Annotated in this window: 56 protein-coding genes (2 of these 56 cut by a window edge); 44 read left to right on the top strand and 12 right to left on the bottom strand. The window is 69.1% G+C overall.

The genetic code is table 11. The features are described from left to right. The 5 genes from murJ to AC3WQM_RS19200 all read left to right on the top strand — a co-directional run. A protein-coding gene (gene murJ, locus AC3WQM_RS19220; protein ID WP_492680897.1) for a murein biosynthesis integral membrane protein MurJ crosses the window boundary here: on the top strand, positions 1-414 show its final stretch. The gene continues 1,140 nt to the left of window position 1, outside the view; only the last 414 of its 1,554 coding nucleotides appear in the window; its start codon lies off the left edge, out of view; it ends in the stop codon at positions 412-414. 64 nt (positions 415-478) lie between these two features. Then, complete coding sequence (locus tag AC3WQM_RS19215) at positions 479-1,330, top strand: SirB1 family protein (RefSeq protein WP_489058011.1); 852 nt, start codon at positions 479-481, stop codon at positions 1,328-1,330. Between the two features lie 18 nt (positions 1,331-1,348). Next, positions 1,349-1,777, top strand: a complete 429-nt coding sequence (locus AC3WQM_RS19210; RefSeq protein WP_489058012.1) for a bleomycin resistance protein — start codon at positions 1,349-1,351, stop codon at positions 1,775-1,777. Between the two features lie 123 nt (positions 1,778-1,900). Next, positions 1,901-2,323, top strand: a complete 423-nt coding sequence (locus AC3WQM_RS19205) for a YciI family protein (RefSeq protein WP_492680895.1) — start codon at positions 1,901-1,903, stop codon at positions 2,321-2,323. A 31-nt stretch (positions 2,324-2,354) separates the two neighbouring features. After that, positions 2,355-2,774: a YciI family protein gene (locus AC3WQM_RS19200; RefSeq protein WP_095950563.1), complete on the top strand. Its 420-nt coding sequence runs from the start codon at positions 2,355-2,357 to the stop codon at positions 2,772-2,774. Between the two features lie 13 nt (positions 2,775-2,787). On the opposite strand, the gene AC3WQM_RS19195 is transcribed toward AC3WQM_RS19200, so the two are convergent. Further along, entirely contained in the window at positions 2,788-3,681 is an 894-nt protein-coding gene (locus AC3WQM_RS19195; RefSeq protein WP_492680943.1) for a formylglycine-generating enzyme family protein, read from the bottom strand. A gap of 140 nt (positions 3,682-3,821) precedes the next feature. Between AC3WQM_RS19195 and AC3WQM_RS19190 the strand changes: the two genes are divergently transcribed. Both AC3WQM_RS19190 and AC3WQM_RS19185 read left to right on the top strand, forming a co-directional pair. After that, the gene (locus AC3WQM_RS19190) at positions 3,822-5,114 is read left to right on the top strand and encodes an RNA polymerase sigma factor (RefSeq protein WP_492680893.1); all 1,293 of its coding nucleotides are present in this window, start codon (positions 3,822-3,824) and stop codon (positions 5,112-5,114) included. A gap of 46 nt (positions 5,115-5,160) precedes the next feature. Then, a complete protein-coding gene (locus AC3WQM_RS19185; protein WP_492680891.1) occupies positions 5,161-6,768 on the top strand; it encodes a M14 family metallopeptidase in 1,608 nt (535 codons plus the stop codon). Here the strand turns inward: AC3WQM_RS19185 and AC3WQM_RS19180 are convergent. From AC3WQM_RS19180 to purM, 5 genes are all read right to left on the bottom strand, one after another. Next, positions 6,762-7,760 (bottom strand): GlxA family transcriptional regulator, encoded by a 999-nt coding sequence (locus tag AC3WQM_RS19180; RefSeq protein ID WP_492680889.1) that lies wholly within the window; start codon positions 7,758-7,760, stop codon positions 6,762-6,764. The genes AC3WQM_RS19185 and AC3WQM_RS19180 overlap by 7 nt on opposite strands. Continuing rightward, positions 7,730-8,359 carry a DJ-1/PfpI family protein gene (locus tag AC3WQM_RS19175; RefSeq protein WP_492680887.1) on the bottom strand — a complete coding sequence of 210 codons (630 nt, stop codon included), beginning with the start codon at positions 8,357-8,359 and terminating at the stop codon, positions 7,730-7,732. The genes AC3WQM_RS19180 and AC3WQM_RS19175 overlap by 31 nt, the downstream gene beginning before the upstream one ends. Then, positions 8,356-8,928: an isochorismatase family protein gene (locus AC3WQM_RS19170; RefSeq protein ID WP_492680885.1), complete on the bottom strand. Its 573-nt coding sequence runs from the start codon at positions 8,926-8,928 to the stop codon at positions 8,356-8,358. The genes AC3WQM_RS19175 and AC3WQM_RS19170 overlap by 4 nt, the downstream gene beginning before the upstream one ends. A 111-nt stretch (positions 8,929-9,039) precedes the next feature. After that, complete coding sequence (locus AC3WQM_RS19165; protein WP_489058021.1) at positions 9,040-10,110, bottom strand: AI-2E family transporter; 1,071 nt, start codon at positions 10,108-10,110, stop codon at positions 9,040-9,042. Between the two features lie 49 nt (positions 10,111-10,159). Next, on the bottom strand, positions 10,160-11,200 hold the full coding sequence (gene purM / locus AC3WQM_RS19160; protein WP_062475090.1) for a phosphoribosylformylglycinamidine cyclo-ligase: 1,041 nt from the start codon (positions 11,198-11,200) through the stop codon (positions 10,160-10,162). Between the two features lie 152 nt (positions 11,201-11,352). Between purM and hda the strand changes: the two genes are divergently transcribed. The 6 genes from hda (at position 11,353) to AC3WQM_RS19130 (ending at position 16,767) form a co-directional block, all read left to right on the top strand. Next, positions 11,353-12,042, top strand: coding sequence for a DnaA regulatory inactivator Hda (hda, locus tag AC3WQM_RS19155; RefSeq protein WP_056571899.1), 690 nt, complete (start codon positions 11,353-11,355; stop codon positions 12,040-12,042). A 38-nt stretch (positions 12,043-12,080) separates the two neighbouring features. After that, a complete protein-coding gene (gene pcnB, locus AC3WQM_RS19150) occupies positions 12,081-13,721 on the top strand; it encodes a polynucleotide adenylyltransferase PcnB (RefSeq protein ID WP_492680883.1) in 1,641 nt (546 codons plus the stop codon). Next, a complete protein-coding gene (gene folK / locus AC3WQM_RS19145; protein ID WP_492680881.1) occupies positions 13,718-14,353 on the top strand; it encodes a 2-amino-4-hydroxy-6-hydroxymethyldihydropteridine diphosphokinase in 636 nt (211 codons plus the stop codon). Before pcnB ends, folK begins: the two co-directional genes overlap by 4 nt. Positions 14,354-14,358: 5 nt before the next feature. Continuing rightward, on the top strand, positions 14,359-14,970 hold the full coding sequence (locus AC3WQM_RS19140; protein ID WP_492680879.1) for a trimeric intracellular cation channel family protein: 612 nt from the start codon (positions 14,359-14,361) through the stop codon (positions 14,968-14,970). Between the two features lie 125 nt (positions 14,971-15,095). Then, a complete protein-coding gene (locus tag AC3WQM_RS19135; protein ID WP_056571891.1) occupies positions 15,096-15,740 on the top strand; it encodes a DUF47 domain-containing protein in 645 nt (214 codons plus the stop codon). Positions 15,741-15,756: 16 nt separating this feature from the next. After that, a complete protein-coding gene (locus tag AC3WQM_RS19130) occupies positions 15,757-16,767 on the top strand; it encodes an inorganic phosphate transporter (RefSeq protein ID WP_070062319.1) in 1,011 nt (336 codons plus the stop codon). A 138-nt stretch (positions 16,768-16,905) separates the two neighbouring features. Here the strand turns inward: AC3WQM_RS19130 and AC3WQM_RS19125 are convergent, their stop codons facing one another. Further along, positions 16,906-17,352: a TM2 domain-containing protein gene (locus AC3WQM_RS19125; RefSeq protein ID WP_070062592.1), complete on the bottom strand. Its 447-nt coding sequence runs from the start codon at positions 17,350-17,352 to the stop codon at positions 16,906-16,908. Positions 17,353-17,360: 8 nt separating this feature from the next. Next, a complete protein-coding gene (locus AC3WQM_RS19120) occupies positions 17,361-17,885 on the bottom strand; it encodes a GNAT family N-acetyltransferase (RefSeq protein WP_492680877.1) in 525 nt (174 codons plus the stop codon). Positions 17,886-18,064: 179 nt separating this feature from the next. Between AC3WQM_RS19120 and rpsP the strand changes: the two genes are divergently transcribed. The 8 genes from rpsP (at position 18,065) to AC3WQM_RS19080 (ending at position 24,224) form a co-directional block, all read left to right on the top strand. After that, positions 18,065-18,328 carry a 30S ribosomal protein S16 gene (rpsP, locus tag AC3WQM_RS19115; RefSeq protein ID WP_070062321.1) on the top strand — a complete coding sequence of 88 codons (264 nt, stop codon included), beginning with the start codon at positions 18,065-18,067 and terminating at the stop codon, positions 18,326-18,328. A 15-nt stretch (positions 18,329-18,343) separates the two neighbouring features. Then, the gene (rimM, locus tag AC3WQM_RS19110; RefSeq protein WP_159275690.1) at positions 18,344-18,898 is read left to right on the top strand and encodes a ribosome maturation factor RimM; all 555 of its coding nucleotides are present in this window, start codon (positions 18,344-18,346) and stop codon (positions 18,896-18,898) included. A gap of 16 nt (positions 18,899-18,914) precedes the next feature. Continuing rightward, positions 18,915-19,661, top strand: coding sequence for a tRNA (guanosine(37)-N1)-methyltransferase TrmD (gene trmD, locus AC3WQM_RS19105; protein WP_492680875.1), 747 nt, complete (start codon positions 18,915-18,917; stop codon positions 19,659-19,661). Positions 19,662-19,770: 109 nt separating this feature from the next. Next, positions 19,771-20,154, top strand: a complete 384-nt coding sequence (gene rplS / locus AC3WQM_RS19100) for a 50S ribosomal protein L19 (protein WP_056572437.1) — start codon at positions 19,771-19,773, stop codon at positions 20,152-20,154. Between the two features lie 128 nt (positions 20,155-20,282). Further along, entirely contained in the window at positions 20,283-21,026 is a 744-nt protein-coding gene (locus AC3WQM_RS19095) for a CoA pyrophosphatase (protein WP_489058028.1), read from the top strand. 58 nt (positions 21,027-21,084) lie between these two features. Next, entirely contained in the window at positions 21,085-22,086 is a 1,002-nt protein-coding gene (locus AC3WQM_RS19090; RefSeq protein WP_489058029.1) for a CobD/CbiB family protein, read from the top strand. 4 nt (positions 22,087-22,090) lie between these two features. Next, the gene (gene hisC, locus AC3WQM_RS19085) at positions 22,091-23,176 is read left to right on the top strand and encodes a histidinol-phosphate transaminase (RefSeq protein WP_492680873.1); all 1,086 of its coding nucleotides are present in this window, start codon (positions 22,091-22,093) and stop codon (positions 23,174-23,176) included. Between the two features lie 22 nt (positions 23,177-23,198). Beyond that, positions 23,199-24,224, top strand: a complete 1,026-nt coding sequence (locus tag AC3WQM_RS19080) for a hypothetical protein (RefSeq protein ID WP_492680871.1) — start codon at positions 23,199-23,201, stop codon at positions 24,222-24,224. Between the two features lie 25 nt (positions 24,225-24,249). Here the strand turns inward: AC3WQM_RS19080 and rsgA are convergent, their stop codons facing one another. Genes rsgA through AC3WQM_RS19065 form a run of 3 tightly spaced genes read right to left on the bottom strand, consistent with a single transcriptional unit; the run spans position 24,250 to position 26,869 of the window. Continuing rightward, entirely contained in the window at positions 24,250-25,209 is a 960-nt protein-coding gene (gene rsgA / locus AC3WQM_RS19075) for a ribosome small subunit-dependent GTPase A (RefSeq protein WP_489058032.1), read from the bottom strand. 12 nt (positions 25,210-25,221) lie between these two features. Further along, entirely contained in the window at positions 25,222-25,572 is a 351-nt protein-coding gene (locus AC3WQM_RS19070) for a 4a-hydroxytetrahydrobiopterin dehydratase (RefSeq protein WP_095746391.1), read from the bottom strand. 31 nt (positions 25,573-25,603) lie between these two features. Then, the gene (locus AC3WQM_RS19065; protein WP_492680941.1) at positions 25,604-26,869 is read right to left on the bottom strand and encodes a M48 family metallopeptidase; all 1,266 of its coding nucleotides are present in this window, start codon (positions 26,867-26,869) and stop codon (positions 25,604-25,606) included. A 62-nt stretch (positions 26,870-26,931) separates the two neighbouring features. Here AC3WQM_RS19065 and orn point away from each other — a divergent pair, with 62 nt between their 5' ends. The 6 genes from orn to AC3WQM_RS19035 all read left to right on the top strand — a co-directional run bounded on the left by orn (position 26,932) and on the right by AC3WQM_RS19035 (position 33,658). Continuing rightward, the gene (orn, locus tag AC3WQM_RS19060; RefSeq protein WP_307637407.1) at positions 26,932-27,528 is read left to right on the top strand and encodes an oligoribonuclease; all 597 of its coding nucleotides are present in this window, start codon (positions 26,932-26,934) and stop codon (positions 27,526-27,528) included. A 248-nt stretch (positions 27,529-27,776) separates the two neighbouring features. Next, positions 27,777-29,690 (top strand): DEAD/DEAH box helicase, encoded by a 1,914-nt coding sequence (locus tag AC3WQM_RS19055; RefSeq protein WP_492680869.1) that lies wholly within the window; start codon positions 27,777-27,779, stop codon positions 29,688-29,690. Between the two features lie 216 nt (positions 29,691-29,906). Beyond that, positions 29,907-30,980: an NAD/NADP-dependent octopine/nopaline dehydrogenase family protein gene (locus AC3WQM_RS19050; protein WP_056571854.1), complete on the top strand. Its 1,074-nt coding sequence runs from the start codon at positions 29,907-29,909 to the stop codon at positions 30,978-30,980. Next, positions 30,970-31,974, top strand: a complete 1,005-nt coding sequence (locus AC3WQM_RS19045; RefSeq protein ID WP_492680867.1) for a 3-hydroxybutyryl-CoA dehydrogenase — start codon at positions 30,970-30,972, stop codon at positions 31,972-31,974. The genes AC3WQM_RS19050 and AC3WQM_RS19045 overlap by 11 nt, the downstream gene beginning before the upstream one ends. Further along, complete coding sequence (locus AC3WQM_RS19040; RefSeq protein ID WP_492680865.1) at positions 31,971-32,774, top strand: alpha/beta fold hydrolase; 804 nt, start codon at positions 31,971-31,973, stop codon at positions 32,772-32,774. Before AC3WQM_RS19045 ends, AC3WQM_RS19040 begins: the two co-directional genes overlap by 4 nt. Then, positions 32,771-33,658 carry a quinone oxidoreductase family protein gene (locus tag AC3WQM_RS19035; RefSeq protein WP_492680863.1) on the top strand — a complete coding sequence of 296 codons (888 nt, stop codon included), beginning with the start codon at positions 32,771-32,773 and terminating at the stop codon, positions 33,656-33,658. The genes AC3WQM_RS19040 and AC3WQM_RS19035 overlap by 4 nt, the downstream gene beginning before the upstream one ends. Positions 33,659-33,672: 14 nt before the next feature. Here AC3WQM_RS19035 and AC3WQM_RS19030 read toward each other — a convergent pair whose 3' ends face one another. Then, positions 33,673-34,149, bottom strand: coding sequence for a MarR family winged helix-turn-helix transcriptional regulator (locus tag AC3WQM_RS19030; protein ID WP_099791754.1), 477 nt, complete (start codon positions 34,147-34,149; stop codon positions 33,673-33,675). A gap of 144 nt (positions 34,150-34,293) precedes the next feature. Here AC3WQM_RS19030 and AC3WQM_RS19025 point away from each other — a divergent pair, with 144 nt between their 5' ends. The 17 genes in view from AC3WQM_RS19025 to AC3WQM_RS18945 are tightly spaced (at most 56 nt apart) and all read left to right on the top strand, a layout consistent with a single transcriptional unit that may run on beyond the window. Beyond that, positions 34,294-36,486 carry a thiamine pyrophosphate-dependent enzyme gene (locus tag AC3WQM_RS19025; protein WP_492680861.1) on the top strand — a complete coding sequence of 731 codons (2,193 nt, stop codon included), beginning with the start codon at positions 34,294-34,296 and terminating at the stop codon, positions 36,484-36,486. A 4-nt stretch (positions 36,487-36,490) separates the two neighbouring features. Continuing rightward, on the top strand, positions 36,491-37,996 hold the full coding sequence (locus tag AC3WQM_RS19020; protein ID WP_492680859.1) for an indolepyruvate oxidoreductase subunit beta family protein: 1,506 nt from the start codon (positions 36,491-36,493) through the stop codon (positions 37,994-37,996). A gap of 13 nt (positions 37,997-38,009) precedes the next feature. Further along, a complete protein-coding gene (locus tag AC3WQM_RS19015; RefSeq protein ID WP_492680857.1) occupies positions 38,010-38,996 on the top strand; it encodes a PDR/VanB family oxidoreductase in 987 nt (328 codons plus the stop codon). Positions 38,997-39,028: 32 nt separating this feature from the next. Beyond that, positions 39,029-40,342, top strand: a complete 1,314-nt coding sequence (locus AC3WQM_RS19010; protein WP_492680855.1) for an aromatic ring-hydroxylating dioxygenase subunit alpha — start codon at positions 39,029-39,031, stop codon at positions 40,340-40,342. Next, complete coding sequence (locus AC3WQM_RS19005) at positions 40,342-40,830, top strand: aromatic-ring-hydroxylating dioxygenase subunit beta (RefSeq protein ID WP_492680853.1); 489 nt, start codon at positions 40,342-40,344, stop codon at positions 40,828-40,830. Before AC3WQM_RS19010 ends, AC3WQM_RS19005 begins: the two co-directional genes overlap by 1 nt. A gap of 7 nt (positions 40,831-40,837) precedes the next feature. Further along, on the top strand, positions 40,838-42,463 hold the full coding sequence (locus AC3WQM_RS19000) for an AMP-binding protein (RefSeq protein ID WP_492680851.1): 1,626 nt from the start codon (positions 40,838-40,840) through the stop codon (positions 42,461-42,463). After that, a complete protein-coding gene (locus AC3WQM_RS18995) occupies positions 42,460-43,632 on the top strand; it encodes a thiolase family protein (protein ID WP_062475018.1) in 1,173 nt (390 codons plus the stop codon). The genes AC3WQM_RS19000 and AC3WQM_RS18995 overlap by 4 nt, the downstream gene beginning before the upstream one ends. Beyond that, a complete protein-coding gene (locus tag AC3WQM_RS18990) occupies positions 43,629-44,882 on the top strand; it encodes an SDR family NAD(P)-dependent oxidoreductase (protein WP_492680849.1) in 1,254 nt (417 codons plus the stop codon). The genes AC3WQM_RS18995 and AC3WQM_RS18990 overlap by 4 nt, the downstream gene beginning before the upstream one ends. A 16-nt stretch (positions 44,883-44,898) precedes the next feature. Then, entirely contained in the window at positions 44,899-45,714 is an 816-nt protein-coding gene (locus AC3WQM_RS18985; RefSeq protein WP_056571816.1) for a cyclase family protein, read from the top strand. Next, positions 45,711-46,445 carry an SDR family NAD(P)-dependent oxidoreductase gene (locus AC3WQM_RS18980; protein WP_095950537.1) on the top strand — a complete coding sequence of 245 codons (735 nt, stop codon included), beginning with the start codon at positions 45,711-45,713 and terminating at the stop codon, positions 46,443-46,445. The genes AC3WQM_RS18985 and AC3WQM_RS18980 overlap by 4 nt, the downstream gene beginning before the upstream one ends. Positions 46,446-46,501: 56 nt before the next feature. Beyond that, complete coding sequence (locus AC3WQM_RS18975; RefSeq protein WP_492680847.1) at positions 46,502-47,668, top strand: ABC transporter substrate-binding protein; 1,167 nt, start codon at positions 46,502-46,504, stop codon at positions 47,666-47,668. A gap of 37 nt (positions 47,669-47,705) precedes the next feature. Further along, positions 47,706-50,162, top strand: a complete 2,457-nt coding sequence (locus AC3WQM_RS18970; RefSeq protein ID WP_492680845.1) for a penicillin acylase family protein — start codon at positions 47,706-47,708, stop codon at positions 50,160-50,162. Between the two features lie 43 nt (positions 50,163-50,205). Beyond that, positions 50,206-51,348, top strand: a complete 1,143-nt coding sequence (locus AC3WQM_RS18965; RefSeq protein ID WP_492680843.1) for an ABC transporter substrate-binding protein — start codon at positions 50,206-50,208, stop codon at positions 51,346-51,348. A gap of 26 nt (positions 51,349-51,374) precedes the next feature. Continuing rightward, a complete protein-coding gene (locus tag AC3WQM_RS18960; RefSeq protein WP_492680841.1) occupies positions 51,375-52,694 on the top strand; it encodes an aromatic ring-hydroxylating dioxygenase subunit alpha in 1,320 nt (439 codons plus the stop codon). Beyond that, positions 52,691-53,155 carry an aromatic-ring-hydroxylating dioxygenase subunit beta gene (locus tag AC3WQM_RS18955; protein WP_492680839.1) on the top strand — a complete coding sequence of 155 codons (465 nt, stop codon included), beginning with the start codon at positions 52,691-52,693 and terminating at the stop codon, positions 53,153-53,155. Before AC3WQM_RS18960 ends, AC3WQM_RS18955 begins: the two co-directional genes overlap by 4 nt. 39 nt (positions 53,156-53,194) lie before the next feature. Then, a complete protein-coding gene (locus tag AC3WQM_RS18950) occupies positions 53,195-54,358 on the top strand; it encodes an ABC transporter substrate-binding protein (RefSeq protein WP_492680837.1) in 1,164 nt (387 codons plus the stop codon). A gap of 55 nt (positions 54,359-54,413) precedes the next feature. Further along, on the top strand, positions 54,414-54,568 hold the start of the coding sequence (locus tag AC3WQM_RS18945; protein WP_492680835.1) for a branched-chain amino acid ABC transporter permease. Its footprint extends 901 nt past the window's final position; only the first 155 of its 1,056 coding nucleotides appear in the window; it begins with the start codon at positions 54,414-54,416; its stop codon lies beyond the right edge, outside the window.

Genomic DNA, 54,568 nt, shown 5'->3' with positions numbered 1-54,568 from the left:
TACTACGCCAAGCACGACACGCGCACCCCCATGCTGATCGCCGTCACCGTGCTGGTGCTCACACAGGTGCTCAACTTCTTCCTGGTGCCGCTGCTGCAGCACGCGGCGCTGACGCTGACGATCGGCATCGGCGCGCTGGTCAACGCGCTGTGGCTGTTGATCGGCCTGATCCGCCGCGGCAGCTACACCCCCGAGCCCGGCTGGGGCAAGTTCGCGCTGCAGGTGCTGCTGGGCACCGTGGTGCTGGCGGTCCTGCTGGCCTGGGGCGCGCACTATTTCGACTGGGTCGGCCTGCGCGCGCAGCGCCTGCACCGCATCGGCCTTCTGGCCGCACTCATCGCCGGCGCCGCGCTGCTTTATTTCGCCGTGCTCACCGCCGCAGGCGTGCGCCTGCGCAGTTTCATGCGCCGCTGAAGCGCCGTTGGCGAGCCGGAAAACACTGCCTTGACGCTCCCCGCGGGCTCCTCTACAAAGCCATATGACGTTCAGCTACCAGGTTCCCACGGCACTGGAATATTTCGAGTCGCTGGTCGGCAGCGATGACCACTTTCCGCTGCTCGAAGCGGCGGCCAGCATCGCGCAGGACGAATACCCCGAACTCGACGTGCAGCAGGTGCTGGGCGACGTCGACCAGCTGCTCGCGCGCCTCAAGCGCCGCCTGCCGGCCGACGCCGCACCGCTGGCCCGGCTGCGCGCGCTGAACCAGTTCTTCTTCAGCGACCTGAATTTCGGCGGCAACGTCAACGACTACTACGACCCCGACAACAGCTACCTGAACGCCGTGCTGCGCACCCGCCGCGGCATTCCGATCTCGCTGGCCGTGCTGTGGATGGAGCTGGCGCAGGGCCTGGGCCTGCAGACGCGCGGCATCGGTTTCCCGGGGCATTTCATGATCAAGGTGACGCTGCCCAAGGGGCAGGTCGTGATCGACCCGTTCACCGGCAAGTCGCTTTCGCGCGAGGATCTGAGCGAGCGGCTCGAACCCTACAAGCGCGGCAACGGGCTGGTCGGCGACTTCGACGTGCCGCTGGGCCTGTACCTGGAGCCGGCGAGCCCGCGCGAGATCATTGCGCGCATGCTGCGCAACCTGAAGGAAGTGCACCACGCGCAGGAAGACTGGCCGCGCTACATCGCGGTGCAGAACCGCCTGATCGCGCTCTTGCCCAGCGCCTGGGGCGAGCACCGCGACCGCGGCGTGGCGCATGCCGAGCAGGGCCATGCGGCATTGGCCGTGCTCGACCTCGAAACCTACCTCGCCAACGCCGAAGACGCGCTCGACATCGACGCGATCGCCGAGCGCGTGGCGCTGCTGCGGCGCCTGGCCAACTAGGGCCTGCCCACAACGCCCATGACCGACGCCCGCACCGGTGTGAGCGCGGCGCCCGACCTGGGCACGCTGCACGAATTCCACGGCGTGCAGCCGGTGCTGCCGGTGTCCGACGTCTCGCGCGCCGCGCGCTGGTTTTCCGAGGTGCTGGGTTTCGAGATCGACTTCATCGCCGGCGAGCCGCCCAGCTATGCGCGCGTGAAGAAGGGCGACCGCAGCTACGGCGACCCGGTGTACCTGCGCCTGTGGCAATGCGGCAGCCGCGAGGCCCGGCCCTGGCGCGGCGAAATCGTGATCCACGTCGGCAAGGACATCGACGGCCTGCATGCCGCCTACGTGAAGCGCGGCGTGACGGTGATCGAGCCGCCCACGTCCCAGCCCTGGGGCCTGCGCGAATTCGCGATCCGCGAACCCGACGGCCACGTGCTGCGGTTCTGCGGCTATCTCTGAAACACAAAATTACAAACAGATCGATGCAGTCGTGTCGATCCGTTGCCCGCTCGCGCGACGTGTGAACAGGAGCGCGCAGATTCCGGCGTCTCCCGACCCTCATCAACCCACAGGAGAAACGACATGCGATTCATGATTCTGGTCAAGGCCAACGCTGATTCTGAAGCCGGCGTGATGCCGAGCACCGAGATACTGACCGAGATGGGCCAGTTCAACGAAGAACTGGTCAAGGCCGGCGTGCTGCTGGCGGGCGAAGGGCTGCACCCGTCGTCCAAGGGCGCGCGCGTGCGCTGCGAAGGCAAGAAGCGCACCGTCATCGACGGCCCCTTCACCGAGACCAAGGAACTGCTCGCGGGCTTTTGGCTGCTGCAGGTCAAGTCGAAGGAAGAGGCCATCGAGTGGATCAAGCGCAGCCCGTTCCAGGAAGGCGAGATCGAGATCCGCCAGGTCTTCGAGGCCACCGATTTCGGCGAGGCCATGACGCCCGAGCTGCTGGCCCAGGAAGACCGCCTGCGCGCCGAGTCCGCTGCCAAGGTCGGCCGCTGAACCCCGTCCACCCTTCCAAGGAGAAGCGACCATGCGATTCATGCTGCTGATGATTCCCCACGGCTACGAAAGCGCGGCGCCCGGCACCGTGCCCGACGACGTCGAACGCGTGGGGTCGATGATGGCCTTCAACGAGTCCCTGCAGAAGGCCGGCGTGCTGATCGGCTGCGAGGGCCTGCACCCGCCGTCGATGGGCGCGCGCGTGAGCTTTCCGGGCGGCAAGCCGAAGGTGGTCGACGGCCCCTTCGCCGAGGCCAAGGAAGTGCTGGGCGGCTACTGGCTGATCGATGTCGCTTCGCGCGCCGAGGCCATCGAATGGGCGAGCCGCTGCCCGGGCAGCGAGAACGAGGTCATCGAGATCCGCCAGGTGCAGGAACTCGAAGACTTCTCGCCCGAGGTGCAGGACGTGGCGAGCGAGTTCACGTCGATGCAGCAGACCCTGAAGAAGTGAAAGTGAGCGGGGCCTAGTCGTCCCGCACCAGCCGGATGCCCACCAGCGTGTAGCGCGTGCCCGGCGCATTCCAGTTGCGGTAGGACGAGCGGGCATAGAAGGCCCAGGTGTGCCAGGAGCCCCCGCGGCGCACGCGCACGGTGCCCGTGGCCGGGCCCTGGGGGTCGTCGGCCGGTGAGCGCGCGTAGTATTCGTCGCCATGCCAGTCGGCCACCCACTCCCACGCATTGCCGTGCATGTCATAGAGGCCCCAGGCGTTCGGCGCGAAGCTGCCGACCGGGGCGGTGAAGGCAAAACCGTCGTCGCCCGCGAGCGCCATCGCGCGCCAGCGCGGCCAATGCGCGGCGCTGCGCGTGTCGAACACATTCGCCCCGCGCAGCAGCGTGGCCGGATCGTCCCCCGTGCTGTAGCGCGTGCGCGTGCCGGCGCGGCAGGCGTACTCCCACTCGGCCTCGGTCGGCAGGCGGTAGCGCCGGCCCTCCGTCTTGCTCAGCCAGGCGGCCAGCGCCTGCGCGTCGTTCCAGCTCACGTTGACGACGGGGTGGCTGTCGTCCTGCGCGAAGCCCGGGTTGCGCCACGAGTAGCGCGGGTCGCGGCCTTCGAAGGCGTCGCCGCGCCGCGTGGTGGCGGGGTCGTAGTCGGCGCGCCAGCCGTAGCCGCCGGTGCCGTCGGCCACCGATTCGGGCACGTGGCCCGAGGCCTCGAGGAAGCGCCGGAACTGGCCCACCGTCACCTCGTGCTGCCCCATCCAGAACGCCCGCGTGATGCGCACCCGGTGCACCGGCCCTTCGTCGGCCAGCTGGGTGAAGCGTTCCTTCGGCAACTCGGGGTAGTCGCGTGCCAGCGCCTCGGGCGCCTCGTCGCTGCCCATGAGGAATTCGCCGGCCGGCAATCGCACGAAGGCCATGCCGAGGCTGTTGCGTTCCACGGCGGGGCCATCCGCCCTGACGCCGCTGCAGGCGAAGCCGAACGCGAAACCCAGGCTCAACAAGACGAGGCGTGGTGTCATGGCTGCATGCTATCTGGCGCATCGACCGTAGGGGTCGCATGAGCGACGGCCAGAACGCCGCCGCCATCCACCGCGCCATCGAGGCGGTCTGGCGCATCGAGTCCGCGAAGATCATCGCCGCGCTCGCGCGCAAGGTGCGCGATGTGGGCCTGGCCGAAGAGCTGGCGCAGGACGCGCTGGTGGCCGCGCTCGAGCAGTGGCCCGTCGACGGCGTGCCCGACAACCCCGCCGCCTGGCTCACGCAGGTGGCCAAGCACCGCGCCCTCGACCGCCTGCGCCACGTGCAGCTGGCCGAGCGCAAGGCGCCCGAGATCGGCCGCGAACTGGACGCGCTGCACGCCATGGCCCAGGCCGATTTCGCGCAGGCGGTGGATGCGGCGCTCGACGACGACATCGGCGACGACCTGCTGCGCCTCGTGTTCACCGCCTGCCACCCCGTGCTCTCGACCGAGGCGCGCGTGGCGCTCACCTTGCGGCTGATGGGCGGCCTCACGACCGATGAGATCGCGCGCGCCTTTCTGGTACCCGAGGCCACCGTGGCGCAGCGCATCGTGCGTGCCAAGCGCACGCTGGCCGAAGCGCGCGTGCCCTTCGAGGTGCCGCGCCGCCACGAGCTCGAGGCCCGGCTGGCCTCGGTGCTCGAGGTGCTCTACCTGATCTTCAACGAGGGCTACTCGGCCACCGCCGGCGACGACTGGATGCGCCCCGCGTTGTGCGACGAGGCGCTGCGCCTGGGCCGCATCGTGGCCGAGCTGGTGCCCGGCGAAGCCGAGGTGCACGGGCTGGTCGCGCTGATGGAAATCCAGGCCTCGCGCACCGCCGCGCGCGTGGGCGCCTCGGGCGAGCCGGTGCTGCTGCTCGACCAGAACCGCGCGCGCTGGGACCCGCTGTTGATCCGCCGCGGCCTGGCCGCGTTGGCGCGCGCCGAAGCGCTGGGCGGCGCGCTCGGCCCCTACGCATTGCAGGCCGCCATCGCCGCCTGCCACGCCCGTGCGCGCACCGCGGGCGAGACCGACTGGGCCCGCATCGCGGCGCTGTACGACGCGCTGGCCGCGCTGTCGCCGTCGCCCATCGTCGAGCTGAACCGCGCGGTCGCGCTGTCGATGGCCTTCGGGCCGGCGGCCGGGCTGGAGGTGGTCGATGCGCTGCAGGACGAGCCCGCGCTGAAGGGCTACCACCTGCTGCCGACCGTGCGCGGCGACCTGCTCTTCAAGCTGGGCCGCCGCGACGAGGCGCGCCGGGAGTTCCAGCGTGCCGCCTTGCTCACGCGCAACACGCGCGAGCAGGCGCTGCTGCGGGCGCGCGCCGAGGCCTGCCGGGTCGAGGGCTGAACCGGTGCTGAAGGCGGCGCCGCTGCGCGCAAGGAGAATGCGCGCCATGCCTCGTCTTCCCTTGCTCCGTTCCTCGTGCGCCCTCGGCCTGGCCCTGCTGGCCGCATGGCCGGCCCAGGCCCAGTTCGATCCCGCCAAGGTGTGGGTCGAGCCGCCCGCCATCGCGGCGCGCTTTCCCGACCCCGGCGTGAGCTACGCCACGCCGGGCTTGCGCGCCGGCCGCACCGACTTTCCTTCGCACGCCGAAGTGCTCGCCTTTCTGGACGACCTCGCGCGCCAGTCGCCGCATGTGCGCGTCGAGCGGCTGGGCGTGTCGCAGCAGGGGCGCGAGATGCCGCTGGTGTTGCTCGCCGACCAGGGCCGCTTCGATCCGTCGCGGCCGACGGTGATGGTGATCGGCCAGCAGCACGGCAACGAGCCCGCGGGCGGCGAGGCCGTGCTGGCGCTCGCGCAGAAATTCGCCAGCGGACCCGACACCGCGCTGCTGCAGAAGGTGAACCTCGTGCTGCTGCCGCGCGGCAACCCCGACGGCGCCGAGCACTTCACGCGCGTCACGGCCAACGGCATCGACGTGAACCGCGACCATCTGCTGCTGCGCACGCCCGAGGCGCGCCTGCTCGCGGGCGCCATGCTGCGCTACGCACCGCAGGTGGTGCTCGACCTGCACGAGTTCACGGTCGGTGGCCGGTGGATCGACAAGTTCGGTGCCGTCATGCGTTACGACGGCCTGCTGCAGCCCGCGACCGTGGGCAACCTCGACGCCGCCATCGCCGGGAGCGCGCAGCGCGACTACGTGGAGGCGATCCAGGCCGCCTTCGCACGCGAGGGCCTGCAGGGCTTCAAGTACCACACGACCGCCGCGGGCAAGGCCAGCGATCTCTCGGTGTCGATGGGCGGCGTGCAGCCCGACACCGGCCGCAATGTGAGCGGGCTGCGCCAGGCCGTGAGCCTGCTGCTCGAGGTGCGCGGCGTGGGGCTCGGCCGCGCGCATTTCGCGCGCCGCGTTCACACCCAGGTGCTGGCGGCTGCCACGGTCATCGAGACGGCGGCGCGCCAGGGGCCGGCGCTGAAGCAGCTCACCGCACAGGCTGGCCAGCGTGCCGCGGCCGAGGCTTGCCGCGGCGATGTGGTGGTCGAGGCGTGGCAGACCACGACGCGGCAGCGCCTCGACTTTCTCGACGCGAAGAGTGCCGAAGACAAGGCCATCGAGGTCGAATGGCGCGCGGCCGATCCGCTGAAGGTCGTCAATGCCCGCCCGCGTCCGTGCGGCTACCTGCTGGCGTCCAGCGAGGCGACGACCGTGCAGCGTCTGCAGATGCTGGGCGTGCATGTGGCGCGCATCGACAACGCGGCGCCCTGGCAGGTGGAGCGCTATGAAATCCTGTCGCAGACCGACGGCCAGCGCCAGGATGCGCGCGGCGCCATCGAAGACGGCGAGGCGATCCGCACCTTCCGCGTGCGTCTGCGCACCGGCCGCGCGGTGGTGCCGCCGGGCAGCTTCTACGTGTCGCTGGCGCAGCCGCTGTCGCCGCTGGTCAGTGCGGCGCTGGAGCCCGATTCGCAGAACAGCTACGCGGCGAACCGGCTGCTCGAGATCGGGAACGACAGGCTGCTGCGCGTGCCGGGGCCGGCGCCCGCGGGCGTGCTTCACTGAGCGCGCTGCAGCGACGTACCTTCGGAAGGCGAGCCCGGCAACCCGAACTGATGCCATGCGCGGCGCAGCTGCGTGTCCGAGCCGAAGCCCGACAGCTCGGCCGCCCGCGTCACGCTGGCGCCCGAGGCCAGCGCCAGTTGCGCGGCGGCCAGCCGCAGCCGGCGCAGGTAGGCCAGCGGCGCCACGCCCGCATGCTCGACGAACAGCCGCGTCAGGTGCCGCGCCGAGGTGTGGGCGACCTCGGCCATGCGCGGCACGCTCCAGTCGGCCTGCGGTTGTTCGCTGACCGCGTCCTGCACCCGGTGCAGCGCTGCGTGCAGGTGGTTGCGGTAGGCGAGAAAGGGCGACAGCTCCGGGTCGTGCGGGCCGCGCCGCAGCGCCACCACCATCGCCTGCGCCACCTGGGCCGCCAGCGCCTCGCCGCAGGTGTCGGCGATGCGGTGCAGCATCAGGTCGATGCCCGTCGTGACGCCCGCGCTGCTGTAGACCGGCGGGTCGATCACGAACACGCGGTTGCTCACCACCTCGCAGCGCGGCTCCACGGCGCGCAGCTCGTCCAGGTGATGGTGGTGCGTGGTGACGCGCCGGCCCGCGAGCGCGCCTGCATGCGCCGCGAGCAGGGCGCCCGCGCAGACCGTGACCAGCTCGACGCCGCCGCGCGTGAAGCGCTGGCCGCGCAGCCAGTGCAGCAGGTCCTGCGCCTCGGGCGTGTCGGTCGCGATGGTGTCGCCCGGCAGGCCGACCAGCACCACCCAGCCGGGGCCGTCCCACTGCGTCGGCAGCGGCGACAGCCCCGAAAGCGCGACGCCGACCGAGCCCCTCATGGTGGGCCGCGGCCCCGCGAATTCGATGACGAAGCGCTCGGGTTGGCCCGCCGCGCGCAGCCGCTGGTTGGCGATGCGCAGCGCCTCGGCCGGTCCGGCCCAGTCGAGCACCAGGCTGTCGGGCAGGAGCACGAAGACTACGCGGAGGGGGGCTCGTTGCGGGTCCATGTGTAGTCCATCTGGCGCGCGGTTCGCTCGGCCAGTTCGCGTCCGGCCAGGCGTTCGACCAGGTGCAGGCTCATGTCGATGCCCGCGCTGATGCCGGCCGAGCTGACGATGCGGCCGGTGTCGACCCAGCGCACGCCGTCGCGCACGTCGAGCTGCGGGAATTGGGCGCGCAGGTCGGCGAGGTCTTCCCAGTGCGTGGTGACCGCCTCGCGCGTCACGACGCCGCTTTGCGCCAGCAGGAAGACGCCGGTGCAGACCGAGGCGATCAGCTGCGCGCCGGTCGCGCACCGGGCGATCCAGCGCAGGGTGTCGGGGCTCGCCATGGGTGCGTCGACCACGCCGCCGGGGACGACCAGCACGTCGGCGGCTGCGGCAGCGTCGGCCAGCGTGTGGTCGGCGAGCAGCCGCAGGCCGGCGCGCGCCTGCACCGGTTCCCCGGCGCGGGTGTGGGCGACCGAGGCCACCTCGAACGGCGCCGGCGCTCCCGGCTGCAGGCGCTGGTGGACGCGGGCGGCGGTGGTGAAGACCTCGAAGGGGCCGGCGAAATCGAGCGCCTCGACACCGTCGTAGGCCAGGATGCGCACGCGCAGCGGGGTCATGTCGTCGCGCCTTCCATGGCGCGCTCAAGCGCCTGCGCCACGCTGCAGACCGTGGCGAAGCGCCCGTCCAGCACGGTCGCGGTGCGCGCCTTGATGTCGGCGGCCGACAGCGGCCGGCCGTCGGGCTGCACCATGTCGAAGGTGAGGGTGGCGTCGGTCACGTAGTCGACCTCCCAGCCCAGGTCCGAGGCGTGGCGCGTGGTGGTTTCGCAGCATTGCTCGGTGCGGATGCCGCTCACGATCAGGCGGCGGATGCCGTGCTGCGTGAGCCACACATCGAGGCCGCTGTTCACCAGCGCGCTGTGGCGGTGCTTGGTGAAGGTGGCGGCTGCCTCGAAAGGCGCGAGGCCGTCGATCGGGCGCACATGGCCCGATTCGACCGCGAAGGGGTTGGAAGCGGCCTGCGGCGCGTCGACGTGGAAGACGCGCACGACGGGCAGTCCGGCCGCCACGGCGCCGGCGATCAGCGCGTTCTGGGCCTCGAGGTAGGGCGCGAGCAGGGCGGCGTTCCAGTAGGGGCGGTGGCGAAACGATTCCTGGGCGTCGATCACAATCAGACAGGTGGTCATGGCGGAGGCGGGCAAGGCAAAGTGGATGATGCCGCCTATTCTTGGCCGCCACCAGCGCTTCGTCCGCGCCGATGCGGACCGGAACCGATCAGATCAGGACATCGCCGGGCCCTAGACCAGGCCGCCCGCGTGCAGTTCTTTTTTCAGGTACGCGTAGTACAGCGGCGCCGCCACCAGCCCGGCCGGGCCGAACACCGCCTCGGCCACGAACATCACCGACAGCAGCTCCCACACGCGCATCTGCGTGCGCGCGCCGACCACCTTGGCGTTGATCACGTACTCGGCCTTGTGGATCAGGATCAGGAAGCCCAGGCAGGCCGCGGCCGTGACCGGCGACACCGACAGCGCCACCAGCGTGATCACCGAGTTGCAGACCAGGTTGCCCACGATCGGTACCAGCCCGGCCACGAAGGTCAGGGTGATGAGGGCGGGCGTGTAGGGCAGTTCAAGGCCCCACAGCGGCATCAGGAACAGCAGGAAGATCGCGGTCAGCAGCGTGTTGAAGGCGGCGATCCAGAACTGCGCCGCCACGATCTGGCCGAAGGCCTCGCCGAAGGTGGTGATGCGCTGGAACATCTGCTGCGCCAGCGGCCGGCGCTGGGCCGGCGCCGGCGCCACGGCGGCCAGCGCGCCGATGATCAACCCCACGTAGGCGAACAGCAGTCCGCCCAGCCAGGCGCGCCCGGCCATGGCGAGCGAGCCGGCCTGCGTGCGCAGGTAGTTGGCGACGATGCGTTGCACCTCGGCCGCGCCCTCGGGCAGGTAGACGGCGATGTCGGCCGGCAGCTTGGAGCGCAGTTCGAGCACCGTGCGGGCCGTGTAGTCGAGCAGTTCGCGGTACTGGTCGGGCGCATCGAGCACGTATTCACGCGCCTGCGAGAACCCCAGCGTGACCAGGCCGATGGGGCCCAGCAGCACCAGCGTGACCGCCACCACCCGGGCCAGCCCGTCGGCGCCGGAACGCAGGGGCTTCAGGCGCGACAGCCAGCCGCCCAGCAGCCGGGCGAACCAGCGCGCGACGAGGAAGCCGATGCACACGCACAGCAGCCCCGGCAGCAGGTGCTGCCACATCACGAGCATCAGCCCCGCGAGCATCAGCAGGTAGCTGGCCAGTGTCACGTGGCGGGAGGTTGCGGCCTGGGGCGGGGCGGCGAGGGTGGCGTCGGGCAGCGGCTTGGCCATCCAGGGAGCGGGGCGTGCGGTGAGGAAAGAAAAAAGAAAGGGCGCGCGATCAGGCGACGACCACGGCCGCGCCGTCGCCGCGCTCGGCGATCACGCCGATCTCGTGCACCGATTCGCCGGCGGCGCGCAGCGTGGCGGCGCAGGCGGCGGCTTCGGCCGCGTCGATCACCACGACCATTCCGATGCCGTTGTTGAAGGTGCGGTTCATCTCGATGTCGTCGATGCCGGCCACCTTCTGCAGCCAGGCGAAGAGCTCGGTCTGGGGCCAGCTGCCCTTCTTCAGGTGGGCGGCGGTGCCTTCGGGCAGCACGCGCGGGATGTTCTCGAGCAGGCCGCCGCCGGTGATGTGGGCCAGCGCCTTGATCGGGTGCTTGCCCAGCGCTTCGAGCACGGGCTTCACGTACAGGTGGGTGGGTTCCATCACGGCTTCGCGGAAGGGCTTGCCGTCGAGGGTGGCGGGCAGGTCGGCGCCGGCACGTTCGATCACCTTGCGCACGAGGCTGAAACCGTTGGAATGCACGCCGGCCGAGGCCAGGCCCAGCACCACGTCGCCGGGCTTGACGTTCTGGCCGGTGAGGATCTTCGACTTTTCGACCGCGCCGACCGCAAAGCCGGCCAGGTCGTACTCGCCGGCCGGGTACATGCCGGGCATTTCGGCGGTTTCGCCGCCGATGAGGGCGCAGCCGGAGATTTCGCAGCCGCGGGCGATGCCGCCGACCACGGCCGCGGCCGTGTCCACGTCGAGCTTGCCGCAGGCGAAGTAATCCAGGAAGAACAGGGGCTCGGCGCCTTGCACCAGCACGTCGTTGACGCTCATGGCCACGAGGTCGATGCCGACCGTGTCGTGCATGTTCCATTCGAAAGCCAGCTTGAGCTTGGTGCCCACGCCGTCGGTGCCGCTCACCAGCACCGGCTCCTTGTAGCGCTTGGGCACTTCGAACAGGGCGCCGAAGCCGCCGATGCCGGCCAGCACGCCTTCGCGCATGGTTTTCTTCGCCAGCGGCTTGATGCGGTCGACCAGGGCGTCGCCTGCGTCGATATCGACACCGGCGTCCTTGTAGCTGAGCGGGGTGGGCGTGGAGGAGGTCATGGGCGGGCGGTGTCGAGAAGAAGGAGCGAAAAGGTTCGCGAAGCGGCGAGGAAGGGCGGGCAGGGGAGGCGCCGGCGACCGAGGCGGCCGGGCCGATAGAATTCCTCACGATTTTAAGGGCCCTCCGGGCCCCCTCCATGAACCTTCCCGGGATGAAACAGCTCGCGCTCGATATCGGCATTGCGACGGGCCCCAGCTTCGACGCCTTTTTTGCCGGCCCCAACGAGGCGGCGCTGCGACACCTGCAAGTGTGGGTGGGCGGCGCCGACGGCAGCCCTGCGCTGCACTCGCCGGTGCCGACCTACCTCTGGGGCGACAGCGGCAGTGGCAAGACCCACCTGCTCGAATCCGTGCGTGTCGCACTGGCCGAGCAGGGCGCCAGCGTGGGCTGGCTGCACGCCGGCCTGCTGGAGCCGCCCGAGTTCGACGAGCGCTGGGGCGCCGTCCTGCTCGACGACGTCCACCTCTACACCGCGGTGCAGCAGCACGCGGCCTTCAACTGGTTCGTCAACGCACAGACCCTGCAGCGCGGCGTGGTCGCCGCCGGCGCCTTGCCGCCGGCCGACCTGCCGCTGCGCGAAGACCTGCGCACCCGCCTCGGCTGGGGCCATGTGTTCCACCTGCAGGTGCTCAGCGAAAGCGAACGCCGCGCGGTGCTGCGCCAGGCGGCCGACGCGCGCGGCGTGATGCTGTCCGACGACGTGCTCGACTTCATGCTGCACCGCTTCAGCCGCGACCTGGGCAGCCTGATGGAGCTGCTCTCGCAGCTCGACGGCTACGCCCTGCAGACCCAACGCGCGATCACCATTCCGCTGATCCGCTCCATGCTCGAAAACGAATAAATAAGAAGAAGCGTCTGCTCCTCCTCGAAAAACAACCAATGATCAAGAAATTCATCGACAAGCTGCTCGGCAAGTCCGCCGGCAGCGCACAGGGCAAGAGCCGCTTCGGCAAGCGCCAGGAGGTGCCGGCAGAGGTTCACAAGATCGATCCTGCCCTGGTCGACGAACGCGCGAAGAACGTGGTCACCACGCTGCAGCAGGCCGGCTACGAGGCCTACGTGGTGGGCGGCGCGGTGCGCGACCTGCTGCTGGGCCTGCGGCCGAAAGATTTCGACGTGGCCACCAACGCCACGCCCGAGCAGGTCAAGTCGCTGTTCCGCCGTGCCTTCATCATCGGCCGGCGCTTTCGCATCGTGCACGTGGTGTACGGCCGCGGCCGCGAGCACGAGGTGATCGAGGTCTCGACCTTCCGTGCCTACATGGACAACGCCGCTGCCGAGCAGGTGGCCGGCAACGAACGCACCAGCAAGGGCGAGCTCGCGAGCATGAAGCACGCCGTGGACGCCAGTGGCCGCGTGCTGCGCGACAACGTCTGGGGCCCGCAGGAAGAGGACGCGGCGCGCCGCGACTTCACCGTCAACGCCATGTACTACGACCCGGCCAACCAGGTCGTGGTCGACTATCACAACGGCATCAAGGACGCCCAGAAGCTCACGCTGCGCATGATCGGCGACCCGGTCACGCGCTACCGCGAAGACCCGGTGCGCATCATTCGCGCGATCCGCTTCTCGGCCAAGCTCGCCGCGCTCGGTTTCAAGATGGAGGCCAAGACCGCCGCACCGCTCATCGAGTCGAGCAAGCTGCTGGCCGACGTGCCGCAAAGCCGCATGTTCGACGAAATGCTCAAGCTGCTGCAGACCGGCCATGCCATCGCCACGGTCGAGCAGCTGCGCAAGCTGGGGCTCGCCACCGGCATCTATCCGCTGCTCGATGTGGTGGTGGAGCGCGCCGACCAGCCCTTCGTGAAGGCCGCCCTGCAGGACACCGACCGCCGCGTCGGCGAAGGCAAGCCCGTGGCGCCCAGCTTCCTGCTGGCCTGCGTGCTGTGGGCCGACGTGCGCGACGGCTGGGCCCAGCGCCAGGAAGGCCGCCACGGCCAGCGCCCGCAACCGCCGTTCCCGGCGCTGCAGGACGCCATCGACGATGTGTTCAATTCGCGCATCGGCGACGTGTCGGGCCGCGGCAAGCTGGCCGCCGACATGCGCGAGATCTGGATGATGCAGCCGCGCTTCGACAAGCGCACCGGCTCCACGCCCTACAGCCTGGTCGAGCAGGCGCGCTTCCGCGCAGCCTTCGACTTCATGCGCCTGCGTGCCGACGTGGGCGAAGTCGGCGAGGCCATCGCCGAGTGGTGGCAGGAGTTCAGCACCGCCGACGACCTGCGCCGCCAGGACCTGCTCGAACAGGTGCGCGAAGAACAGAAGGTGCGCCAGCGCGTGCGCCTGCGCGATCCGGTCGCTGCGCCCAAGCCGCGCAGCGAACAACCGGCGCGTCAGAAACAAGCCGCTGCAGAGTCGGACGACGGCGACGGACCCGACATCGAGGCCGACGCCGTGCCGCCGGATGGCGAAGCAGCGGCCCCGCGCAAGCGCAAGCGCCGGCGCAAGCCGCGCCCGGTGGGCGGCGGTAGCGGTGGCGGTGGCGGCAGCGAGGGCGGCGGGAGCGCCGCAGGCGAATGAGCGCAACCGACCGGCCGCAGGACGGCAAGAAGAGCCCTGCAGCCGCCAAGGCAGCCAAAGGGAGCAAGCCCGCGCCCCGCGCCGCAGGCAAGCCGCCATCGGCTGCTGGCAAGAGCGGCCCGCCCGCGCGCCGCGCGCCTTCGCGTCCACGCGGTCCGCGCGAGGACTACCCGACCGTGCAGGCCTTCGTTGCCATCGGCGCCAACCTGGGCGATGCCGAGGCGGCCGTGAAGGCCGCCATGGCCGCGATCGGCGCGCTGCAGCGCACCCAGGTCACGGCCCGTTCGTCGCTGTATCGCAGCGAGCCGGTGGATGCCGAAGGTCCCGATTTCATCAATGCCGTGGTCGCCGTGCGCACCGGCCTCGATGCCGAGCAGTTCCTGGTGGCATTGCAACGCCTCGAGACGCTGGCCGGCCGTGAGCGGCCCTTTCCCAATGCGCCGCGCACGCTCGATCTCGATCTGCTGATGCACGGCAATTCGGTGATCGACACGCCGGCGCTGACCCTGCCGCACCCCCGCATGCGCGAGCGCGCCTTCGTGTTGAAGCCGCTCGCCGAAATTGCACCCGACAAGGTGCCGCGTGCCGCACTGGCACGTGTCACGGGCCAGGTGGTCAAGCGCATCGTCTGACGGTCGTGCCGCTGCTCTACGTCCTCGATCTCGCCGGTGTGGCGGTCTTCGCGGTCAGTGGGGCACTGGCGGCCGGCCATGCCGGCCTCGACTGGCTGGGGGTGCTGGTGATCGCCTCGGTCACCGCGGTCGGCGGCGGCACGCTGCGCGACCTGCTGCTCGGCCGTCACCCGGTGTTCTGGATCCACGACACCCGCTATGTGTATGTGATCCTGGCGTCGGCGGTGTTCACCATCGCATGGGTCCACCTGATGCCGCTGCCCGAGCACGCGCTGGCCGTGGCCGATGCGCTGGGGCTCGGCCTGTTCGCCATCACCGGCGCGCAGGTGGCCGAGGAGCGGCGGCTGCCGGCTCCCATCGTCATGCTCGTCGGCACCATGACCGGCGCGGCCGGCGGCCTGCTGCGCGATGTGTTCACCGCCCGCATCCCGCTGCTGCTGAGCAGCGGCATCTACGGCTCGGCCGCCATCGCGGGCATTGCGACCTACCTGCTGTTGCAGGTTGCGGGCATGCCGCGCCGCTGGGCGTTCCATGTGGGCGTGCTGCTGATCGTGGCGCTGCGGCTGGGCGGCATCTACGGCGGCTGGCACCTGCCGGTGCTGCGGTTGCCGGCCTGAGTGGGCCTGCAGAGCGGGGGTTCGAAGCTCGGCCCGACCGGTCGTTCCGGTCGCGCCCGTTAAACTCGGGAAGTTTTCACGAAGGCGTCATGAAATTGTGATTGGCGCGTCCCAGGAGTTTTTCCATGTTCGGCAAGCTGCTGCCCCGAGAGGGCAATTTTTTTGAAATGTTCAACCAGCATGCCGAGCGCATCGTGGAGGCGGCGCGTGCTTTCGAGCAGCTCGTCACCCACTATGCGGACGTGCACCTGCGCGAACAGTACAACCGCGACGTCGACAACGCCGAGCGCGCGGCCGACCGCGTGACGCACGACGTCAACCGCCTGATCCACAAGACCTTCATCACGCCCATCGACCGCGAGCAGATCCACAAGCTCATCAACACGATGGACGACGTGGCCGACCTGATCCAGGACTCGGCCGAGACCATGGCGCTGTACGACGTGCGCCACATGACCGACGAGATCGTGCGCCTCACGGCCCTGAGTGTGAAGTGCTGCGACCGCCTCAAGGACGCCGTCAAGTACCTCGGCAAGATCGCCGACCCGGCCGTGGCCGAGGCCACGCTCAAGACCTGCGAGGAAATCGACCGCCTCGAATCCGACGCCGACCGCGTGATGCGCAGCGCCATGAGCAAGCTGTTCCGCGAAGAGCCGGACGTGCGCGAGGTCATCAAGCTCAAGGCGATCTACGAACTGCTCGAGACGATCACCGACAAGTGCGAGGACGTGGCCAACGTGATCGAGGGCATCGTCCTCGAGAATTCCTGAAAACGGGTAGCAACCGATGACAACGGTGCAGGTCGCCCTCTGGGTGGTGGTGGTGCTGGTCGCGCTCGCGATCCTGTTCGACTTCATGAACGGCTTCCACGATGCCGCCAATTCGATCGCGACGGTGGTCTCCACCGGCGTGCTCAAGCCGGGCCAGGCCGTGGTGTTCGCGGCTTTCTTCAACCTGATCGCGATCTTCGTCTTCCACCTGAGCGTGGCAGCCACCGTGGGCAAGGGCATCGCCCAGCCCGGGGTGGTCGACGTGCACGTGGTGTTCGGGGCGCTCATCGGCGCCATCAGCTGGAACCTCGTCACCTGGTACTACGGCATCCCGAGCAGCTCGTCGCACGCGCTGATCGGCGGCATCGTGGGTGCCGTGATCGCCAAGACGGGCACCAGCGGCCTCGTGGCCTCGGGCATCTGGAAGACCGTGGCCTTCATCTTCGTGTCGCCGCTGCTGGGCTTCCTGCTGGGCTCGCTGATGATGATCGTGGTGGCCTGGGGCTTCCGGCGCGCCACGCCGTCCCGCGTGGACCGGTGGTTCCGGCGATTGCAGTTGGTCTCGGCCGGCGCTTACAGCCTGGGCCACGGCGGCAATGACGCACAGAAGACCATCGGCATCATCTGGATGCTGTTGATCGCCACCGGCTATGCCTCGACCAGCGACGCGGTGCCGCCGACCTGGGTCATCGTGAGCTGCTACGCCGCGATCGCGCTGGGCACCATGTTCGGCGGCTGGCGCATCGTGAAGACCATGGGCCAGAAGATCACCAAGCTCAAGCCCGTGGGCGGCTTCTGCGCCGAAACCGGCGGGGCGCTGACCCTGTTCCTGGCCACCGCGCTGGGCATTCCGGTGTCGACCACGCACACGATCACGGGCGCCATCGTCGGCGTCGGTTCCACGCAGCGCGCCAGCGCAGTGCGCTGGGGCGTGGCGGGGAACATCGTCTGGGCCTGGATCCTGACCATTCCCGCCTCGGCCTTTGTGGCGGCGATGGCTTACTGGTTCAGCTGGCAGATTTTCTAAGGCGCTGAAGCAGCGCGCGCTGTCTCTTCTTCATTTGTGGGGGCCGCCGCGCACGGCCGCCCGAAGCGGCCGGCCCGCCCCCGGTAGGGGGTTGGCGAAGCGACACGAAGTGCGCGCAGCCCTGGGGGCGAGCAACAGTTACTGTGAAATCTTGCGGCCCTCTTCGATCTGGTGCTCGAAGTAGTGCTGGAAGCTGTACACGATGCTCGCCATCAGGATCGAGCTGCCGAAGAACAAAGACGCCACCACGGCACCGATCGTGAGCCAGTTGGTCTGGCCCGGTGCGGCGTCGGGCGCTGCGCCGGCGTTGAAGCGGGCATTCCATTTCTCGGGCGTCATCAGGCCGTAGATGATCGCCATCAACGCGCAGCCCGCGATCGTGAAGCCGAGCAGCGGAATCAGCGCCCAGCTCACGCCGTCGTCCACGCCGTACATGCGCAAGCGCTCGATGCCGTAGATGCCCAGCGCGGTAGGGATGGGCAGTAACCAGCCGAGCCAGTCGCCCATGCCGCGCAGGTAGAAGCGGTGCAGGCCCAGCGGGCCACCGAGGAAGGAGAGCCAGGCGGCCACGGTTTTGCTTTTCATCTTCTTCATCATTCGGGTTTGGTGCGGCTGCCTTCGCCGAGTACTTTTTCCATCAGGACCACGTCGCGCCAGGCGTCGAATTTCCAGCCGCAGTCCTTCAGCACGCCCACGTGCGTGAAGCCCTGGCTGCGATGCACGCCGACCGAGCCCGCGTTGGCCGAGTCGCCGATCACCGCGATCAGCTTGCGCACGCCGACCGCTTCGGCCGCCTGCGAGAGCGCCGCAAGCAGCTGCGCGCCCAGGCCCTTGCCGCGTGCGGCGTCGGACATGTAGATCGAGTCTTCAGCCGAAAACCGGTAGGCCGGACGCGGCTTGAACCAGTTGCAGTAGGCAAAACCCAACACTTCGCCGTTTTCTTCGGCCACGAGGTAGGGCAGGTTCTTGCCCAGTACGTCGGCCCGCCGGGTGGTCATGTCGGCCTCCGACGGAGGCTCGGTTTCGAAGGTGCCGGTGCCGTGCAGCACGTGGTGGGCATAGATGGCCGTGATGGCTGCGATGTCTTCGTCGCGGCTGGGGCGGATGGTGAGGGTCATGCGGGTGGGGCAGGCGGCGCGGGGCCGGAATTCGGAGAAAAACCCGGGTCGGGCTATAATCGTGGGCTTTTCAGCGTGCGCTGGCCGGGTGGCCATGTCGCGTGTCTCGACGCTGGAAGAACATCGTGAGCGGGCCTCTTTCTATTTGAACTGGCTCGCTGACCACCCAAGGATAAATCATGGTCGTCATTCGACTCTCCCGCGGCGGCTCCAAAGGCCGTCCGTTCTTCAATATCGTCGTGTCGGACAAGCGCGTTCGCCGCGATGGTCGCTTCATCGAGCGTCTGGGTTTCTACAACCCGACCGCCAAGGAAAACGAAGAAAGCATCCGCATCGCCCAGGACCGCCTCGCGTACTGGAAGAGCGTCGGTGCCCAGGCTTCGCCCACGGTGCTGCGCCTGATCAAGCAAGCCGCTGCTGCGGCTCCCGCGGCGGCCGCCTAAGCCGCCCGCACGGCGATGTTGCCCACACTCGAAGCCGCCGAACTGCCGGCGGATGCGATCGAGGTCGGACGCATCGCCGATGCCTGGGGCATCAAGGGCTGGTTCAAGGTCCTGCCCCACAGCGCCCAACCGGAGGCGCTTTTTTCTTCCAAGCGCTGGTTCCTGCAGGCTCCCGGAGCCTCCACACCTGCCGCTTTTCGGCTCGCGGTTCGCGAAGCCAAAGAACATTCCGACTGCATCGTCGCCTCGTCCGAGGATGTGCCCGACCGCAACGCGGCCGAGGCGCTTCGCGGCGCGCGCGTGTTCGTGCCGCGCTCGAGCTTTCCGACCGCCGGCGACGACGAGTACTACTGGGTCGACCTGATCGGCCTGTCGGTCGTCAACCGCGAAGGTGTCGTGCTCGGTGCGGTGCGCGAACTGCTCGCCACCGGCCCGCAGACCACGCTGGTGCTGACGGCCGAAGAAGACGGCAAGACCATCGAGCGCATGGTGCCGTTCGTCTCGGTCTTCGTCGACAAGGTCGACCTGCCCGGCCGCCTCATCACGGTCGACTGGCAACCCGAGTTCTGACCCGGGCCGCGCGCGCATGCGCTTCGACGTCCTCACGCTTTTTCCCGAACTGTTCGCGCCCTTCATGGCCAGCGGCGTGACGCGCCGCGCCTACGAATCGAAGCAGGTCGAGGTCGTGCTGTGGAATCCGCGCGATTTCGCGCAGGGCAACTACAAGCGCGTGGACGACCGCCCCTTCGGCGGCGGACCCGGCATGGTGATGATGGCGGAGCCGCTGACGGCCTGTCTCGATGCCGCGCTGGCTGCTCGCGGTGCACCGGCGCCGGTGGTGCTGTTCTCGCCCATCGGCGAGGCGCTGCGCCACGAGGCCGTCGAGCGCTGGTCGGCGAGCGAGGGCGCGGTGCTGGTCTGCGGACGCTATGAAGGCATCGACCAGCGTTTCATCGACGCGCGCGTCACGCACCAGATCAGCCTCGGCGACTTCGTGCTGTCGGGTGGCGAGATCGCGGCCATGGCCTTGCTCGACGCCGTGGCCCGCCTGCAGCCCGGCGTGCTGGGCGACGAGGCCAGCCACGTACAGGACAGCTTCAACCCGGCGCTAGACGGCCTGCTCGATTGCCCGCACTACACCCGGCCCGAGCAGTGGAACGGGCAGGGCGTTCCGGCGCCGCTGCTCTCGGGTCACCATGCGCAGATCGAGCGCTGGCGGCGCGACCAGCGCCTGGCCATCACGGCCGCGCGGCGCCCCGAACTGATCGATGCCGCACGGGCGGCCGGCAAGCTGAACAAGGCCGATGAGGCCGCGCTGAAAAAAAAGCTATAATCCGCGGTTCCCCGATCCTCTGTCCGGCCGCGCCCGGTTTCTTGGCGGTTTTCCGCCAAAGCCCACGGCGCCTTTAGTGCAGCCCGAAACGATCGACTATCAGGAAATCATGAACCTCATCCAGACCCTCGAGCAGGAAGAAATTTCCCGTCTCGGCAAGACCATCCCCGATTTCATGCCCGGTGACACGGTCATCGTCAGCGTGAACGTCGTCGAAGGCAGCCGCAAGCGCGTGCAGGCCTACGAAGGCGTCGTGATCGCCAAGCGCAACCGTGGCCTCAACAGCGGCTTCACCGTGCGCAAGATCTCCAGCGGCGAAGGCGTGGAACGTACGTTCCAGACCTACAGCCCGCTGATCGCCGGCATCGAAGTCAAGCGCCGCGGTGACGTGCGCCGTGCCAAGCTGTACTACCTGCGCGAGCGCAGCGGTCGTTCGGCACGCATCAAGGAAAAGCTGCCGGGCAAGTCGCAGAAGGCTGCGTCGGCCGCTTAATCAGCCGCCGTCCTTTCTGCTCAAAAAGCCGCCGCTCTGGCGGCTTTTTGCGTTGGCGCCGCGCATTCAAGACAGCTTTTCATTTTTACGCTCTACTCCCTTCATCCCGTCACAGGCCGCACCTTCTCTTGACCTCCACTTCCTCCGCCCCCACGCCCTCCGCCGTCGTCGAACCCGTCAATGCCGTGGTGCCGCCCACGCTGCTGCAGATCGACCCGCGCCAGGTGCCTTTCGTGGACGGAAGCGATGGTCTGCCGGCCGTGGCGCCAGTGCAGCTGACGGCAAAGGCCCTTCGGGCACGCTTTGCCTCGCCGCCCGTGTGGACGCCCGAGCTGCGCCGCGAGCCCCGCATGAGCGACCGGGTGCCGGCCCAGGCCGCCGTGCTGGTGCCGATCGTGCAGCGCCCGCAAGGTGCGACCGTGCTGCTCACCGAGCGCACCACGCACCTGTCGACCCATTCGGGGCAGGTCGCGTTTCCCGGCGGGCGGGTCGATCCTGAAGACGCCAACATCCAGGCCGCCGCGCTGCGCGAAGCCTGGGAAGAGGTGGGCCTGTCGGCGCAGTTCATCGAAGTGCTCGGCACCTTGCCGACCTACACGACCGTCACCTCGTTCGTCGTGACCCCGGTGGTCGCGCTGGTGCAGCCCGACTTCGTGCTCGACATCAATCCCTTCGAAGTGGCCGAGGCCTTCGAGGTGCCGCTCGCCTGGCTCATGGACCCGGTCAACCACCGCCGCCACGCGGTCAGTGCCACCGATGGTGTCCGTCGCGAGTGGTACTCGATGCCGTACGTCGATGGCCCCCACGAGCGCTTCGTCTGGGGCGCCACGGCGGGCATGCTGCGCAACCTCTACCGCTTCCTCGTCGCCTGAGCCCGATCGGGCACCACCTGAGGCCAAAACCTTCAGGTGCTCTCGCTATCATCGAAGGATGAGCTTCTTTGCCATCCTGTGCGCGTTGCTGATCGAGCAGGTGCGGCCCTTGGGCCCGCACAACCCCGTGTACGGCGGCGTTCTGGCGTGGACGCGCTGGACCAGCCGCAACTTCGATGCGGGCAAGCCGCACCATGGATGGATCGCCTGGGGGCTCGCGGTGTTCGTGCCCACGCTGCTGTCGCTGGGCGTGCACTGGCTGCTGGTGCTCACGCTGGGTCTGCCGTTCGCTGTGCTGTGGAGCGTCGCGGTGCTCTACATGACGCTCGGCTTTCGGCAGTTCAGCCACCACTTCACCGACATCCGCGACGCGCTCGACGAAGGGGACGAGCCGCTCGCGCGCTCGTTGCTGGCGCACTGGCAGGGCGTCGACGCCGCCGAGCTGCCGCGCAGCGAAATCGTGCGCCACGTGATCGAGCATTCGGTCATTGCGGCGCACCGCCATGTCTTCGGTGTGCTGGCCTGGTTCTCGGTGCTCGCCGCCCTCGGCCTGGGACCGGCGGGCGCGGTGTTCTATCGCATGAGCGAGTTCGTCGCGCGCTACTGGGCCCACAAGAACGGCGCGCCCGTGCAGCCTTCGAGCGTGGCGGTGCAGGATGCGGCCGAGCGCGCCTGGCATGCCGTCGACTGGCTGCCCGCGCGCATCACCGCGCTGGGCTTTGCCGTGGTCGGCAGCTTCGAGGAAGCGATCGACTGCTGGCGCAACGACGCACGGCGCTTCCCCAACGAGAACGACGGCGTGATCCTCGCGGCCACGTCCGGCGCCGTGAACGTGCGCCTGGGTGGCGGCTCGCTGAGCCCGATTCCGGTGGCCGATCCGCTGTCGCGCGCGCAGGCCGGCGAGTCGCCAAGCGCCGGGCGCCGTCTGGACAGCGGCAGCACGCCGGGTCGCGAGCCCGAGCCCGGCCACCTGCGCAGCGTGGTCGGCCTGGTCTGGCGCTCGGTCGTGATGTGGATGGTGCTGCTGGCCTTGCTCACGCTCGCGCGTTTGCTCGGCTGACCCCATGAGCACCTCGCTCGCACCGGCCTTCTGGAGCCCGCGCATCGGCGCGCTCGAGCCCTATGTGCCCGGCGAGCAGCCGCGCATCGCCAACCTCGTCAAGCTCAACACCAACGAGAACCCGTACCCGCCGTCGCCGGAGGCCATCGCGGCGATCCAGCGCGCGGCCGCCGACGGCCTCGAACGCTACCCCGACCCCACGTCGCTCGCGCTGCGCGAAGCCGTGGCGCGCCGCCACAGCCTGCAGGTGGGCCAGGTGTTCGCAGGCAACGGCTCGGACGAAGTGCTCGCGCACGCGTTCTTCGCCTTCTTCCAGCAGGCGCAGCCGCTGCTGATGCCCGACGTGAGCTACAGCTTCTACAAGGTCTATGCCCAGCTCTACGGCATCGCCTGCGAGCAGCTGCCGGTCGACGAGGGCCTGTGCATCGACATCGATGCGTTCGCGGCGCGGGCCCGCCAGGGCTGCGGCGGCATCGTCATCGCCAACCCGAACGCGCCGACCGGCATCGGCCAGCCGCTGGCGCGCATCGAGCAGTTGCTGGCGGCGTGCCCGGATCGCGTCGTGCTGGTCGACGAGGCGTATGTCGATTTCGGCGGCGAGAGCGCGCTGTCGCTGATCGGCCGCTATCCGAACCTGCTCGTGGTGCAGACCCTGTCCAAGTCGCGCTCGCTGGCCGGCCTGCGCGTCGGTTTCGCCTGCGGGCAGGCGCACCTGATCGACGCGCTGGTGCGGGTCAAGGACAGCTTCAATTCGTACCCGATCGACCGCTTGGCGTCCGCCGGCGCCGTGGCCTCGCTCGACGACGAGGCGTGGTTTCGCAAGACACGCGACCAGGTCGTCGACACACGCGAAGGCCTGAGCCTGCAGCTCGAAGACCTGGGCTTCGAGGTGCTGCCGTCGCAGGCCAATTTCGTCTTCGTGCGCCACCCGCAGCGCGATGCGGCCGAGCTGGCCGCGTTGCTGCGCGAGCGCGCGGTGCTGGTGCGGCATTTCAGGCAGCCGCGCATCGCGCAGTACCTGCGCATCAGCATCGGCACGCGGGATCAGTGCAGCACGCTCGTGCAGTGCCTGCAGGACATCCTGGCCTGAAACTCTGAGAGAAATCCTGTCGATGTCGACCCTTCACGCCGACCCGCGCGCCGTTGCCTGCGCATCGTTCTGGCAAGCCTTGAGCGACAAGCTCGAGAGCCTGCAGTCCTTGTCCGGCCACGCGCTGGTGGGTGAATTGAATGCGCTGCTGCAGCCCTTCTTTCCAAACCTGGCGGCCGAAGTGCTGGGCGACCCGCCGGCTTTCACGCTCGTGCTGACGGCGCACGGCGCCGAAGACAATTTCGAGGACCTCATGGCGCTGGTGCACAGCGCGCCCGCGTTGCCGCAGGTCGAGGTCGAGGCCTTCCGACAGCGCATGCGCGAAGGTTTCAGCATGCGCATGAACGACTTCGAGCTGGCCAGCGCGGACGTTCTCGTGAAGCACGCGCCCTACAGGGGGCGGGTGGCGCTGGAGATCGGCTTTGCCAAGCCCATTCCGATGGACATGCAGGACCACGCGCGCCACATGAGCCTGATCATGCTCGACCACATCCTGGGCGAGTACGACTTCGCCGTGAAGGTCGGGCCGGTCGATCATGTCGAGGCCGATGCGCAAGCGGATTTCGAGGGCGTGCCGCTCGACGGCTTCGTGCCTCTGTTCGATGCGTGCTGGCGCGAGGACCTGGGCCACACCGGCGTGTTTCCTTCAGGCGAGCACGGCTGGTCGGGCCTGACCGCCACGCGCACCGCCGAGGACGGCAGCGAGGTCGAGGCGGTCGTCATGCGAAACGACGCCGCGAATGCGCTGCTCGGGCGTGCCGACCTGGGCCATCGGCTCTCGGCTGCCATCCCCGTCGAATCGGGCGAAGAACTGGACGAGGCCCGTGTCTACGAGGACCGGCTGACCGCGCTGCTGCAGACGCACGGCGAAGGCTGCTGCACGCACATCGTGCTGGAGGAGGGCGTTCGCACCGTTCACTTCCATGTGGCCGATGCGCAGGCGGCCATTGCGCACGCGCAATCGGTTCAGGAAGCGTTGGAGTTGCCGGTGACGCTGGCCCTGGCCTTCGACCCGACCTGGAAGTCGTACCGCACCTGGCTGGCCTGAGTGCGGCCCGCCCTTCGGTGCTGCGTCAGTAGCGCGTCTGGCTCAGCTCGGCGAACAACTCGCCGTAGATCTTGTAGCGCGAGGCGCTGATCGGTCCGGGTTGCGTCGCCGTTTCGACGTTCGAGATCACGCCGCAGCCGGGTTCGTGCAAGTGGGTGCAGTTGTAGAACTTGCAGTCGCCCGTGTGCTCGGCGATGTCGGGCATGAGGCCGGCGAGCTGCATCGGCTCGATGTGGTTCAGGCCGAATTCCTGGAAGCCCGGCGAGTCGATGAGACCGGTGGTGCGGGCCTCGTCGATCCAGTACCAGGTGGTGCTGGTGGTCGTGTGTTTACCCGAATTGAGCGCCTGCGAAATCTCTTGGGTCAACACGCTCGCGCCGGGCACCAGCAGGTTGGTGAGCGTGCTCTTGCCCGAGCCCGACGGGCCGAGCACCAGGGTCGACTTGCCCGCCAGCAGCTTCATCAGCGAGGCGTAGTCCGCTTCGCCCGAGGCCTTGAGCGACAGCGGCAGCACGCCGTGGTGCATGCGGCGGTAGGGCGCCAGCTTGGCCCAGGCGCGCGCAAAGGGCTCGACGAGGTCGCTCTTGTTGAGCGCGATGATGGGCGTGATGCGTTGGGCCTCGGCCGCGATCAGTGCGCGTGCCAGCTGGTGTTCGGAAAACTCCGGCTCGGCCGCGATCAGGATCAGCACATGGTCGAGGTTGGCCGCGAACGACTTGGTGCGGATCTCGTCCTGCCGGTAGAAGAGGTTGCGGCGCGGCAGCACCTCTTCGATGGTGCCTTCGTCTTCGGTGGCCTGCCAGCGCACGCGGTCGCCGACCACGGCCTGGCTCTTCTTGCCGCGCGGGTGGCAGATCAGCCGCTCGCCGGTGGGCGTTTCGACGAGGCAGTGACGCCCGTGGCTGGCGACGACGAGGCCGTCGTGGTGCGCCTTCCCCGTGTTGTGCGCAGCGGGGGTGAAGGCGGCGCGGCCCGGCTTAGCCACAGGCGTGTGTCCTCATGCGGCGGGGCTCGCAACCAGCGCGTCAGCTTGACGCGCGCAATCGAAGTCGGTGATCGACAGGCCGTTCACGTCGTGCGTGTTGAAGCGCACCACGCAGCGGTTGTAGTGCACCGACAGGTCGGGGTGGTGGTCCTGCGTGTGGGCCACCATGGCCAGTGCATTCACGAAGGCGATGGTCTCGAAGTAGTTCGCGAAGGTGAAGGTCTTCTCGATCGCGACATCGGCGCCGTCGCCGGTGAGCTTCCAGCCGTCGAGCTGGGCCAGGCCCGAGACGATCTCGGTGGCGCTCAGGGCCTTGCGGGGCGGAAGGTTCTTCCAGTCCTTGGGTTTGAACATGCTGCTCATGAGGGGCTTCGCTGAAATAGGGGGTCGAGGGTCACGCCGCGGCCATGCGCGCAAGGCGCTCGGAGGCGGGCGGGTGGGAGTAGTAGAACTTGACGAACACCGGGTCGGGTGTGAGCGTCGAGGCGTTGTCCTGGTAGAGCTTGAGCAGGGCGGCCGACAGGTCGGCGCCGCTGGTCTGCGCCACGGCGTAGGCGTCGGCCTCGAACTCGTGCTTGCGCGACAGGCGCGCCGGCAGCGGGGCGACGAAGAAGCTGAACACCGGCACGGCCAGCATGAACAGCAGCAGCGCCAGCGCGTTGTTGGGCGCGGCCGGCGACAGGTTGGGCTGCACGCCCAAGCCGGCGTAGAACCAGACCTGCGTCGAGACCCAGCCCAGCAACGCGAAACCGGCCAGGCTCAGCGCGAACATCGCGACCAGTCGCTTCACGATGTGGCGGTGCTTGAAGTGGCCGAGTTCGTGCGCGAGCACGGCCTCGACTTCGCCGGCGTTGAGCTGGCGCAGCAGCGTGTCGTAGAACACCACGCGCTTGCTGGCGCCGAAGCCGGTGAAGTACGCATTCGCGTGTGCGCTGCGCGTGCTGCCGTCCATCACGAACAGGCCCTTGGCCGCGAAGCCGCAGCGCTTCATGAGCGCGGTGACGCGCGCCTTGAGCGTCGGGTCGTCCAGCGGCTTGAACTTGTTGAACAGCGGCGCGATGAAGGTCGGGTAGATCAGCATCAGCAGCAGGTTGAAGCCCATCCACGCGCCCCAGGCCCAGAGCCACCAGAGCGTGCCGGCCGCGCCCATGAGCCACAGGATGAGCGCCGCAATCGGCAGCCCGATCAGCGCGCCGAGCAGCGTCGACTTGACGGTGTCGGTGAGCCAGAGCTTCCAGGTCATCTTGTTGAAGCCGAAGCGCTCCTCGAGCCGGAAGGTCTGCCACAGCGTGAACGGCAGCTCCAGCAGGCCGCCGATGAGTGCAAAGGCCGCCAGCAGCGCCAGCTGCTGCACCATGCCGCCGCCCAGCCACACCAGCAGCAGCTTGTTCAGCATGTCGAGCCCGCCGAGCAGCGTCCAGCCCAGCAGCAGGGCAGCGCCCCAGGCCATCTCGATGAGCCCGAAGCGCGCCTTGGCGATGGTGTAGTCGGCGGCCTTCTGGTGCGCGGCCAGCGTGATCGTGCTGGCGAAGGCGGCCGGCACGGCGCCGCGGTGGCGCGCCACGTGGCGCACCTGGCGGGTGGCCAGCCAGAACTTCACGAGCAGGCCCGCCACGAGCGCCGCCGCGAAGGCAAGGGTGAAGATGAGCGAATAAGACATCATGAAGCGGCGAGTTTAGTCCCCGGTATATCGGGGCGCAGGCCTTCGACGACAATCCTGCGATGCCCGAATCCCTTGACCCGACGCCCCCCGCAACCGTCCCCACCCTGAAGAAAAGCGACCAGAACCTGGTCTGGCTCGACTGCGAAATGAGCGGCCTCGACCCCGAGAAAGAGCGCCTGCTCGAGATCGCCGTGGTCGTCACCGGCCCCGACCTCACGCCCCGCATCGACGGCCCCGTGCTCGTCATCCACCAGAGCGACGCCGTGCTCGACGCCATGGACGCCTGGAACAAGGGCACCCACGGCCGCAGCGGCCTGATCGACAAGGTCAAGGCCTCCACGCTGGACGAAGCCGCGGCCGAGCAGCAGCTGCTCGAATTCATCGCCAAGTACATCCCCAGGAGCGGCTCGCCGATGTGCGGCAACACCATCGGGCAGGACCGGCGCTTCCTGGTCAAGTTCATGCCCAAGCTCGAGGCGTACTTCCACTACCGCAACCTCGACGTCAGCACCCTCAAGGAGCTGGCCAAGCGCTGGAAGCCCGCGGCCTACACCGCCTTCAAGAAGCAGCAGGCGCACACGGCGCTGGCCGACGTGCACGAGTCCATCGAGGAGCTGGCGCACTACCGGGAAACCTTCCTGCGCTTGGTGGATTGACAACAATTAGGTAAAAACCCGAAGCCGTGCCATAATCGCAGGCTTCGCTGATTTGAACGCGTCTTTGGACACAGATCAGCGTCTCTCGCATCTCCCTATCTTGCACACCGCGCCCGATCGCATTCGCTGATCAAAAAGGGCCGCAGCCTCCGACGAAAGCCGGAAGTTGAATGTCGTTGGATGGTTGATGTTTTTAACCACCAACGGGGCGCCGCCTACGGCAGCGCTCGCGTTTGAGATTGATATTCATGACCGACGCTTTTGAAGCGCAGGGCGAACTCGCGCCTGTGCAATCCGCTACCCATAACGAATTCACCGCTGTCGCGGAAACCGTGTCCGAGGCTCCGATCCTCGACGCACTGGACGCCGCAGCCCCCGAGGCCGCCGAAGCCGAGGCGCCCGCCGCGCCCAACGGTTTCATCAAGCTGGGCCTCGCCCCCGAACTGATCGCCGCCGTGGCCGACATGGGTTTCACCCAGCCGACCACCGTGCAGGAAAAGGTCGTGCCGATCGCGATGGGCGAAGCCGGTTCGGCCCGTTTCGTCGACCTGATGGTCTCGAGCCAGACCGGCTCGGGCAAGACCGCCGCTTTCCTGCTGCCCGTGCTGCACACGCTGATCAAGCGCCAGGCCGAAGCCGAAGCCGAAGCCAAGGCCGAGTTCCAGCGCCTGGCCGCTGAAGCCGCTGCCCGTGGCGAAGCGCCGCTCAAGAAGCCCAAGCGCAAGGACCCGACCAATGCCCGTCATTTCAAGGCCGCCACCCCCGGCGCCCTGATCCTGTGCCCGACGCGCGAACTCGCGCAGCAAGTTGCGCACGACGCCATCGAACTGGTTCGCCACTGCCGCGGCCTGCGCGTCGCCAACGTGGTGGGCGGCATGCCCTACCAGCTGCAGATCGCCAAGCTGCAGAACGCCGACCTCGTGGTCGCCACGCCGGGCCGCCTGCTCGACCTGCAGCGCTCGCAGCAGCTCAAGCTCGACCAGGTCAAGTTCCTGGTCGTCGACGAAGCCGACCGCATGCTCGACCTCGGCTTTGCCGACGACCTGGCTGAAGTCAACCAGCTCACCATCGAGCGCCAGCAGACGATGATGTTCAGCGCCACCTTCGCGCCGCGCATCCAGCAGCTGGCCCAGCGCGTCATGCGCGAGCCGCAACGCATCACGATCGACAGCCCGCAAGAGAAGCACGCCAACATCAAGCAGTCGCTGTACTGGGCTGACAACAGCCAGCACAAGCGCAAGCTGCTCGACCACTGGCTGCGCGACACCAGCATCAACCAGGCCATCGTGTTCGCCAGCACGCAAGTCGAGTGCGACGGCCTCGCCAACGACCTGCAGCAAGAAGGCTTCAGCGCCGTCGCGCTGCACGGCGCCCTGAGCCAGGGCCTGCGCAACCGCCGCCTGATGGCACTGCGCCAGGGCCAGGTGCAGATCCTGGTGGCCACCGACGTTGCCGCCCGCGGCATCGACGTGCCGACCATCACCCACGTCTTCAACTTCGGCCTGCCGATGAAGGCCGAGGACTACACCCACCGCATCGGCCGCACCGGCCGTGCCGGCCGCGATGGCCTGGCCATCACGTTCGCCGAGTTCCGCGATCGCCGCAAGATCATGGACATCGAGCAGTACAGCCGCCAGCAGTTCAAGGCGGAAGTGGTTGCCGGCCTCGAGCCGCAACAGCGCATGCCGCAATCGCGTCCCCCGATGGGCGAGTACCGTGGTGGCCGCGGCGACAACTTCTCGCGCGATCGCAAGTTCGGCAACGGCGGTGCAGGCGGCGGCGGTGGCTACCGCGGCAACAACAACGGCGGCGGCTATGCCGGCGCCAGCGGCTTCAACGACCGCAACGCACGCGGCCCGGCCCAGGGCCAAGGCCCGCGCGGCTTCCAGGGCGGCCAGAACGCCGGCTTCGGCGGCGGTCGTGACGAAGGCGGCAATGGCGGTGGCGGCGGCTACGGTCGCAAGCCGGGCTGGGGTGACAGCGCCCCGCGCGGCGGCCACGGCCATGGCGGCGGTCGCGGCGACGGCGGTTTCGCACCCCGTGAAGGCTTTGCACCCCGTGAAGGTTTCGCACCGCGCGGCAACGGCGCCGGTCACGGCGGCCCGGGCAAGGTGTTCGTGCCCCGCGACGCGCAAAAGCGCGCGTTCAAGCCCAGCCGCTGATCGCCCGTGCAAGCGGCCCTGAAAAGGGCTGCTTCCCCCTCAAAAGCCCGCGCTTCTCACGAACGCGGGCTTTTTCGTTGTCGGGTTTCCGAGCACTCCGGCGCCCATGAAGTTGGTTGACATCTGAATCGATGAAAAGTAATGTAATAGCGCATTGCTTCTCCCGGGTCCGTTCGCGGCTGCCGGTTCATCGACACCTGTTCTCGACTTTCGATCATGAAAATTGCGATTCTTGGGGGTGGCCACGGCGCCTATGCGGCCGCCGCGGACCTGTCTGAAACCGGTCATGAAGTGCGCCTGTGGCGCCGCGACGCCGCCGCGCTCGAGCCCGTCGTGCAGGCCGGCGCGATCACGCTGAAAGACGCCGCCGGTGCGCGCGAGGTGCCCATCGCGCTGGCCACCGCCGACATCGGCGCCGCGCTGAAGGGCGCCGAGCTCATCGTCATTCCCACGCCCGCCATCGCCCAGCACGACATCGCGCTGGCCATGGCACCGCACCTGGTCGACGGCCAGGTCGTGTTCCTGCCGCCGGGCACCTTCGGCAGCTATGTGATGGCGCAGGCGGTGAAGGCCGCCGGCAACCGCGCCGACGTGGCCTGGGCCGAGACCGGCACCTTGCCCTACCTTGCGCGCAAGCACGGCGAGCGCGAAGTCAACGTCACCATCCGCGCGATCCGCCTGCCCACCGGCGTCTACCCGGCGCGCAAGGAGGCGCAGGCGATCGAGGTGATCCGCCGCGCCTACCCGGCCGTGCACGGCTGCGGCGACGCGCTCTCGGGCGCGCTGATGAACGCCGGCCCCGTCATTCACCCGCCGCTGATGGTGATGAATGCCGCGCCGCTGCAGCACTTCGAGCGCTGGGACATCCACAACGAAGGCACGCAGCGCGCCGTGCGCGACGTGACCGACCGGCTCGACCGCGAGCGCATGGCCGTGCGCGAGGCCTTCGGGCAGGGCGCGCCGCACTATCCGCTGGCCGACCACTACAACAACGACCAGTGGATGTACGGCGATGCGCACAAGCAGCTCGTCAAGTCGGGCGACTGGCGCGAGAACATCGACCTGCACACGCACCGCTACATCACCGAAGACACCGAACTGGGCCTGGCCTTCCTGGCCTCGGCCGCGCGCCATGCGGGCGTGGATGCGCCCATTGCCCATGGCCTGCTGGCCATCGTCGGCGGCTTCCTCGGGCGCGACCTGCGCCAGGGCCCGCGCACCTTCGAGAGCCTGGGCCTCGCCAGCCTGAGCGCGGCCCAGCTCAAGCAGAGGCTGCACGATGGCGAATGAGCCCGCGCCGCCGCGCTTTGCCGCCGTGGGCGCCGGCCGCATGGGGCGCGGCATTGCCATCGCGTTCGCCTATGCGGGCCACCGCATCGCGCTGATCGACCTGCGCCCGCGCACGCCCGAGGCCTGGCAGCGCTTGCGCGACGAGGCGCAGGCGGAAATCACCGCGAGCCTTTCCGGCCTTGCGCAACTGGGCGTGATCGATGCTTCGCAGGTCGAGCGCATCGCCGCGCGCGTGGACTTCGTGAACGCAGCAGAAGCACCGCGCGCACTGGCCGCTGCCGAACTGGTGTTCGAAGGTGTGCCCGAAACCGTGGAGGCCAAGCGCGAGGCCTTCGAGCAGCTCAATCGCCATTGCCGCGACGACGCGATCCTCACCTCGACCACCAGCAGCATCCTCGTGACGCAGCTGGCCGCGCTCGTGCGCCGGCCCGAGCGCTTCCTGAACATGCACTGGCTCAACCCGGCCTACGTGATCCCCGTGGTCGAACTGAGCTGCCACCCCGGCACCGACGCCGGCGTGCTCGCACGCACCAAGGCACTGATGGAGGCCATCGGCAAGCTGCCCGTGGTCTGCGGCGCGTCGCCCGGCTACATCGTGCCGCGCCTGCAGGCGCTCGTGATGAACGAGGCGGCCCGCATGATCGAGGAAGGCGCTGCCACAGCGGAAGAAATCGACAAGGCCACGCGCTACGGCCTGGGCCTGCGCTTCGCGGCGCTCGGCGTGGTCGAGTTCATCGACTTCGGCGGCTGCGACATCCTGCACCACGCGAGCCGCGAGATGTCGGCCTCGCTCGACGCAGGCCGCTACACCGCGCCGGCCATCGTCGGGCGCATGGTCGAGGAGGGGCGACTGGGCCTGAAGAGCGGCAGCGGCTTCTACGACTACGCGGGCCGCGACACCGCTGCCTACCGGCGCGACGTGCTCTCGCGCACGCTCGGCGAACTGAAGCACGCGGGCCTGTGGCGCGCACCGGCCGACGAGACGCTGCCATGACGATCCGCCGCGCCTTCGCCGACCTGTCGGTGGGGCAGGTGCACCACGCCGCGTGCGGCGATGCGCAGGCGCCGGCCGTGCTGCTGCTGCACCAGTCGCCGCGCAGCTGGGCCGAGTACCGCGAGGTGCTGCCGCTGATCGCCGGCGCGGGCTACCGCGTCATCGCCATGGACACGGCGGGCTTCGGCGATTCGGCCGACGGCGGCGTGCCGGCGAGCATTGCGCAGTGGGCGCGCGTCGCATACGAGCTGCTCGATGCGCTCGGCATCGCGCAGGCCGATGTGGTGGGGCACCACACCGGCGGCGTGATCGCGATCGAACTGGCCGCGGCGTTTCCACAGCGCGTGCGCAGCCTCGTGCTCTCGTCCACGCCGTACACCGACGAGGTGTTTCGCCGCGCCCGCGCGCAGCGTCCGCCCATCGACGAAGTGGCGCCGAGCGACGACGGCAGCCACCTCGCCGCGCTGTGGCAGAAGCGGCAGGCCTTCTATCCTCCGGGGCGACCCGACCTGCTCGAGGCCTTCGTGCGCGATGCGATGAAGGTCGGCCACCGTGTCGAAGAAGGGCACCGCGCCGTGGCCTCGTACCGCATGGAAGACCGCATCGGCCGCGTGACGCAGCCGACGCTCATCGTGCGCGCCACGCTCGACCCTTTCGCTGCGCCGCATGCGGCAGAGCTGCAGCATCAGCTGCCGCAGGCGCGCATCGTCGACATCGACGGCGGCATGGTGCCCTTGCCCGACCAGATGCCCGAGGCCTTCGCGCGCACGGTGCTCGACTTTCTGGCGACACGGCCATGAAAGCCGTGCGCATCCATGGCTTCGATGCCGCGCCGGTGCTCGAGGACGTGGCCGACCCCGTGGCGCGACCCGGCCGCACCCTCGTGCGCATGCAGGCCGCCACTGTCGGCCACATCGACCGCACCGTGTGGCAAGGCCGCTTCCTGCGGCATCCGCCGTTGCCGTACACGCCGGGCGTGGAAGCCGCGGGCGTGGTCGTCGCGAGCGAGCGTTATGCAGAGGGGCAACGCGTGTGGTTGCGCGGCAGCGGCTTGGGCACGCTGTTCGACGGCACCTGGTGCGAGCTGATCGATGCACCCGACGACGCGCTCGGCGTGTTGCCCGATGCGGTGCCGATGGCGCTCGGCGCGGCGTTCTTCTCGCCCACTACGTCGGCGTGGGTGGCCCTGCACGAGGTCGCTCGATTGAAGCCTGGAGAGCAAGTGTTGGTGACGGGCGCAAGCGGCGCGGTGGGTTCGCTGGCGATGCAACTGGCACGCGATGCAGGCTGTACCGCAACGCCTGTCGATCCAAAGGCCGCACCGCCTGAACTCGCCAGCGTCGACCTGCTCATCGACACCGTCGGCGGCGACGTGCTCGCGGCGGCCTTGCCTGCCGTGCGCCCCAGCGGTCGCGCCGTGCTGATCGGCTACACCGCCGGTCCGACGCTGCAGCTGGACATCGCACACTTCCTGCAGCGCGACGTGGCGCTGCTGCCGCTCAACATGTTTCGGCGCGAAGCCGCAGGCCGCGCAGCCGCTCCAGAGTTGCTTGCGCGGCTGGCCGACGGCCGACTGCATCTCGATGTGCAGCCCTTCGCGCTCACCGATGCAGCCCTCGCACTCGACTGGATCGCCAGACGCGGTCATGGCGGCCATCGCGGCCGCGCGGTGCTCGTGCCTTAGTCAGGCCACGCGCTTCAGTCTTCGTCCGGCACCTCGACCGGCACATGCACATGCAGGTCGATCATCTGCCGCAGCGTCTGCTTGAGCTCTTCGGCGCGTCGCAGCCCGAAGGGTTCGAGCACGCGGCGCTCGTGTTCGCGCGCCAGTTCCATCAGGTGCTCGACCGCCTTCAGCCCCGCGGGCGTGATGCGCACCAGCGTGATGCGGCGATCACTTTCATGGGGCAGGCGCTCGACCTGGCCGCGCGCTTCCATGCGGTCGAGCAGCCGCGTCACCGTCGGCTGCTTGGTCACTGTCACCTGCGCGAGCTGGCCGATGCTGACCGCGTCGCTGCCCGCCAGCGACGCCATCACGCGCCACTCCGACACAGAAAAACCCTGCTGCCGCGCCACCTCGTGGAACTCCGAAGAGATGAGCTGGCTGGCCTGCGCGAGCAGCGCGGGCAGGTAGTCATCGACGAAGCGATGCGTTTCCTTGAGCGGTTCAGACATGAAGGCGCCTCCTGTTTGCCGCAGGCATGCGGATTGCATGGCTAGGGTAATTCATGATTGTGGATACATTCATTTCTAAACATTATAGGAACCGTGATGTGACCCCGGGGCCGCATCCTCCCACGAGAAAGAAGAAGGACATCCATGGCTGAGCGTTCGTTCGTCGAAGAAGTCAAGAAGCTGAGACTTACTGGTGGAGAAGTGTTCCGCGGCGAAGGCATTCTGGCCGTCACCAAGGCCCTGCTGGAGTCGGGGGTGTCGTATGTAGCGGGCTACCAGGGCGCGCCCATCTCGCACCTCATGGACGTGCTGGCCGACGCGCAGGACATCCTGGCTGACCACGGCATCCGCTTCGAGAACAGCGCCAGCGAAGCCACCGCCGCCGCCACGCTGGCCGCCTCCGTCAACTACCCGCTGCGCGGCGCCGTCACCTTCAAGGCGACCGTGGGCACCAACGTGGCGTCCGATGCGCTGGCCAACCTGGCCTCGGGCGGAGTGACGGGTGGCGCGCTCATCATCGTGGGCGAGGACTACGGCGAAGGCTCGTCGATCATGCAGGAGCGCAGCCATGCGTTTGCGATGAAGTCGCAGATCTGGCTGCTCGATCCGCGGCCCAACCTGCCGAGCATCGTCGATGCGGTGAAGACCGGCTTCGATCTCTCGGAGGCCAGCAACACGCCCGTGATGCTGCAGCTGCGCATCCGCGCCTGCCATGTGCACGGCCACTTCATCGCCGGAGACAACAAGCGCGCCAAGTTCACGCTGAAGGAAGCGCTCGAGAACCCGCAGCGCGACGTCAGCCGCATCGTGCTGCCGCCCGCGAGCTTCGTGCATGAACAAGAGAAGGTGAAAGACCGCTGGCCCGCCGCCGTGCGCTTCATCGAGGAGCGCCAGCTCAACGAGTTCTTCTCCGAGGACGCCGACGACATCGGCATCATCGTGCAGGGCGGCAGCTACAACACGCTGCTGCGTGCGCTCGAACGCCTGGGCCTGGCCGATGTGTATGGCGAGACCCGCGTGCCGCTGTACGTGATGAACGTGGCCTATCCCGTCATCGAGAGCGAAGTCATCCGCTTCTGCGAAGGCAAGCGCGCGGTGCTCATCGTGGAAGAAGGCCAGCCCAACTTCGTCGAGCAGAACCTCGCGACCATCCTGCGCCAGGCCGGCTCCACCACCGCGCTGCACGGCAAGGACATGCTGCCCGTGGCCGGCGAGTACACGACGCTCGAACTGCTCAAGGGCACGCGCACCTTCTGCGAGCGCTACGAGCGCCTTGCGCCGCTGCCGGTGCCCGCACCGGTGCGCAAGGTGATTCCGCTGAAGGAAGTGGCGGCCATCGGCGTCGACGATGCGCCGGAACCCGCGCTGCCGTCGTCGGCACTCGGCGACGTGGTGCATTCGCGTCCGCCGGGTTTTTGCACCGGCTGTCCCGAGCGCCCGATCTTCAGCGCGATGAAGCTGGTCGAGCGCGAACTCGGTGCGCACCACGTGAGCGCCGACATCGGCTGCCACCTGTTCTCGATCTTGCCGCCCTTCAACATCGGCAACACGACGATGGGCTACGGCCTCGGCGGCGCGGGCGCCTCGGCGCTCAACGCACCCGCCGGCAAGCGCGCGATCTCGATGATGGGCGACGGTGGCTTCTGGCACAACGGCCTGACGAGCGGTGTGGCCAACGCGGTCTTCAACAAGAGCGACAACCTCACCATCATCGTCGACAACAACTACACCTCGGCCACGGGCGGGCAGGACATCCTCTCGTCGACCGCCGTCAACAAGACGCGCAGCACCGGCCACGAGATCGAGCGCGCCGTGCGCGGCGTCGGCGTCGAATGGGTGAAGACGATGCGCCGCACCTACGACGTCGCTGGCATGCGCGATGCGCTGAAAGACGCACTCACCACCACGAAGAAGGGCCCCAAGGTCCTCATCGCGCAATCGGAGTGCATGCTCAACAAGCAGCGGCGCGAGAAGCCGCTGGTGCGCAAGGCCATCGCCGATGGCAAGCGCATGGTGCGCGACAAGTTCGGCGTCGATGCCGACACCTGCACCGGCGACCACTCGTGCATCCGCCTGTCGGGCTGCCCGTCGCTCTCCATCAAGCCCAACCCCGACCCGCTGCGCATCGACCCCGTCGCCACCGTGCTCGACAGCTGCGTGGGCTGCGGCAACTGCGGCGACGTCTCGCACGCCGCCGTGCTGTGCCCCTCGTTCTACAAAGCCCAGGTCGTGAGCAACCCGACCGCCTGGGACCGCTTCCGCCAGCGTGTGCGCACCACCGTCATCGGCTGGCTGCAGCGCGGCGACGCGCGCCGCCGTGACGCCTATGCCTTCTGACCCCATGACGAACAAGGTTCAACCCATCAAGATTGCCATCCTCGCCATGGGCGGGGAGGGCGGCGGCGTGCTCGCCGACTGGATCGTCGACATGGGCGAGGCCAACGGCTACGTGGCCCAGACCACTTCGGTGCCGGGCGTGGCCCAGCGCACCGGCGCGACCATCTACTACGTCGAGCTGTACCCCGATGCGCAGGCGCAGTCCGACGGCGGACGCCCCGTGCTCGCGCTGATGCCGCTGCCGGGCGACGTCGACGTGGTGCTCGCCTCCGAGCTCATGGAAGCCGGCCGCGCGGTGCAGCGCGGGCTGGTCACGCGCGACCGCACCACGCTCATCGCCTCCACCCACCGCGTCTTCTCCATTGCCGAGAAGAGCGCCATGGGCGACGGCCGTGTCGACAGCGAGCAGCTGCTCGCCCACACCGCGCGCGCCGCCAAGCGCTTCATCCGCTTCGACATGGCGCAGGCCGCCGAAGCCTCGGGCAGCGTGATCAGCGCCGTGCTGTTCGGCACGCTCGCGGGCTCGGGCGTGCTGCCCTTCGGCCGCGCGCAGTTCGAAGCCACCATCGAACGCGGCGGCGTGGGCGTGAAGCCCAGCCTCAAGGCCTTCGGCGCGGCATTCGATCGCGCGCAGGACGGCGACGACGGCGAACCCGCCAAGGTGGCACCGGCCGCCACGCCCGCACCGCAACCGCGCCACCCCGCCGTGCGCGCGCTGGTCGAACGCGTGCAGCGCGACTTTCCGCTGCCCGCGCACGACTTCCTGCTCGAAGGCGTGCGTCGCCTCATCGACTACCAGGACCTGGCCTACGCCGGCCTGTACCTCGACCGCATGGACGCTGTGGCGAAACTGCCCGACGACGCCCACCGCCTGCTGCGCGAAACCGCGCGCCACCTCGCGCTGTGGATGTCCTACGAAGACACCGCCCGCGTCGCCGCCCTGAAGACCCGCGCGACCCGTTTCGAGCGCGTGCACGGCGAGGCCGGCGTGCAGCCGGGCCAGCTGCTCGCCATCCACGAGTACATGCACCCGCGCCTGCAGGAAATCTGCGAGACGCTGCCCGGCGGCATCGGCCGCTGGCTCATGCACTCCACGCTGCCGAAGAAGATCGTCGAGCGCTTCACGCAGCGCGGCCGCGTGATCCGCACCAGCTCGCTGCGCGGCTACCTGATGCTGCGCATGGTCGCGGCCTGCAAGGGCTGGCGCCGCTCGACGATGCGCTACGCCGACGAGAACCGCCGCATCGAGGAATGGCTGCAACGCATCGCCGCCACCGCGCCACGCAACCCCGCGCTCGCCGTCGAACTCGCCCAGTGCCAGCGCCTGGTCAAGGGCTACAGCGACACGCACGAGCGCGGCCTGCGCAACTACGACACCGTGATGCGCGCGTTCGAACGTGCGGGTGCCGCGCTGGCGCCCGCCACCCTGCGCGAACTGCGCGACGCGGCGCTGGCCGACGAACACGGCCACAAGCTGCAAGCCGCGCTGGTGCAGCACGCCTTGGCCTGAAGGGACCCGAACCATGACCGCTCCCACGCTCCAGCTTCGCGTCGCCGAAGCGCGCGCCCTCAACCCGCTGATCCGCCTGCTGCGCCTGCGCGCCGAAGACGGCCGCGCGCTGCCCGGCTTCGCCGCCGGCGCGCACATCCGCGTGCAGGTGACGCTGGCCGACGGCGCCACCGACTGGCGCCACTACTCGCTCATCAACTTCGCGACCGAGCGCAACGCCACCAACGCACCGACCGACTACGTGATCGCCGTGCGCAAGGAGGCCGACGGCCGCGGCGGCTCGCGCTTCATGCACGAAGGGCTGGCCGAGGGCAGCGTGCTCACCATCGAGCCGCCGAAGAACGACTTTCCGCTGCACACCGGCCCGGGCGGCACGGTGCTGGTGGCGGGTGGCATCGGCGTGACACCGCTGGCGTCGATGGCCGCGCGCCGCCGCGCCGAAGGCGCCGCCGTGCGCATGCACTACGCCGGCCGCAGCCGCGACCTCATGGCCTTCCTGCCCGAGCTGCAGGCGCTGCTGGGCGACGACCTGCGCGTGCATGCCGACGCCGAGGCCGGTGCGCCGCTGGACATCGACGCGCTGCTCGACGCCGTGCCCGCCGGTGACCGCCTCTACGTGTGCGGCCCCAAGGTCATGCTCGACGCCGTGCTCGCCCGCACCCAGGCCCGCGGCTGGGAGCACGACCGCGTGCACTTCGAGCTCTTCACCGAACCCGTCGTGGAGGAGGGCGACCAGCCCTTCGAGGTGGAGCTTGCCCAGTCGGGCCAGCGCTTCACCGTGCCGGTCGGCCAGAGCATCCTCGACTGCCTCATCGAACACGGCTGCGACCCGATGTTCGATTGCAAGCGCGGCGAATGCGGCGTGTGCGCCGTGCCCGTGATCGAGGGCGAGATCGACCACCGCGACTACGTGCTCACCGCCCGCGAGAAGGCGGAAGGCACCGTCATGCAGATCTGCATCTCGCGCGCCAAGGGAGCGCGCCTGGTGCTCGACCTCTGAGAAAAGCCAGCCAGGAAGGAGCCAGGAGAACCATGCCTTCGTACCGAGACAACCCCGATGCCGTTCGCGCGCTCGTGCAGAACGACCGCGTGCACCGCGACCTGTACACCAGCCAGGAGCTCTTCGAGCTGGAGCAGGAGCACTTCTTCGCCAACACCTGGAACTACGTCGGCCACGAGAGCCAGCTGCCGAAGTCGGGCGACTGGATCACCAACGAGATCGCGGGCCGCCCGCTGATCGTCGTGCGCCACAGCGACGGCAGCGTGCGCGTCATGATGAACCGCTGCGCCCACAAGGGCTCGCGCCTGGTCAACGGGCCCTGCGGCAACACCGGCAAGTTCTTTCGCTGCCCGTACCACGCCTGGACCTTCAAGACCGACGGTGCGCCGCTGGCCATTCCGCTGAAGACCGGCTACGAGCACACGCAGCTGCACGAGTGCGAGTCGGGCAAGGGCCTCACGCCGGTGAAGCACGTGCGCAGCCACCGCGGCTTCATCTTCGTGAAGATCAACGACGCGGGCCCTGACTTCGACGAGTATTTCGGCGATTCGCTCAGCTCCATCGACAACATGGCCGACCGCTCTCCCGAGGGCGAGCTGGAAATCGCCGGCGGCTGCCTGCGCTTCATGCACCAGTGCAACTGGAAGATGTTCGTCGAGAACCTCAACGACACCATGCACCCGATGGTGGCGCACGAGTCGTCGGCCGGCACCGCCAAGCGCATGTGGGCCGACAAGCCCGAGGACGAGCCCAAGCCCATGGCCGTGGAGCAGTTCGTGCCCTTCATGTCCGACTACAAGTTCTTCGAGGACATGGGCATCCGCACGTATGACCACGGCCACAGCTTCACGGGCGTGCACTTCAGCATCCACAGCAAGTACAAGGCGATCCCCGAGTACGACGACGCCATGAAGGCGCGCTACGGCGAAGAGAAGACGGCGCAGATCCTGGGCATGGCGCGGCACAACACCGTGTACTACCCGAACCTCACGATCAAGGGCGCGATCCAGGCGATCCGCGTGGTCAAGCCCATCTCGGCCGACAAGACCCTCATCGAGAGCTGGACCTTCCGCCTCAAGGGCGCGCCGCCCGAGCTGCTGCAGCGCACCACCATGTACAACCGCCTCATCAACTCGCCGTTCTCGGTGGTGGGCCACGACGACCTGCAAGCCTACCGCGGCATGCAGGCCGGCCTGCACGCCAGCGGCAACGAGTGGGTGAGCCTGCACCGCGACTACGACGCCTCGGAGCTGAAGGGCGGCGAGATCACCACGGGCGGCACCAACGAGCTGCCCATGCGCAACCAATATCGAAGCTGGGTGCAGCGCATGACGGAGACGATGTAATGGCCGTCGTCAATATCACCCGCCAGGACCTCATCGACTTCGTCGTCAGCGAAGCGCGCCTGCTCGACACCCGCCGCTACGAGGAATGGAACGCGCTCTTCACCGACGACGCGTTCTACTGGATCCCGCTCGTGCCCGACCAGGAAGACGGCCTGAACCACACCTCGCACCTGTACGAGGACAAACTGCTGCGCGAGCTGCGCATCGAGCGCCTGAAGAGCCCGCGCGCGTTCTCGCAGCAGCCGCAAAGCCGCTGCCACCACCTGCTGCAGGTGCCCGTGGTCGAGACCTTCGACGCCGAGGCCCAACGCTTCGTGGTGCGCACCGAATTCCACTACACCGAGTCGCAGGGCGACGAACTGCAGTTCTACGTCGGCACCTTCTTCCACCACCTCACGGTGCAGGACGGCGCGCTGCGCATGACGCTCAAGCGCGTCGACCTGCTCAACTGCGACGCGGCGCTTCCGGCCGTGCAGCTCTTCATCTGAGGACGCGATGACCCACGCCACCGTCCACCAGGTGTTCGCCGCCACGGCCGCGCGCACGCCACAGGCCGAATTCCTCTTCACCGAATCGGTGACCGCCGCCGCCTACGGCATCGCCGCCGGCGCCATCCGCTGGGGCGAAGCCGCCGCGCAGATCGAACGGCTGCGCACGGCCTACGCACAGGCCGGCTATGGCCACGGCCACCGCGTCGGCCTGTTGCTGGAGAATCGGCCCGCCTTCATCTTCCACTGGCTCGCGCTGAACGCGTTGGGCGCGAGCGTGGTGCCGATCAACGCCGAGATGCGCTCGGCCGAGCTGGTCTACCTCATCGGCCACAGCGAGATCGGCCTGGCCGTCACGCTGCCCGAGCGCGCCGCCGACCTGCAGGCTGCCGCCGCGCAGGCCGGCGTCGCCTTCGAGACCATGGGCCCCGACGATGCCGTGCCGCCAGCGAAGACCGCCGCGCCGCGCGCCGGCGAGCCCGTGGGCACCGACACGGAATGCGGCCTGCTCTACACCTCGGGCACCACGGGCCGGCCCAAGGGCTGCATCCTGAGCAACGCGTACTTCCTGCGCGCGGGCGAGTGGTATGCCGCGCTCGACGGCGTGTGCAGCATCCGCCCCGACGCCGAACGCGTGATCACGCCGCTGCCGCTCAACCACATGAACGCGATGGCATTCTCGACCATGGTCGTTCTGGTCGCGGGCGGCTGCCTCGTGCAGCTCGATCGCTTCCACCCGAAGAGCTGGCTGGCCAGCGCGAAGGAAAGCGGCGCGACCATCGTCCACTACCTGGGCGTGATGCCCGCGATGCTGCTGTCGGCCCCCGCGTCGGCGGCCGACCGCGACCACGCGATCCGCTGGGGCTTCGGCGCCGGTGTCGACCGCAAGAACCACGCGCCCTTCGAGGAACGCTTCGGCTTCCCGCTGGTCGAGGCCTGGGCCATGACCGAGACCGGCGCGGCCGCCTGCATCATGGCCAACCGCGAGCCGCGCCTCGTGGGCACCAGCTGCTTCGGGCGGCAGGAAGACTTCGTCGAGATCCGCCTCATGGGCGAGGACGGCAGCGACGTGGGCACCGACATGCCCGGCGAACTGCTGGTGCGCTCGGCCGGTGCCGACCCGCGCCGCTATTTCTTCTCCGGCTACCTGAAAGATGAAGACGCCACGCGCGAAGCCTGGGCCGACGGCTGGTTCCACACCGGTGATCTCGTGCGCCGCGATGCCGACGGCAACTTCTTCTTCGTCGATCGCAAGAAGAACGTGATCCGCCGCAGCGGCGAGAACATCTCGGCCGTCGAGGTCGAGAGCGTGCTCAACCAACACCCGGCCGTGAAAACCTCGGCCGTGGCCGCCACGCCCGATGCGGTGCGCGGCGACGAAGTGCTCGCCTGCATCGTGCTGCGCGACGACAGCAATGCGTCGCAGCGCGAAGCGGTCGCGGCCAGCATCGTCCAGCATGCGCTGGCGCAGCTGGCGTACTACAAGGCGCCGGGCTACGTGGCCTTCGTCGACGCGCTGCCGCTCACGCCTTCCCAGAAGATCCAGCGCGGCCAGCTGCGCGAGATGGCGCAGTCGCTGCCGGGCCAGGGCCATTGCATCGACACGCGCTCCATGAAAAAGAGGCAGGCATGACGAAACGACGGCTCTCCTATGAAGGCGTCGCGGTCGCGGTGCCCGTCACCGTGCCCTACGTGCGCTACTCCACGCGCACCGCGCACTGGTTCGTCGGCCAGGCCATCGACGCGCTGGTGCAGGCCAGCGGCGTGGCCAAGGAGCAGATCGACGGCCTGTGCCTGAGCAGCTTCTCGCTCGCGCCCGACACGGCCGTGGGCGTCACGCAGCACCTGGGCCTGTCGCCGCGCTGGCTCGACCACATGCCCACCGGCGGCGCCTCGGGCGTGATGTGCCTGCGCCGCGCGGCGCGCGCCGTGCAGGCGGGCGATGCCGACATCGTCGCCTGCGTGGGCGCCGACACCAACCACGTCGACTCCTTCCGCCAGACGCTGGGCAGCTTCAGCAACTTCGCGCGCGATGCGAGCTACCCCTACGGCTCGGGTGGGCCGAACTCGATCTTCGCGTTCATCACCGCCAACTACATGCGCACCTACGGCGCCACGCGCGAAGACTTCGGCCGCATCTGCGTCGACCAGCGCACCAACGCGCTGGGCAACCCCAACGCCATGTTCAAGAAGGGCCTCACGCTCGACGAGTACATGGCCGCGCGGCCCATCTCCGACCCGATCCACCTGTTCGACTGCGTGATGCCCTGCGCGGGCGCCGACGCCTTCCTCGTGATGAGCGAGGAGCGCGCGCGCGACCTGGGCCTGGCGCACGTCGTGATCCGCGGCGCCATCGAGCGCCACAACGCCTACGCCGAAGACCCGGTGATGGTGCAGGGCGGTTGGCGCAAGGACCGCGACGACCTCTACGCGCAGGCCGGCGTGCAGCCCGCCGCGCTCGACTTCGTGCAGACCTACGACGACTACCCCGTCATCGTGATGATGCAGTTCGAGGACCTGGGCTTCTGCGAGAAGGGCGAAGGCTCGGCCTTCGTGCAGGCGAACACCATGACCTTCGACGGCAGCTTTCCGAACAACACCAGCGGCGGCCAGCTCTCGGCCGGGCAGGCCGGTGCGGCGGGTGGCTTCCTCGGCATGGTCGAGGCGATCCGCCAATTGACGGACCAGGCCGGCGCCCGAGCCGTGCCCAACGCCCAGCTGGGCCTCGTCGCCGGCTTCGGCATGGTGACCTACGACCGCTGCCTGTGTACAGGCGCGGTCATCCTGGGGAGACCCGCATGACGATGCCGATGATGCGCCCCCCGCGCAAGAACCCCGTGCTGCGCACCCGGCAGATGAACCTGCCGCCCGGCGCCCGTGGCCGCGTGGCGCTCGGCCTCACGGCCGCCGCCGCCGAAGGCCGCTTCGAGCTGCAGACCTGCGAGGACTGCGGCACGGTGCAGTACCCGCCGCGCGAGGTCTGCCACAAGTGCCTGTCGTCGGCGCTGCGCTGGCGCCAGCAGAGCGGCGAGGGCGCGCTGCTCGGCAGCACCACGCTGCACCACAGCAACGACCTGTTCTTTCGCGAGCGGCTGCCCTGGCGGCTGGGCCTGGTGCACCTGGATGCCGGCCCCACGCTCATGGTCCACCTGCACGGCGAAGTCGGCGATGCGCCCACGCGCGTGCGTGTCGGCGCCCGGCTCGACCGCGCCGGGCAGGCCGTCCTCATTGCTTTTCCGACTGAAGGGAGTCCCCACATGGCCGACGACAAGATGCTGCGCGAAATGACCAGTGACCCGAAGTTCCGCAAGGTGCTGGTGACCGACGGCAAGACCGAGACGGGCCAGGCCCTCGTGCGTGCGCTGGTGAAGGCCGGCGCCGACATCGTGTGGGTCGGCCATGCCGAACCCTGGAAGAAGATGGGCGACGGGCTGGACGACATCTCGGCGCTGCCGCAGGTCACGCTCGTGCCGCTGGACCTCACCAACGGCCGCCAGGTGACCGAGCTGGCCGGCTCCATCGGCGGCAAGGTCGACATCGTGATCAACAACGCCGAGGTGCACCGCACCTTCGGCATCGCTGCGCGCCGTGGCACCGACGTGGCCAAGGCCGAGATGGACATCAACTACTTCGGCCTGTTGCGCCTGGCGCAGGAGTTCGGCCCCGCGCTCAAGGGCCGCTCGGCCGACGGCGCCACGGGCGCGACCGCGTGGGTCAACCTGCTGTCGATCTACGCGCTGAGCAACTTCCCGCCGCACGGCACCTTCAGCGCCTCGAAGGCCGCGGCGCATTCGCTCGCGCAGTGCCTGCGCGCCGAGATGCGGCCCGCCGGCATCCGCGTGATCAACGTGTTCCCCGGCCCCATCGACGACGAATGGAACCAGCACACGCCGCCGCCCAAGCTGGCGCCCACCGCACTGGCCAACGCCATCGTGAAGGCGCTGCGCGACGGCGTGGAAGACGTGTACCCGGGCGACGTGGCGCAGGAGTGGCTGGAGCGCTGGCGCGACAACCCGAAGGTGCTCGAACGCGAACTGGCCGCTGGCGGCTGAGCAGAGGAATCACACGATGACCACGACCACCAACGAACTGATGTCCGCCGCCGAAGTCCTCGGCAGCCTCGTGACCGCCATGGCCAGCGGCCGCATCCGCGTGATCGACCTCACGCAGACGCTCACGCCCGAGTTTCCTCAGATCGCGCTGCCGCCCGAGATGGGCCAGTGCTGGCCCTTCCGCATCGAGGAGGTGTCGAAGTACGACGAGCGCGGCCCGGGCTGGTACTGGAACAACTTTTCCTGCGGCGAGCACACCGGCACGCACTTCGACGCGCCGATCCACTGGATCTCGGGCCGCGACCTGCCGAACAACTCGGTCGACACCATCCCCGTGCAGCACTTCGTGGCGCCGGCCTGCGTGATCGACTGCTCGCCGCAGGTGAAGGACGACCCCGACTACCTGCTGACGCTCGAAGACATCGAGGCCTACGAGGCCGCGCACGGCCGGATCCCGAAGGGCGCGTGGGTGCTCATGCGCACCGACTGGTCCAAGCGCACCGACCCCGAGGCGTACCAGAACTTCGACGAGACCGGCCAGCACACGCCCGGCCCGAGCACCGAGGCCGTGCGCTTCCTGGTCGAGCAGCGCGACGTGCTGGGCTTCGGCTCCGAAGCCATCGGCACCGACGCCGGGCAGGGCTACCACCTGCGTCCGCCGTACCCCTGCCACTACTACATGCACGGCGCGGGCCGCTACGGCCTGCAGTGCCTGAGCAACCTCGACCTGCTGCCGCCGTCGGGCGCGGTGCTGATCTGCCCGCCGCTGAAGATCGAGAAGGGCAGTGGCAGTCCGCTGCGCGTGCTGGCCCTGGTGGGAGCGACGGCATGAGCGCCGCCGCACCCAAGGTCGCGGCCGTCACCGGCGGCAGCGCCGGCATCGGCAAGGCCATCTGCGAAGACCTGCTCGCGCAAGGCTACGAGGTGGTCTCGCTCGCGCGCCGCAAGGCCGAGATCGACCACCCCAAGATGCACAGCCTCGAGGTCGACCTGGCCGACCGCGCCGCCACCGGCCAGGCCGTGCGCGAACTGGTCGAGCGCTTCGCACCGACCACGATCGTCCACAACGCCGGCGTCATCCGCGCCGCGCTGCTGCCCGACGTGAAGCTCGACGACCTCGATGCGCTGGTCGACCTGCACCTGGGCTGCGCCATCCAGCTCGTGCAGGGCGCACTGCCCGCGATGCGTGCGCAGCGCTTCGGCCGCGTGGTGCTGCTGTCGTCGCGCGCCGCGCTGGGCCTGGCCACGCGCACCAGCTACTCGGCCACCAAGGCCGGCATGCTGGGCATGGCGCGCACCTGGGCGCTGGAGCTTGCGGCCGACGGCATCACGGTGAACGTGGTGGCGCCGGGCCCGATCCGCACCGACATGTTCTACGACGTGGTCGAGGCCGGCAGCGAGAAGGAGCGCGCGCTCGCGGCCTCGGTGCCGGTCAAGCGCCTGGGCGAATCGGCCGACGTGGCACGCGCCGTGCGTTTCTTCGCCGCGCCCGAGAACAGCTTCGTCACCGGCCAGGTGCTGTACGTGTGCGGCGGCACCAGCGTCGGCAGCCTGGCCCTCTAGTTTCATTTCAGCGTCCGTTTCGTTCCGTTCAAAAACATCACCTCTGGAGCATCGCCATGAAAGTCCTGAACCGAATTCGCACCCTCGCGGCCGTCGCCGCGGGCCTCGGCGCGCTGAGCGCCGCCAGCGCGTGGGCCGCCGATCTGAAGGTCGGCTTCATCACCTCGCTGTCGGGGCCGGTGTCGTCGCTGGGCATTCCGTACGAAAAGGGCATGAAGGCCGCGCTCGCCTACAAGGCCGACCTGGGCGGTCGCAAGATCCAGCTGGTGCAGCTCGACGATGCGTCCGACCCGACCACGGCCGCGCGCAACGCACGCAAGATGATCGACGAGGACAAGGTCGACGTGATCATCGGCACGGCCGGTTCGCCCGGCGCGCTGGCCATTGCCGGTGTGGCGCGCGAAACCAAGACGCCGCTGATCTCCATCGCCAACGCCAACCTGCCGGGCGAGGAGGGCGCGTGGATGGTCACGCTGCCGCAGCCCGCGCCGCTCATGGTGAGCGCGGTGGTCGAGCGCATGAAGAAGTCGGGTGTGAAGACGGTGGGCTACATCGGCTTCTCCGACGCCTGGGGCGACCTGGTGTACGGCGCGCTGCAAAAGAGCGCCGAGCCGGCCGGCATCAAGATCGTGTCGAACGAGCGCTATGCGCGCGGCGACGCCTCGGTGACCGGGCAGGTGCTCAAGATCGTGGCGCTGCGCCCGGACGCGGTGATCACCGGCACCTCGGGCACGCCGGGCGCGCTGCCATACCTCGCGCTTTCGGAGCGCGGCTACAAGGGCCAGATCTACGGCATGCACGCGCTCATCAACCCCGACTTCGTGCGCGTGGGCGGTGCCTCCGTCGAAGGCCTGCTGGCCCCCACGGGCCCGGTGATCGTGGCCGAGCAGCTGCCGAGCGACAACCCGATCCGCAAGGTGTCGATGGACTTCCGCGCGGCCTACCAGAAAGCCAACGGCGCGCCGCCGACCGACGCCTTCTCGGCCTACACCTTCGATGCATGGCTGGTGTACCTGGACGCGGCCCAGCGCGCGCTGGCCACCAAGGCCGAGCCCGGCACGCCGCAGTTCCGCCTGGCGCTGCGCGATGCCATCGTGAGCACCAAGGAGCTGGTGGGCACGCACTCGGTCTACAACTTCAAGCCGACCGAGCGCTACGGCTCGGATGAGCGTTCGCGCGTCGTGGTGAAGCTCGAGAAGGGCCAGTGGAAGCTGGTGCCCTGAACGCCCTCGCGTCGATCCGATGAACGCCGCCCACCCCATGCACCCGCTTCTTCGTTCCCTGCGTCGCCGGCGCGCGACCGGCACCGTGCTGTTCGCCGCCGCGCTGCTGGCCGGCTGCGCCGCGACCGCACCCGGCGGCAGCGGTGAAGTCACCATCAAGCGCGACCGCTACGGCGTGCCGCACGTCTACGCCAGCGACACGCGCGGCCTGTTCCACGGCTTCGGCTATGCCGTCGCCGAAGACCGGCTCTACCAGCTGGAGATGGCGCGGCGCTCGGGCAACGGCAGCGTGGCCGAGGTGCTGGGGGCCGAGTTCGTCGCGACCGACAAGGCCACGCGCGCCAACATCGATCCGGTGTCGATCCGCCGCCAGATCGATGCGCTGAACGCGGACGACCGCGCCATGTTCGAAGGCTACGCCGCGGGCGTCAACGCGCGCATCCGCGACGTGCTGGCCGACCGCGCGAAGTTGATGCCGCGCGAGTTCATCGACAACGGCTTCGAGCCCGCGCCCTGGACCGCCGACGACGTGGCCATGGTCTGGATCGGCCTGATCCTCAACCGCTTCTTCGCGGGCACCGCCGAGGTCGCGAACCTCTCGCTGCTCAACCAGCTCAAGGCCGCGCGCGGCGACGTGGCCGGCCTGCAGCTGTACGAGCAGCTGCGCTGGCTCGAAGACCCGACCGCGCCGACCATCGTGCCGCGCGGCACCGCGAACCGGCTGGCAAGCGCCGAGCCCGGCGACGCCGCGCTCGCGCCGGTCTCCACGCAGGCCGCGGCCGATTTCCGCGCCACGCAGGTCGCTCGCATGGGCCTGGCCGCCACCGAAGGCATGCCGACCGCCAGCAACGCCTGGGTGCTCGGCCCCTCGCGCACCAAGGAAGGCGTGGCCGTCTTGTACAACGGTCCGCAGCAGGGCTTCAACAACCCGTCGTTCGTGCACGGCATCGGCCTGCACGGCGCGGGCTACGACCTCACGGGCCTCACGCCCATCGGCCTGCTGCCGGTGCTGTTCGGCACCAACGGCACCATCGCCTGGGGATCGACGGTGGGCTCGCTCGACACCAACGACATCTACCAGGAAGAACTGAACCCGGCCAACCGCCACGAATACAAATACGACGGCGCCTACCGCCCGATGACCCGGCGCACCGACGTCATCCGCGTGAAGGGCGCCGCGCCGCAGAGCGTGGACATCTACGCCACGGTGCACGGCTTCGTGCAGAGCTGGGACGTGGACAACGCCCGCGCCTACACCGCGCGCAGCACCTGGCAGGGCCGCGAGGTCGAGACCATGCTGGGCTGGGCGCGTGCCGCAGGGGCGCGCGACTGGTCGGGCTTTCTTGCGCAGGGCGAGCGCGTGGCCGCGTCCATCACCTGGTTCTATGCCGACGTGGCGGGCAACATCGGCGCCGTGGGCCTGGGCCGCATGCCGCGCCGCCCGGCCACGCAGGACATCCGCTTTCCCGCGCGCGGCGACGGCAGCATGGAGTGGCAGGGCAGCCTGCCGTTCAGCGCCAACCCGCGCGCCTACAACCCCGCGCAGGGCTACCTCGCGAGCTGGAACAACCAGATCGCCGAAGGCCTGCGCGCGGACGGCGCGAACTTCTCGCACGTCGACCGCGTGGCCGAGATCCATGCGCAGCTGCAGGGCACGGCGAAGCTGGGCGCCGACGAGATCTGGCGCGTGAGCCAGGGCGCGGCATTGGCCGACCTGAACGCGCGCTACTTCGTGCCCCTCATCGTCGACGCGGCCAAGGGCCTGCCGGCCGGCGACCCCGCCCGCCGCGCGGCCGACCTGCTCGCCAACTGGGACCTGAAGAACCGCGTCGCCCCGGGCGGCGAGGTGTACGACAACCGCGCCACCACCGTGCTGCGCGCGTGGCTGGGTGCGATGTCGCGGCGCCTGCTGGCCGACGACCTGCCGCCGGCCGTGTTCGCCACCTACGCCAACCTCGGCTACCCCACGCTCACGCCGCGCGGCTCGCCGGGCAGCGCCCAGCCCGCGGCCGTGGCCAAGCTGCTGTGGAACGCGCTGAGCGGCCCGGCCTCGGGCGTGCCGCAGCGCCACGACTTCTTCAACGGGCAAGACCCGCGCACGATGGTGCGCGCGGCGCTGACCGATGCGGTGGGCGAGCTGCGCACGCGCCTCGGGCCCGACATGGCCGCGTGGACCACGCCCGTGGTGCGGCACCGCTTCTCGCGCATCAACGCCATCGGCGTGCCGTGGGCCGGCGCGGGCGACGAGCCCGAGGTCAGCCCCTACATGAACCGCGGCACGCTCAACTACCGCGTCGTGCTGCGCCCAGGCGCGCTCGACATGTGCTCGGTCGCCGCACCGGGGCAGAGCGGTTTCGTGAGCCCGGCCGGCGTGCGCGACCGCCATTACGCCGACCAGCTGGCGCTGTTCGAGCGCTTCGAATGCAAGCCGGAGCGGCTCACGCCCGCGCAGGTCGATGCCGACCTCGAATCGCGCCGCACCTTGCGCTACTGACCCGTCCCTCGTCCCCATTCCAACCCCCGAAGAGGAAGCTCTCATGAAGAAAATCTCCCGCCTTGGCCTCGCGCTGCTGGCCGCCTTCACCGCCGTCGGTGCGGCGGCGGCAGACCTCAAGATCGGCTTCATCAGCTCGCTCTCGGGGCCGGTCGCGGCGCTGGGCGTGCCCTACGAGAAGGGCATCCGCGCGGCCATCGCCGAGCGGCCCGAGATCGGCGGGCGCAAGGTGCAGCTCATCGTGCTCGACGACGCATCGGACCCGACCACCGCCGGGCGCAACGCACGCAAGCTGGTGACGGAAGACAAGGTCGACGTGCTCATCGGCACCTCGGGCGTGCCGGGCGCGATGGCCATCGCCTCGGTGGCGCGCGAGCTCAACACGCCGCTCATCTCGCCCACGCCCGTGACCATCCCGGGCGCGGACGGCGCATGGACCGTCACCGTGTCGCAGCCCTTCCCGCTCATGGTGGCGGGCGTGGTCGAGCGCATGCAGAAGTCGGGCGTGAAGACGGTGGCCTTCATCGGCTTCTCGGACGCGCTGGGCGACCTGGCCTACGACTCGCTCGTGAAGAGCGCCGCCACCGCCGGCATCAAGGTGGTGGCCAACGAGCGCTATGCGCGCAGCGACTCGTCGGTGGCCGGGCAGATCCTGAAGATCGTCGCGGCGCGGCCCGACGCGGTGTTCGCGGGCAACTCCGGCACGCCGGGCGCGCTGCCCTACCTGGCACTGGCCGAGCGCGGCTACAAGGGCAAGATCTACGGCACGCACGGCCTCATCAACGCCGACTTCGTGCGCGTGGGCGGCACGGCCATCGACGGCCTGCAGGTGCCCAGCGGCCCGGTGCTCGTGGCCGACCAGCTGCCCGAGAGCAACCCCATCAAGAAGGTCGCGATGGGCTTTCGCGCTGCGTACCAGAAGGCGAACGGCGCGGTGCCCACCGATGCCTTCTCGTCGTACACCTACGACGCTTACCTGCTGCTGGCCGACGCGGCCTCGCGCACCAAGGGCGAGCCCGGCACGTCGCAGTACCGCACGGCGCTGCGCGATGCCATCGTGGGCACGAAGGAGCTGGTGGGCACGCACGGCATCTACACCTTCAAGCCCGACGACCGCTATGGCTCGGACCAGCGCGGCGTGGTCATCGTGCAGATGAACAAGGGCCAGTGGAAGCTGGTCCCCTGATCTCGGTCTAACCGAAGCCCACCGCCATGACCGCCTACCGCAACCGCCCCGATCTCGTCGCGGCGCTGGTCCGCGACGACCGGGTGCACCGCGACCTGTACCTCAGCGACGAGCTGTTCGCGCTGGAGCAGGAGCGCCTGTTCGCCCGCACCTGGGTCTTCCTGGGCCATGCCAGCCAGGTGCCGGCGGCGGGCGACTTCGTCACGCAGGAGATCGCGGGCCGCCCGCTGCTCATGGTGCGCCAGCCCGACGGCGCGGTGCACGTCATGTACAACCGCTGCGCCCACAAGGGCACGCAGCTCGTGACAGACGAGAGCGGCAACACCGGCCGCTTCTTTCGCTGCCCGTACCACGCGTGGACCTACAAGCTGGACGGCGCGCCGCTGGGCCTGCCGCTGAAGAACGGCTACGAGGGCACGCAGCTCAAGGCCTGCGAGTCGGGGCAGGGGCTGTCGGTGGTGAAGCACGTGAAGGTGTACCGCGACTTCGTGTTCGTGCGCCTGTCCGACACCGGCCCCTCGTTCGAGGACTATTTCGGCGAGGTGCTCGGCGCGCTCGACAACATGGTCGACCGCTCGCCCGAGGGCAAGCTCACCGTCGGCGGCGGCGTGCTGCGCAACGTCGTCCATTGCAACTGGAAGATGTACCTGGAGAACATCAACGACACGGTGCACCCGATGTCGACGCACGAGTCGGCCACCAAGGCCGCCGAGGCGCTGTGGGAAGGGCATGCGCCCACCGACCCCAAGCCGATGGCGATGGAGCAGATCCTGCCCTTCGGCTCGGGCTACGAGTTCTTCGACCAGATGGGCGGGCGCGTGTTCGCCAACGGCCACAGCGTGCTGGGCGTGAACTTCAGCATCCACTCCAACTACGCCCAGCTGCCCGAGTACGAGGCCGCGATGCAGGCCGCGCACGGCGCGCAGCGCGCTGCCGACATCCTGCAGCGCTCGCCGCAGAACTCGGTGCTGTACCCGAGCCTGTCGGTCAAGGGCTCGCCGCAGGCCATCCGCGTGATCCGCCCGCTGGCGGCCGACCGCACGCTCATCGAGGCCTGGAGCTTCCGCGCGGCCGGTGCGCCCGCGCTCCTGTTCGAGCGCGCCATGAGCTACAACCGGCTCGTGTTCTCGCCCATGTCGGTGGTGGCGCACGACGACGTGCACCTGTTCGAGAGCATCCAGAAGGGCCTGCGTGCCGGCGGCAACGAGTGGATCAGCCTGCACCGCAACCACGACCCGGCCGAGACGCAGCAGGCCACGGTGACCACCAACGGCACCAACGAGCTGCTCATGCGCAACCAGTTCCGAGCCTGGGCCCGGGCCATGACGCCGGAGGTGGCGGCATGAACGACCCGCGCGACTTCATCGCCCAAGAGGCGGCCCTGCTCGACGCGCGCCGCTTCGACGACTGGCTGGCCCTGTTCGCCGACGACGGCCACTACTGGGTGCCGCTGCTCGGTGCGGCGCAGGCCGATCCGTTCTCGCACAACTCGCTGGCCTACGAAGACCGGCTGCTTCTGCAGCTGCGCGTGGAGCGCCTGAAGAACCCGCGTGCGCATTCGCAGCACCCGGCCAGCCACAGCCAGCATGTGCTGCAGCCCTCGCGCATCGAGGAAGAGGGCGCCGACGACGTGCGCCTGCGCACGCCTTTTCTCTACATCGAGGCGCGCGGCGACGACCAGCTGCTGCTGAGCGGCACCGCCCGCCACCACCTCGTCCGCACCCCCACGGGCTGGTCCATCCGCGAGAAGCGCATCGACCTGCTCAACGCCGCGCGCCCTCTGCCGGCCATCCAGTTGTTCATCTGAGTTTCTGTTCCTTCCATCCTTCCTCACTGGAGCTACGACATGAAGAACCTGATGCAGACCTTGACGCGCGGTGCCCTCGCCGCGGCGCTGACCGCCTGTGGTGTGGCGAGCGCACTGGCGGCCGACCTCAAGGTCGGACTCAGCGTGTCGCTGTCGGGGCCCAACTCCTCGCTGGGCGTGCCGTACGCCAAGGGCATGCAGGCCGCGCTGGCCTACAAGGGCGAGGTCAACGGCCGCAAGATCCAGCTCGTGGTGCTGGACGACGGCTCCGACCCGACCACGGCCGGGCGCAACGCGCGCAAGCTCATCGAGGACGAGAAGGTCGACGTGCTCATGGGCACCTCGGGCGTGCCGTCGGCCATCGCGATGGCGCAGGTGGGCAAGGAGGCGAAGACGCCCATGATCGGCCTCACGCCCATCCTGCTCGACCCCAACGAGAACCCGTGGGTGATGACGGTGGCGCAGCCCACGCAGCTCATGATCGACGCGGTGGTCGAGCGCATGAAGCGCAACAACGTCAAGACCGTGGGCTACATCGGTTTCTCCGATGCCTGGGGCGACCTGGTGTACGAGGCCCTGAACAAGGCCGCGCCCGCCGCCGGCATCAAGGTGGTGAGCAACGAGCGCTACGCGCGCGCCGACGCCTCGGTGACCGGCCAGGTGCTGAAGATCGTGGCGCTGCGCCCCGACGCGGTGATGACCGGCGGCGCCGGCACGCCGGGCGCGCTGCCGTTCCTGGCGCTGCAGGAGCGCGGCTTCAAGGGCGGCGTGTACGGCCAGCACGGCCTGATCAACCCCGACTTCGTGCGCGTGGTCGGCGCGGCCGGCCAGAACGCGCTGATGCCCACGGGCCCCGTGATCGTCGCCGAGCAGCTGCCGGCCGACTACCCGACCAAGAAGATCGCGACCGACTTCCGCGCCGTGTTCCAGAAGGTCAACAACGCACCCACGAGCGACGCCTTCTCGGCCTATTCGTTCGACGGCTGGCTGGTGTTTGTGGACGCCGCCTCGCGCGCCATGAAGAAGGCCGAGCCGGGCACGCCCGAGTTCCGCGTGGCGCTGCGCGACGCGATCTTCAGCACCAAGGAGGTGGTCGGCACGCACGGCGTCTACACCTTCAAGCCCGGCAGCCTGTACGGCGTGGACGAGCGCGCCCGCGTGATCGTCAAGCTCGACAACGGCCAATGGAAGCTCGCCCCTTGAATCTCCTGTTTCCCTTCACGACAACGACAACGATGACTCCGACAGAGGTTTTTCTATGAACTGGGACGTGGCATTGATCCTCGTCACCGACGGCCTGGCCAACGGTGCCGTCTATCTGCTGGCCGGGCTCGGGCTGGTGCTGATCTTCTCGGTCACGCGGGTGGTGTTCGTGCCGTTCGGTGACATCGCGGCCTTTGCCGCGCTGTCGCT

It is taken from the genome of Variovorax sp. FW301-JW7, assembly GCF_058788795.1.
Note: the sequence above shows the minus strand (reverse complement) of the source record. Positions and strands in the feature narration are given on the sequence as shown.

Bases quoted from the DNA above. Each gene is read 5' to 3' on its own strand.
- AC3WQM_RS18950 (WP_492680837.1), top strand. From the start codon at position 53,195: ATGAAGAACCTGATGCAGACCTTGACGCGCGGTGCCCTCGCCGCGGCG.
- AC3WQM_RS18955 (WP_492680839.1), top strand. From the start codon at position 52,691: ATGAACGACCCGCGCGACTTCATCGCCCAAGAGGCGGCCCTGCTCGAC.
- AC3WQM_RS18965 (WP_492680843.1), top strand. From the start codon at position 50,206: ATGAAGAAAATCTCCCGCCTTGGCCTCGCGCTGCTGGCCGCCTTCACC.
- AC3WQM_RS18975 (WP_492680847.1), top strand. From the start codon at position 46,502: ATGAAAGTCCTGAACCGAATTCGCACCCTCGCGGCCGTCGCCGCGGGC.
- AC3WQM_RS19205 (WP_492680895.1), top strand. From the start codon at position 1,901: ATGCGATTCATGATTCTGGTCAAGGCCAACGCTGATTCTGAAGCCGGC.
- AC3WQM_RS19130 (WP_070062319.1), top strand. From the start codon at position 15,757: ATGACAACGGTGCAGGTCGCCCTCTGGGTGGTGGTGGTGCTGGTCGCG.
- AC3WQM_RS19195 (WP_492680943.1), bottom strand. From the start codon at position 3,681: ATGGCCTTCGTGCGATTGCCGGCCGGCGAATTCCTCATGGGCAGCGAC.
- AC3WQM_RS19165 (WP_489058021.1), bottom strand. From the start codon at position 10,110: ATGGCCAAGCCGCTGCCCGACGCCACCCTCGCCGCCCCGCCCCAGGCC.
- folK (WP_492680881.1), top strand. From the start codon at position 13,718: ATGAGCGCAACCGACCGGCCGCAGGACGGCAAGAAGAGCCCTGCAGCC.
- AC3WQM_RS19120 (WP_492680877.1), bottom strand. From the start codon at position 17,885: ATGACCCTCACCATCCGCCCCAGCCGCGACGAAGACATCGCAGCCATC.
- AC3WQM_RS19200 (WP_095950563.1), top strand. From the start codon at position 2,355: ATGCGATTCATGCTGCTGATGATTCCCCACGGCTACGAAAGCGCGGCG.
- hda (WP_056571899.1), top strand. From the start codon at position 11,353: ATGAAACAGCTCGCGCTCGATATCGGCATTGCGACGGGCCCCAGCTTC.
- orn (WP_307637407.1), top strand. From the start codon at position 26,932: ATGCCCGAATCCCTTGACCCGACGCCCCCCGCAACCGTCCCCACCCTG.
- AC3WQM_RS18960 (WP_492680841.1), top strand. From the start codon at position 51,375: ATGACCGCCTACCGCAACCGCCCCGATCTCGTCGCGGCGCTGGTCCGC.
- AC3WQM_RS19020 (WP_492680859.1), top strand. From the start codon at position 36,491: ATGACGAACAAGGTTCAACCCATCAAGATTGCCATCCTCGCCATGGGC.
- AC3WQM_RS19090 (WP_489058029.1), top strand. From the start codon at position 21,085: ATGAGCTTCTTTGCCATCCTGTGCGCGTTGCTGATCGAGCAGGTGCGG.
- AC3WQM_RS19035 (WP_492680863.1), top strand. From the start codon at position 32,771: ATGAAAGCCGTGCGCATCCATGGCTTCGATGCCGCGCCGGTGCTCGAG.
- AC3WQM_RS18980 (WP_095950537.1), top strand. From the start codon at position 45,711: ATGAGCGCCGCCGCACCCAAGGTCGCGGCCGTCACCGGCGGCAGCGCC.
- AC3WQM_RS19050 (WP_056571854.1), top strand. From the start codon at position 29,907: ATGAAAATTGCGATTCTTGGGGGTGGCCACGGCGCCTATGCGGCCGCC.
- AC3WQM_RS19210 (WP_489058012.1), top strand. From the start codon at position 1,349: ATGACCGACGCCCGCACCGGTGTGAGCGCGGCGCCCGACCTGGGCACG.
- rimM (WP_159275690.1), top strand. From the start codon at position 18,344: ATGTTGCCCACACTCGAAGCCGCCGAACTGCCGGCGGATGCGATCGAG.
- AC3WQM_RS19125 (WP_070062592.1), bottom strand. From the start codon at position 17,352: ATGAAAAGCAAAACCGTGGCCGCCTGGCTCTCCTTCCTCGGTGGCCCG.
- hisC (WP_492680873.1), top strand. From the start codon at position 22,091: ATGAGCACCTCGCTCGCACCGGCCTTCTGGAGCCCGCGCATCGGCGCG.
- rplS (WP_056572437.1), top strand. From the start codon at position 19,771: ATGAACCTCATCCAGACCCTCGAGCAGGAAGAAATTTCCCGTCTCGGC.
- pcnB (WP_492680883.1), top strand. From the start codon at position 12,081: ATGATCAAGAAATTCATCGACAAGCTGCTCGGCAAGTCCGCCGGCAGC.
- AC3WQM_RS19000 (WP_492680851.1), top strand. From the start codon at position 40,838: ATGACCCACGCCACCGTCCACCAGGTGTTCGCCGCCACGGCCGCGCGC.
- AC3WQM_RS19185 (WP_492680891.1), top strand. From the start codon at position 5,161: ATGCCTCGTCTTCCCTTGCTCCGTTCCTCGTGCGCCCTCGGCCTGGCC.
- AC3WQM_RS19040 (WP_492680865.1), top strand. From the start codon at position 31,971: ATGACGATCCGCCGCGCCTTCGCCGACCTGTCGGTGGGGCAGGTGCAC.
- AC3WQM_RS18995 (WP_062475018.1), top strand. From the start codon at position 42,460: ATGACGAAACGACGGCTCTCCTATGAAGGCGTCGCGGTCGCGGTGCCC.
- AC3WQM_RS19175 (WP_492680887.1), bottom strand. From the start codon at position 8,359: ATGACCCCGCTGCGCGTGCGCATCCTGGCCTACGACGGTGTCGAGGCG.
- AC3WQM_RS19190 (WP_492680893.1), top strand. From the start codon at position 3,822: ATGAGCGACGGCCAGAACGCCGCCGCCATCCACCGCGCCATCGAGGCG.
- AC3WQM_RS18990 (WP_492680849.1), top strand. From the start codon at position 43,629: ATGACGATGCCGATGATGCGCCCCCCGCGCAAGAACCCCGTGCTGCGC.
- AC3WQM_RS19070 (WP_095746391.1), bottom strand. From the start codon at position 25,572: ATGAGCAGCATGTTCAAACCCAAGGACTGGAAGAACCTTCCGCCCCGC.
- AC3WQM_RS18970 (WP_492680845.1), top strand. From the start codon at position 47,706: ATGCACCCGCTTCTTCGTTCCCTGCGTCGCCGGCGCGCGACCGGCACC.
- AC3WQM_RS19010 (WP_492680855.1), top strand. From the start codon at position 39,029: ATGCCTTCGTACCGAGACAACCCCGATGCCGTTCGCGCGCTCGTGCAG.
- AC3WQM_RS19180 (WP_492680889.1), bottom strand. From the start codon at position 7,760: ATGGACCCGCAACGAGCCCCCCTCCGCGTAGTCTTCGTGCTCCTGCCC.
- AC3WQM_RS19025 (WP_492680861.1), top strand. From the start codon at position 34,294: ATGGCTGAGCGTTCGTTCGTCGAAGAAGTCAAGAAGCTGAGACTTACT.
- AC3WQM_RS19030 (WP_099791754.1), bottom strand. From the start codon at position 34,149: ATGTCTGAACCGCTCAAGGAAACGCATCGCTTCGTCGATGACTACCTG.
- AC3WQM_RS19170 (WP_492680885.1), bottom strand. From the start codon at position 8,928: ATGACCACCTGTCTGATTGTGATCGACGCCCAGGAATCGTTTCGCCAC.
- AC3WQM_RS18985 (WP_056571816.1), top strand. From the start codon at position 44,899: ATGACCACGACCACCAACGAACTGATGTCCGCCGCCGAAGTCCTCGGC.
- AC3WQM_RS19015 (WP_492680857.1), top strand. From the start codon at position 38,010: ATGACCGCTCCCACGCTCCAGCTTCGCGTCGCCGAAGCGCGCGCCCTC.
- AC3WQM_RS19065 (WP_492680941.1), bottom strand. From the start codon at position 26,869: ATGTCTTATTCGCTCATCTTCACCCTTGCCTTCGCGGCGGCGCTCGTG.
- AC3WQM_RS19045 (WP_492680867.1), top strand. From the start codon at position 30,970: ATGGCGAATGAGCCCGCGCCGCCGCGCTTTGCCGCCGTGGGCGCCGGC.
- AC3WQM_RS19215 (WP_489058011.1), top strand. From the start codon at position 479: ATGACGTTCAGCTACCAGGTTCCCACGGCACTGGAATATTTCGAGTCG.
- AC3WQM_RS19005 (WP_492680853.1), top strand. From the start codon at position 40,342: ATGGCCGTCGTCAATATCACCCGCCAGGACCTCATCGACTTCGTCGTC.
- purM (WP_062475090.1), bottom strand. From the start codon at position 11,200: ATGACCTCCTCCACGCCCACCCCGCTCAGCTACAAGGACGCCGGTGTC.
- trmD (WP_492680875.1), top strand. From the start codon at position 18,915: ATGCGCTTCGACGTCCTCACGCTTTTTCCCGAACTGTTCGCGCCCTTC.
- AC3WQM_RS19080 (WP_492680871.1), top strand. From the start codon at position 23,199: ATGTCGACCCTTCACGCCGACCCGCGCGCCGTTGCCTGCGCATCGTTC.
- AC3WQM_RS19135 (WP_056571891.1), top strand. From the start codon at position 15,096: ATGTTCGGCAAGCTGCTGCCCCGAGAGGGCAATTTTTTTGAAATGTTC.
- rpsP (WP_070062321.1), top strand. From the start codon at position 18,065: ATGGTCGTCATTCGACTCTCCCGCGGCGGCTCCAAAGGCCGTCCGTTC.
- AC3WQM_RS19055 (WP_492680869.1), top strand. From the start codon at position 27,777: ATGACCGACGCTTTTGAAGCGCAGGGCGAACTCGCGCCTGTGCAATCC.